Source organism: Rhodococcus pyridinivorans, assembly GCF_900105195.1.
Taxonomy (GTDB): Bacteria; Actinomycetota; Actinomycetes; order Mycobacteriales; family Mycobacteriaceae; genus Rhodococcus; species Rhodococcus pyridinivorans.
The window spans coordinates 685325-740949 of the sequence record NZ_FNRX01000002.1 but is presented as its reverse complement, the minus strand read 5'-3'; the positions used below and the strand labels follow the sequence as shown (position 1 = coordinate 740949).

Here is a 55625-nt window from a genome sequence, read left to right as displayed (position 1 = left end):
CGGCCTTGGCAGCGGAGTAGTTGACCTGGCCGCGGTTGCCGAGGGCCGAGGTGCTCGAGAGGTTGACGATGCGACCGAACTTGGCGTCGACCATGTAGCTCTGGACGGCACGCGTCATGAGGAAGGCGCCACGCAGGTGCACGTTCATGACGGCGTCCCAGTCCTCGACCGTCATCTTGAACAGCAGGTTGTCGCGCGTGATGCCGGCGTTGTTGATCAGGACGGTGGGTTCGCCGAGTTCGGTGGCGACCTTCTCGACGGCAGCGGCGACGGACTTCTCGTCGGAGACGTCGGCGCCCACGGCGAGTGCCTTGCCACCGGCGGACTCGATAGCCGAAACGGTGTCCTTGCAGGCGGATTCGTCGAGGTCGAGGACGGCGACCCGGTAGCCGTCGCCGGCGAGCCGCTTCGCTACGGCTGCGCCGATGCCGCGTGCGGCTCCGGTGACGATGGCAGTGCGGGGCTGTGTGCTCATAGCGTTCCTCCGTTGGGGGATGGGTGGTGCCGTCAGGTGATGGTGAGTCCGCCGTCCACGGCGATGGTCTGACCGGTGACGTAGGCGGCGGCGTCGGATGCCAGCCAGACTGCGGTGGCCGCGATCTCCTCGGAATCGCCGGTCCGGCCGAGGATGATTCGCTGCTTCATCGAGTCGAGGTATCCGGGCTGGTATTCGTCCGTCATCTCCGTCCGGAAGAAGCCGGGTGCGATGGCGTTGACGCGGATTCCCTTGCGTGCTCCCCACTGCTGCGCGAGGTCGCGCGTGAGGCCGATGACGCCCGCCTTGCTGGCCGAGTACGCGGCCTGCGGCAGGCCTGCCGTGGTGAGACCGAGAACCGACGAGATGTTGACGATCGAGCTACCGGGCTGCATCACACGGCCGACGGCCTGTGCCGCCCAATAGGATCCGTTCAGGTTGATGTCGATGACCTGCCGGAACTGCTCGGGGGTCTCCTTGGTGGCGGGCACGGCGGTGCCGATACCGGCATTGTTGATGAGGATGTCCACCCGGCCGAGTTGCTCGACCGCATGATCGACCATGCGCTGCGCCTGTTCGGGATCGGCGATGTCGGTCTCGACCGTGACGGCCTGCCGTCCGGCCTCCCGGACCAGCGCGGCGGTCTCCTCGAGACGGTCGAGGCGGCGTGCGGCGAGCACGACGTCGGCCCCTGCCTCGGCCAGCCCTCGGGTGAATGCGACACCGAGGCCCGAAGAGGCACCGGTGACGATGGCAACGCGGCCGTCGAGACGGAAGCGGTCGAGCACGGACATACGTCATCTCCTCGCTGTGACGGGGCCTACAGGAACTGTATAGCCGACCGCCTTCTCATCCACCAAACAGCCTGTATCCAATTTGATTGGACAGCACTGCCTTTCAGAGCCAGTTCCTATTCTTCTCTTCGGCGGATCCTATGTTGCCGCGGGCGTTGCAGCGCGGAGAGGACCCCGCGTCGCACCCACCGTTACCAAGTCGATAAGCACTGGCTTATTTCTAAGCGCTCGCTTATCGTGCGATGCCGTAGCGGGCTTGTCAACACCAACCGGACAGAACGGAAGCGCTCTCGTGAGTGATGCATGGGACGACGTCGTCGGCGGATCCAAGGCCGCGGCTCGCATCCGCACGGCCGCGATAGACGAGTTCGCGGAGCACGGCTACGGCGGCACCACGACGCGCCGGATCGCGGCGCGACTCGGCATGAGTCCCGCCGCGATGTATCCGCACTACGCGTCCAAGGAGGAGCTACTCTTCGCCATCGCCTACGAGGGACACGCCCTCGCCCTGCAGGTCGTCGAGAACGCTGACCGCCCCGATGCCGAGCCGTCCGTTCGGCTCGCCTCCGTCATCGGCCGCTTCGCCGCCTGGCAGGCGGAGAACCACCGATGGAGCCGGGTCATCCAGTACGAGCTGGCCGCGCTCGACCGCGAGCACTACCGCACGATCGTCGGACTACGACGGCAGACCACGCAGGTCGTGCGGGGTGTCGTGGACGACGGCCACGTCTCGGGCGAGTTCACCCTCCCGGATGCCGAAGGTGTCACTCTCGCCCTGATGTCGCTCTGCGTCGACGTGTGCCGTTGGTATCCCTCGGGCCGCTACGACGACGCCGCGACGATCAGCGACCTGTATGCCGATCTTGCCCTGCGTCTGGTCGGTGCCGTGCGTTAGCATCGTCGCCACCATCGGATCGGGGGGATCTACGTGGGCAGGGGGATATCGCGCCGCCGTCGACTCCTCGAGACGCGAGAGCATCGAGGGGGAGCTGTCGTCCATGTCCACGAATGACAACGTCGTCGACCGACTACTGGTGTCGCTCGGGGTCGACGCCCCAGCCCCCGACTCTGTCGCCCGCCGGCAGTCCAATTACGACGCGCTGGCCGCGCGTATCGACGCGGGAGTCGATCCCGAATACATCGCAGCATTCGAGAACTTCCACGGCATGGAGCATGCCGACATCCACCGGCTCGCCCAGAGCATCAATCCCGTCGCGATGACCACCCTGGCCACCGAATGGGCCGAACTCGGAAAGGGTTTCAGCCTCACCGTCGCGTGGGGAACGCTGATGATCCGCAAGCTCATCGGCCAACACTGGGAGGGTCCGGCGGCCGACGCCGCGATGGGCGCGACGGTGCGATTCGGCGAATCCGCACAACAGTTGTCCGATGCCGCACGCGCGACGTCCGAGAAACTCCGTATTGCCGCCGACGTCGGCGAACGGGTGCGAGCGTCCGTGCCTCCACCCACGGTGATTACGTCGTCGGTGCTGTACGCGCTCGATCCCGTCGCAGGTGCTGCTGCCGCCCGCCAGGAGGAAGCCGTTCGCGCCCAGGCCGTGCGGGTGATGGAAGCCCTCTACAAGCCGTACTACCGCGATTCCGGCACGGCGGTTCCGGTCCTGCCCTCCCCGTATGCCGCCACGACGAGTCGCGCCACGGAAGCATTCGTTCCCCAGGGTTACAGCACACCAGGTGTCGGCGGCGCCCGGACCGCCGGCGACCCGACGGGAATCCCGGGCGGGGACGGAGAACGTCCGGGTGGGCAGCCCGCCACGGAAGCGGAGAACCGTACGGACGCACCGTCGTCCGGTGAAGGCACGGACGGCCGGGCGGAAGGTACCGATTCGGCAGGTGGCGTGGGTTCGAACGAGTCCGCAGCGACCACTCCTGCATCCACCTCCCCGGCCGCGGGCGGCAACTCCGCGAGCCCGACCGGTCAGTCGTACGGTTCGCCACCCTCCGGGTCGGGCGGAGGTGTCGGCGGTGGCCTACCGGGCGCCGGGGGGGTCGGCTCTGCGGGCGCATCGCCCGCGGCGGGTCCCGCTCCGCTCGTCGCCGGAGCTGCGCCCGCCGGTGGTGTCGCCGGTGGGCCCGGTGCCGCCGCAGCGCGGGGTGCCGGCGCCCGTCCGTTCGGCATGATGCCGGGAATGATCCCGCCGGCCTCGTCCCGCGGCGACGAGCAGGACAAACGCGCGGCCGGTTATCTCGTCACCGGTGAGAACGGGAACGAACTGATCGGGTCGCTGCCCGACACCGCCCCGCCGGTTCTGGGGGCCTGAACGCTATGGACCGGCATCTCACACCCGACCGATTCCTGGCGGCGTGCACCGCCGCGGGCGGCGACGAGTTCCCCTTCCCACTGCGTTATCGCACCTCAGCGATATGGGAGGACGAGCACGCCGCGAACCTCCAGGCCGCCCGCACGTGGCTGCACGAGACACCCGACCCTGCCCTCGACGACGCGATGCGGATCCTGCTGATCGGGGAGGTCGCGGTGGAGGTCTACGGCCGCTCCACCGACCCGGCCTACGAGGTCTTCGTCCGTGCCGCCGCGACCGGCGAGCAGGCCGTCCTCGCCCGTCAGGCGCCTGCCGCAGGCGACATCCGCATCACCACGACCACCGACCTCGCGGGTGCGATCCTCGGGCACCTTCCGGTCGTGGCAGCGGGCCGCGAACACGCACGCACCGCCTCGAGCCGCGACGTGCTCGAGCCCTCCGAGTTCGGCGCGGTCCGGCGCCCTGCGGGTGGCACGCACGCAGAGTCGTTGCGCCGGTTGCTGCGTCGCGAACGCTCGGCCACCGGCAGCATCCGCATCCTGCGGTACTCGAATCCGGGGTACACACCCGTCGCCGACATCGGCTGGTTCGACGTCGTGGGCGACGGCCGGTATCTCTTCGTCCCCGGTCCCGACCTCCGCGTCGCACCGGGCACCGTCGACGCTTTCGTCCGGGAACTGTCGGCGCAACTGTCCCGGATGCGCAGGCCCTCGCACGAGGGTCGGAGCGGCGTTCTGCGACGCCAGTGATCCCTTCCCGAAGCGGCCGTTCGTCTAGGCTGGCGACATGACGGACCGGGACCGCACACCCGACGGCAGGCCGCAGAACGCGCGTCCGCGCGACGCCCTGGGGCGTCCGTTGCCGCCGGGCGAAGAAGGCGTCGAACGTGTTCCCGAAGACCTCGATCTGGATGTCGAGGAGACCATCGCCGAAGGTCAGCGTCTCCTCGACCACGGTTTTCCGTTCCATGCCCACGAGGTCTTCGAGGCAATGTGGAAGAAGGCACCACCCGAGGAACGTCCCCTGTGGCAGGGCCTCGCCCAGCTCGCCGTGGGGCTGACCCACCTGCTCCGGGGAAACCCCACCGGCGCGGAGTCACTGTTGAAGCAGGGACAGGCGCGGGTGCGGCACTACGAGGACGAACCGCCGTACCGGCTCGACATCGACGGCCTGGCGAGTTGGGCCGATCATCTGCTCACCGAGATCGCTCGCGACGAACCGATCCCCGCTCCCCCGACCCCGCGCCTGAGGATGCCCTGATGCCGACACTGCCCATGTTCCCGCTCGGCACCGCGCTGCTTCCCGGGTCCGACCTGCCGTTGCGCATCTTCGAGCCGAGGTACCAGCAACTCGTCCAGGACTGCACGGCATCGCCGGACGGCCCCCGCTTCGGAGTCGTCCTCATCGCCCGGGGACACGAGGTGGGCGGAGGCGAGCAGCGACACGACGTCGGCACCGTCGCGCGGATCATGGTCGACACCGACGTCGGTGCAGGTCGCCGCGAACTCGAATGCATTGCAGAGGAACGCATTCGCGTCGCCCGATGGTTGCCCGACGATCCCTACCCCATCGCCGAGGTGGAGCCCTGGCCCGACACCGATTCGGGGCCGGTGGATTTCGCCGCGATCACCGGACCGATGGGCCGGTTGTACGGGGTGCTCGACCGCCTCACGGGTGGCCGTGCTCCGTTGCCTCCCGCCACCACCGAACTACCGGAGGATCCCGGGGCGCGACTGTTCGCGCTCGCCCGGTACGTACCGATGGGCGAAGCGGACCGGTACGCGGTTCTCGCCGCACCGGGTCCGGCCGAACGTATGGCCGTGCTGCTCGAAGCGATCTCTACCGCAGTCGATCTCGCGGAATGGAAGCTGAAGGGCTGAGACGCGTGCGCCCACCCGGTGAGTGGGAACATCGCTCCGCCGGTCTCGCGGTAGCGGGCTAGGGTCCGGGACACCGTTCGTCCCCGACCGGAAGGCACCCGATGGACACCGTCGAACAACGGTTGGCCCGACTCGAAGCCCTCGAAGAGATCCGGATGCTCAAGCATCGCTACTTCCGGGCGTGCGACGCCAAGGACCCGGAGGCGATGCGCAGGTGCTTCGTCGCGCACGGCGCCGACATCTACTACGGACCGGCGCTGGGCAGCTTCGACGATGCCGACGCCCTGGTCGACATCTACTCCCGGATCGCTCTGGAACGGGTCGACGACCGCTACGTCGTGCTCGACATGCATCACGGCATGCATCCGAGCATCCACCTGACCGGGTCCGACACCGCGACCGGCGCCTGGACGCTGCGATTTCGGCAGGTGGATCTGCGTGCGCGCACCGAACGGGTCACCGCGCTCGACTACGACGACGACTACGTGGTCGAGAACGGCGAATGGAAGATCTCCCGCTGCCACGTGAAGGTGCTGTGGTCGATCCAGCGGGCTCTCATCGACGACGTGGAAGTGGTGCAGTGATGACAGAAACAAAGGTCGCGCTGGTCACCGGCGCGAGTCGCAGCGTCGGCAAGGGCATCGCGTGCGCGCTCGGCTCCGACGGCTGGACCGTCTATGTCACCGCCCGCGGCCGGGTCGGTGTCGACGGACCACTCGACCGCACCGCGGCGGAGGTCACCGAATGCGGGGGGCACGGCATCGCCGTGCAGTGCGACCACCGCGACGACGCGCAGATCCACGAACTCTTCCGCCGGATCGCCGACGAGCAGGATTCCCGGCTCGACCTGCTCGTCAACAACGTGTGGGCGTCACCGCCGGGATTCGCGGGATTCTCGGAACCGTTCTGGAAGCGCCCGATCAGCGACTGGGACAGCTTGATCGGCGTGGGTCTCCGCGCGCACTACGTCGCCTCCGTCGAAGCCGCGCAGCTGATGGTGCCGCGCAACAGCGGGATGATCGTCAACATCTCGTCGTTCGGCACCCGCGGCTACCTGCATTCGGTGCTGTACGGCATGTCGAAGGCGGGCCTGGACAAGATGGCCGCCGATATGGCCGTCGAACTCCGCGGCACCGGGGTGACCACCCTGTCGCTGTGGCCGGGGCTGGTGAAGAACGAGGCCATGCTCGCCCGCGGCATCGACAACTTCGAGGGCTTCTCGCTGGCCAACGCCGAGACACCGGAGTTCATCGGACGGGTGATCGTCGCGCTCGCGGCCGACCCCGAGGTGAACGCGCGCAGCGGTCGCACCCTCATCACCGCCGAAACCGCACTCGACTACGGCATCGTGGACGCCGAAGGCAACCAACCCGATTCACACCGGGACATCTTCGGGGGCGGGCCGTTGTTCTGACGACGACCGCGGCTGTCGGGAGGCGAAGCCAGGGGAGGTTGTGTGCGTCGGAACCGCGGAAGTCGCACACAACCTCCCCCTCGATTCGGCGGCCCGGACGAGGGGTGGTCGGAGCACCCTCGGAAGTCGTGTATGGTTGGACATGCAACGCGGGGTGGAGCAGCTCGGTAGCTCGCTGGGCTCATAACCCAGAGGTCGCAGGTTCGAATCCTGTCCCCGCTACCACCGACCGGCCCGGACTCACACGAGTCCGGGCCGGTTCTTTTGTGAATGCTCCTCGGCCTCGGTACGGCTCCCCCGGCCGCGCTCACCGAGTAGATTTCGCGGCAGAGTCTCTGCAGAGCGGGAGGGTGTGATGGCCAAGCGCGCAACCGTCGCCGATCGACCACGAACTCCCCGCTGGCTCCGGCCCACGATCGTCGGTGTTCTGCTGGCCGTCGCCTTCTATCAGATGTCGGGCTGGCTCTTCCACAATCTGAAGGGTTTCCTCGGCCTGCTGTTCCTGGCGTGGTTGTTCAGCATCACCATCGAACCGATCGTCGACCGCCTCGAACGGTTCGGGATGCGTCGCGGTGCCGGCACCGGCCTCGTGCTGTTCTCCCTGATCGCACTCACCATCGGGTTCTTCGCGGTGTTCGGCACGCTCCTGTTCGACCAGATCGCCCAGTTGCTCACCACACTTCCGGATGCGCTCACACGCATCACCGATTGGGCGAACCGCACCTTCGACACCAACTTCAAGACCGGGGACGAACTGTTCAAGATCACGCCCGATACGGTTCGCGATCTAGCGCAACGGTTCACGCCCGGTGTCCTCGGCGTCCTCAGCACTCTGGTCGGTGCCCTGTTCCAGATCCTGACGATGCTGCTGTTCGTCTTCTACATGTCGGCCGAGGGGCCGAAGATGCGCCGGACGATCGCGAGCTGGTTCCCGGCCCGGCAGCAGCAGCTGATCGCGAACGTGTGGGAGACCTCGGTGGAGAAGGCCGGCGGCTATGTCGTCTCCCGGTTGATCCTCGCCGCCGCGGCGTCGATCTTCACCGGAATCTTCTTCCTCATCATCGGGGTTCCGTACTGGCTGCCCCTCGCGATCTGGACCGGGGTGGTCTCGCAGTTCATCCCCACCCTCGGCACCTATCTCGCGATCGGGCTCCCCGCGCTCATCGCCGCGGTGCAGCAACCGCTCGACGGCGTGTGGGTGATCGCCTTCGGCACGGTCTACCAGCAGATCGAGAACTATGTGCTGCACCCGCGCATCACGGCCCGCACGGTGTCGATCCACCCGGCGGTGGCGTTCGGTTCGGTGATCGTCGGCGCCACCCTGTTCGGCCCGGTGGGGGCTCTGGTGTCCGTGCCGGTGGTGGCGATCCTGCAGGCGCTGGCCGAGTCGTTCGGGCACCGCTACGAACTGATCCCGGAGGTGGGTGGAGAGGAACCGGAACCCGACGCCCCGGAGCTCACGGCAGACAACGACGACTACGACTGAGAGACGAGAGGGCCGGGCGTGAGATCTTCTCGCGCCCGGCCCCGTCGTCGTCCGATCAGACGATCAGCTTCGCCGCCGTCGCAGCGACGACGTCCTCGGTGGTCACGCCGGGTGCCGTCTCGACGAGCTTCAGTCCCTCGTCGGTGACGTCGATGACCGCGAGGTCGGTGATGATGCGCTGCACGCATCCACGACCGGTGAGCGGCAGGACGCACTCCTCGAGGATCTTCGGGTCGCCCTTCTTGGTGACGTGATCCATCATCACGATGACGCGCTTGGCGCCGTGGACGAGGTCCATCGCGCCGCCCATGCCCTTGACCATCGCACCGGGCACCATCCAGTTGGCGATGTCGCCCTTGGCGGAGACCTGCATCGCGCCGAGGACGGCGACGTCGATCTGGCCGCCGCGGATCATGCCGAACGACTGCGCCGAGTCGAAGTACGACGCGCCGGGGATCGCGGTGATCGTCTCCTTGCCGGCGTTGATGAGCTCGGGGTCGAGTTCGTCCTCGGTCGGGTACGGGCCGACGCCGAGCACACCGTTCTCCGAGTGCAGGATGACCTCGACGCCGGATTCGAGGTAGTTCGGCACGAGGGTGGGCATGCCGATTCCGAGGTTGACGTACTGGCCGTCCTCGAGTTCCTTGGCGACGCGTGCCGCCATTTCCTCGCGGGTCAGCCCCTTCTTCGTTGCCTGTGTCATGAGCGCACCGTCCGGTTCTCGATGCCGACCTCGACGGGGCCGACGTGTACGACACGCTGCACGTGGATGCCGGGCGTGTGGATTTCGTTGGGGTCGAGTTCGCCGGGTTCGACGAGGTGCTCGACCTGCGCGATCGTGATGCGACCCGAGGCGGCGGCCGGCGGGTTGAAGTTGCGGGCGCTTGCTCGGTAGACGAGGTTGCCGTGGCGGTCGCCCTTCCAGGCGTGCACGAGCGCGTAATCGGCGACGATGCCGCGTTCGAGCACGTAGGTTTCGCCGTCGAACTCCCGGGTCTCTTTCGGCTGCGACGCGAGGGCGATGCCGCCGTGACCGTCGTAGCGCAGCGGGAGTCCGCCTTCCTCGACGGCCGTGCCGACACCTGCCGGGGTGAAGAAGGCGGGGATGCCCGCACCACCGGCGCGCAGGCGCTCGGCGAGCGTGCCCTGCGGAGTGAGTTCGACTTCGAGTTCACCGGCGAGGTACTGGCGCGCGAACTCCTTGTTGGAGCCGACGTACGACGAGATGGTGCGGCGGATGCGGCCCTTCTCGAGCAGCAGGCCGAGCCCGAAGCCGTCGGTACCGCAGTTGTTGCTGACGGTCTCGAGGTCGGTGGCGCCTTGATCGAGCAACGCGTTGATGAGGATCTCGGGGATGCCGACCAGACCGAACCCTCCGACAGCGATCGTGACGCCGTCGGGGATGTCGGCTACGGCCTCGGCGGCGGAGGCAACGACTTTGTCCATGTGTGCCACGATACCCTCAGGTGTACGTCATGTGAACTCCCGTCCGCAATGCGAACAAATCCGCGTAGGATCGTTGCGCACGCAGAACGGCCGCACTAGCCTGTTCGCATAGCGTCCATCCGTCCACATAGCGAACGTTTCGGATCGGAGGTCCGTGTCCCCCCCATCCCCCGACCCCGGATATCGGGGTCCGCTGTTCGATCCCGTCTTCGGCGCGGACGAACTCGGCGTCGCCCTGTCGGATCGCGCGTGGATCGGTGCCCTGCTCGACGTGGAGGTCGCGCTGACCCGCGCGGCCGCCTCACTCGGCCGTGTCAAGAACACCCACGCCGACGCCGTCGCGACAGCCGCGGCCTCGCTCGCCGAAGAACTCGATCCCGCCGACCTCGGTCGACGGTCCGCGGCGGGGGGCAACGCCGTCATCCCCCTGGTCTCCCTGCTACGCGAGCGCGCCGACGCCCCTGCGCGCGCCGTGCACGTCGGCGCGACCAGCCAGGACGTGCTCGACACCGCGCTGATGCTGCTCGCCCGCCGCGCAGGAGGGATCGCCCTGGCGAACCTGCGCTCCGCAGCCGACGGCGCAGCCCGCCTCGCTGCCACCCATCGCGAGACACCGATGGTCGCGCGCACGCTCGGCCAGCAGGCACTGCCGACCACCTTCGGCGCGCTCGCCGCCGGCTGGCTCCTGTCCCTCGACGACGCCGCCGGCGCACTCGACCGCGTGTTGTCCGCCCTACCCGCCCAGTACGGCGGAGCCGCCGGCACGCTCGCCGCCGTCCATCCCGACGGTTTCGCGTTCGCCGACGCGGTCGCCGACCTGCTCGGGCTCGCGCGTCCCGTCGCGCCGTGGCACACCGCCCGCACCCCCGTCACGACCCTCGCGGGCACACTCGGTGTCGCCGCGGGCGCGGTCGCGAAACCCGCCACCGACGTCGTACTCATGGCGAGCACCGAGTTCGGTGAGGTGAGCGAGGATGCGCCCGGCGGTTCGTCGGCCATGCCGCACAAGCGCAATCCCGTCGCGGCGATCACCGCGCGCGCCGCTGCCCGGCGCGTTCCCGGTCTCGTCTCGACGATCCTGTCGTCGACCGACCACGAGTTCCAGCGGGCCGCCGGCGCCTGGCACGCCGAATGGGAGACCCTCGCCGACATCCTGCGCCTCACCGGCGGTGCCGCGCACCAACTCTCGACGAGCCTGAACGGTCTGCACGTCCACACCGACGCGCTCGACCGCAATCTCGCGCTCACCGGAGGGGCGATCCTCGCCGAGAAGGTCACGGCCGCACTCGCCGAACACACCGACGACGCCCGCTCGATCGTCACCGATGCGGCGGTCGCCGGTAGGTCGCTCGACGAGGATCCCGCCATCACCGCACACCTCGACCCGCAGGACGTGCGCGAACTTCTCGATCCCACGCGCTATCTCGGCCATGCCGCAGACATCGTCGATCGCGTTCTCGCCCGTCACGACAGCACGAACCGAACCACAGGAGATGCCCGATGACCGTCACGCTCAACTACGAACAGTACGGCGACCCCACGAAGCCGACCGTCCTGTTCCTCGGTTCGCTGGGTTCGGACCTGTCGATGTGGGGACCGCAGATCCACGCCCTGGCGACCGACTGGAACGTCGTCGCGGCCGACCATCGCGGGCACGGCGCATCGCCGGCGCCGTCCGGTCCCTACACGATCGAGGAACTCGCCGGTGACGTCGTCGCCCTGCTCGACTCGCTCGAACTCGGCGCCGTGCACTACGTCGGCCTGTCGCTCGGCGGTGCCGTCGGGCAGTGGCTCGCGGCGCATCACCCCGAGCGCGTGCGCACGCTGACGCTGCTGTGCACCTCGCCGGCCTTCCAGCCCGCCCAGCCCTGGTACGACCGGGCGGCATCGGTCCGCAACGACGGCCTGGCCTCGATCGCCGATTCGATCGTCTCGCGGTGGTTCACTCCCGAACTGGCCGAACACGATCCGGAGCTCGTCGCCCGCCACGTCGAGATGGTGAAGGGCACCACCGACGAGGGCTACGCCGCGTGTTGCGAGGCACTGGCGACCTGGGACGGCCGTCCCGACCTCGCCCGGATCGTCGCGCCCACCCTGGTGATCGCCGGTGAGCAGGACCCCGCCACCCCGCCATCGACGATGCAGCAACTGGCCGACGGAATCGCCGACTCCACCTTCCACGTCCTCTCCCCCGGCGCACACCTCGCCAACGTGGAGCAGGCAGGACGGGTCACGAAGCTGATCCGCGAGCACATCTCGTCGCGCGTCACGCCGTCCGCCGCACACCGCACCGCGGCGTTCGAGGAGGGTCTGCGGGTGCGCCGATCCGTCCTCGGTGACGCACACGTCGACCGGTCCATCGAGTCGGCCACCGAATTCACCCGGCCCTTCCAGGATTTCATCACCCGCACCGCGTGGGGAGACATCTGGGCGCGTCCGGGTCTGGACCACCGCACCCGCCGGCTGTTGACCCTCGCGATCCTCACCGCGGTCGGCAACGAGCACGAACTCGACATGCACATCCGTGCAGCCCTGCGCGCCGGGATCGATCCCGACGACCTCGTCGAGGTCTTTCTGCACACCGCAGTCTACGCGGGTGTCCCCAACAGCAACCGGGCATTCGCGCTCGGCAAGCAGGCACTCGCCGACACCGAGGGAGGTGCGGGCTCGTGAGCACTCCCGACGTCACCGCCCCCGAGGTCGTTCGCGAGAACCCCGGGGCGTCGCCCGATTACGTACAGTCGCTGGCACGTGGCCTGTCGGTCATCAAGGCCTTCGGTGCGCACGCCCAGCGGCAGTCGCTCTCCGACGTCGCCCGCGCGACCGGACTCACCCGCGCTACTGCGCGCCGATTCCTGTTGACTCTCATCGAACTCGGTTACGTCCGCACCGACGGATCCCAGTTCTGGCTCACCCCACGGGTGCTCGAACTCGGCTACAGCTACCTGTCGGCACTGACGCTGCCGGAGGTCGCGCGACCCCATCTCGAGGCGCTCGCCGAGAAAGTCAAGGAATCGACCTCGGTGTCGGTGCTCGACGGCACCGACGTCGTCTACGTCGCACGAGTTCCCGTCAGCCGCATCATGACCGTCACCATCACCCTCGGCACCCGTTTCCCCGCCTACGCGACCTCCATGGGACGGGTACTGCTCGCCGGTTTGAACGACGACGAACTCGACGCCTACCTCGCGCGCGCCGAATTCGCTCCCATCACCGGCAACACCGTCACCACCGCCGAGGAATTGCGCGCCGAGATCGCCACGGTACGACGCAACGGATACTGCATCGTCGACCAGGAACTCGAGGAGGGCCTGCGCTCGCTCGCCGCGCCCATCCGCGATGCGCCGGGAACCGTTGTGGCGTCGGTGAACCTGTCGACCCACGCGGCCCGCTACCGGATGGAGACCGTGCACGACGAGCTCGTCCCGGCGTTGCTCGCCACCGCCGGAGCGATCTCCACCGATCTCGCCCGCACCCAGACCCACCAGTGAACAACCCCGATCGAGGTACATCATGACCGACGTAGTGATCTGCGAACCCCTGCGCACCCCGGTAGGTAGGTTCGGCGGCGTCCTGAAGGACATCGCCCCCGAGGATCTCGCGGCCACCGTCATCCGCGAACTCGTCGCCCGCACCGGTATCACCGGTTCCGACATCGACGACGTCTTCCTCGGCCAGGCCTCCCCCAACGGTGAGGCCCCCGCCCTCGGCCGCGTCGCCGCCCTCAACGCCGGCCTCGGGGTGAACGTTCCGGGCCTGCAGGTCGACCGTCGCTGCGGCTCGGGTCTGCAGGCGATCGTGCAGGCCGTCATGCAGGTGCAGACCGGCGCGAGCGACCTGATCCTCGCCGGCGGCGCCGAATCGATGAGCCAGGCCGAGTTCTACGCCACCGGCATGCGCTGGGGCGTCAAGGGCGAAGCCGTCGCTCTGTCCGATCGCCTGGCCCGTGCCCGCGTCACCGCCGGCGGACGCGACTTCCCCGTGCCCGGCGGCATGATCGAGACCGCCGAGAACCTGCGCGCCGAGTTCTCCATCAGCCGTGAGGACCAGGACGCCCTGGCCGTGCAGTCGCACCAGCGGGCCGTCGCCGCGCAGAAGAACGGTGTGTTCGCGCAGGAGATCGTGTCCGTGAGCGTGCCGCAGCGCAAGGGCGATCCGCTCGTCGTCGACACCGACGAGCACCCCCGCGCCGACACCTCGATGGAGACCCTCGCCAAGCTGCGCCCGATCCGCGGCAAGATCGACCCCGAGTCCACCGTCACCGCCGGCAACGCCAGCGGCCAGAACGACGGTGCCGCCCTCGCGATCGTCACCACCACAGAGAAGGCCGCCGCGCTGGGTCTGCGTCCGCTGGCCCGCCTCGCAAGCTGGGCGGTGGCCGGTGTGCCGCCGCGCACCATGGGCATCGGCCCGGTGCCCGCCAGCGAGAAGGCGCTCGGCCGCCTCGGACTGACGCTCGCCGACATGGACGTCATCGAACTCAACGAGGCGTTCGCCGCACAGGCCCTGGCCGTCACCCGCTCGTGGGGCATCGAGGCCGACGACTCGCGCCTGAATCCCAACGGCTCCGGCATCTCCCTCGGACATCCGGTGGGCGCGACCGGCGGACGCATCCTCGCCACCCTGCTGCGCGAACTCGATCGTCGTGAGGGTCGCTACGGACTCGAGACGATGTGCATCGGCGGCGGCCAGGGGCTCGCCGCTGTATTCGAACGCATCGCCTGACGTGACCTACGGTGCTCGCGACGCGATCCCCGTCGCGAGCACCGTACAGTCCGTACGCTCGTGATCATGAGCGAAGTTCAGATAACTCCCCCGACCGAAGCCCCTGCTCCGCCCACGACACGAGCCCGGACCCTCGCGCGTTATCTGCTGGCCGCCTCACTCGTCTTCGCCGGACTGAGCCATCTCTTCTGGGCCCGCAAGGACTTCCAGGCCCAGGTGCCCGACTGGGTGCCGATGGACAAGGACGGCGTGGTCATGGCGTCCGGCGGTGTCGAGATCATGCTCGGCGCCGGACTCGCCGTGGCGAACCGCGACCGCGTCCGTGTCGGCCGCCTAGCCGCACTGTTCTTCGCCGCCGTCTTCCCGGGCAACATCGCCCAGTATCTCGGCAAGCGCAGCGCCTTCGGTCTCGACACCGACCGTAAGCGCCTGATCCGCTTGTTCTTCCAGCCCGTGCTCGTCCTGTGGGCCCTGTGGTCCACCGGAACCCCCCGACGCTGACGCGGCCGGCGCCGGAGGGCGGACCTGGTGCCCGTTACTCCGGCGCGACCCGCACGAGCATCTTCCCGAAGTTCTTTCCTTCGAGCATGCCGATGAACGCCTCCGGGGCGTTCTCGAGTCCGTCGACGATGTCCTCGCGATACTGGAGCTTTCCGTCGCGGACCCATGCCGAGGCTTCACGCAGGAAGTCGCCGTACATCTCCTTCACGAACTCGCTCTGGATGAAGCCGCGGATCGTGAGGCTCTTGGTGAGGATCGAGTTGAACAGTCCCGGAAGACGGTCCTTGCGGTTGAGGTCAGCACCGTTGTACTGCGCGACCAGACCGCACACCGGGATTCGCGCATAGGTGTTGAGCAGCGGCCACACCGCTTCCTGGACGGGGCCGCCGACGTTCTCGAAGTACACGTCGATACCGTCGGGCACCGCCTCCGCCAGCTTGTCGGCGAAGTTCGGGTCGCGGTGGTCGATCGCCGCGTCGAAACCGAACTCGTCGATCAGTGCGCGGCACTTCTCCGGGCCGCCGGCGATACCGACCGCGCGGGCGCCCTTCAGCTTCGCGATCTGCCCCACCGCCGATCCCACGGGCCCGGTGGCGGCAGCGACGACGACGGTCTCACCCTTCTTCGGCTGCCCGATCTTCAGGAGCCCGGAATAGGCTGTGAAGCCGGGCATTCCGAGGACTCCCACAGCGGTGGAGATCGGTGCGGCCTGCGGATCGAGCTTACGAACGGTGGAGCCGTCGAGGACGGCATGCGACTGCCAGCCGGCTCCGGCCAGCACGTAGTCGCCCGGCTCGAGGCCGTCGTACCGCGATTCGACGACCTGACCCACCGTTCCGGCGACCATCACGTCCCCGAGTTCGACGTGCGCGGCATACGACTTCGCTGTGCTCATCCGACCGCGCATGTACGGGTCGAGGGACAGGTAGACGACGCGCAGGAGGATCTGGCCGTCGCCGACCTCGGGCAGATCCACCGTCTCGAGACGGAAGTTGTCGGCGGTGGGCGCCCCCTCCGGGCGCGATGCGAGAACGATGCGGGTGCTCTGACTCGTCGTGGCTTCACTCATGCCGACAGTGTGCCGCACGCGCTGGCGTCCTAAACGCCGCGCGGGGGCCCCACGGCAGGCACGATGCCGCGCCTGAGGTGGTCCCGATCAGGCGCTGTGCTGCACCTCGCCGCGAGGCACCTGGTAGTTCGAGAACAGCTGCGAGTGGATGACCTCGGTGAAGGACGGTCCGTCCTGCTCGACCCGGACAGGACGGCGAGTGGACGAAGCGGTGCGCGAAGCACCCATCTGTGACGTGGAGCGGATCGCCATATCGATCTCCTCTCGGAAGGCGGGGAGAGGTGGCCACCGGCACCGTGCAGAAGGTGCAAATCGGGTGAGCGACCCCTTGGGAGATACATATACCCCGTCGATGCCCGATATGCACCTGTCGATTTCGGCGCGCCGCACACCGCCCCCGCCTGCAGCCCCGGGAGGTTACCCGTCGACCTCGTTGCCCTCGGAGGTCGGAAACACCCGGATCGGCACACTCGTGGCCGAGTTCGATGCCCCCACCCAGCCGCTCAACGTCGCGGCCGGAACGCAGGCCCGCACGGCGATCGTGCGAGTACCTCCGGGCGGCAGGTGGAACCAGGAATCCTGCAGGTCACCGCCGGTGATGTCGAGATGCACGTACTGTGCCGCACCCTCGGTCCGCACCTCCACACTCCACCCGTCCGGGACGGGTCGAGCGGTCGCCGCGAGACCGATCCCGCGCTCGACGGGACGTGCCGGACCACCCACGAGATACACCGACTCCGCCAACACTGCACCGGTGTGGCCGACCAGTCGGGCGGTCGCCGTGTCGAAAGTGCGCGGCCCGAATCGATACGCAAAATTGACATCGGTGAAACCGCCCGTCACCGCGGCCCACGAGAACACCCGGGTCTCGTGCGGTTCGAGACGCAGCGGCACCGACACGTCCACCGGTACCGCACCGGAGGGCGTATGGGCCTGTAACTGCAGCGTGACGTCGAGGATCTCGGCGGTGTCGTTGATCGCGTCCACGCGCAGGCCGTCGAGCCCGTCGTCGGTGAGGAGCACGGTGACGGGGGCGAACACCCGTGCCAGGACCCACCACGGCGCCTTCGGGTTCCCGTCGGCGTCGAGCACGCCCCACCCGGCACCCCGCTGCAGGTCGCGGGCGGAGAGGATCAGGGCACCGCGACATCCTGATCCGGATCGTCGCCAGTACTGCAGTACCTCGGTGAACGCTTCGCAGATCGCTGCCCGTCCGAGCGCGAGATATCGCGTGGGATCCACCCACCGCACCTCGGCGGGGTCGACCCCGAAGATCGTGCGCACATAGTGGTCTCGCACGTCCTCGAAGTCCCACGACGCCCCGTTGTCGCGCGGCACAGCCGCCTTCCATCGTGGATGGTGACCCGCGACATTCACACTGCCGAACTCGGCCTCGATCGCCATGTCGGAAGGCGGAATCGAGAACGCGAGGCATTCGGCGGCGAAGCGCACGCCGGCGGCACGCACGTCGCCGAGGGGACGGCGGTAACCCCCGACACCGAAGTAGTGCGCCACACCCGAACCCACTGCGATCGGCAGTACGTCGCTGCGCGGGGGCGCGGATGGTGACGACGACACCCACACCGTGCCCGGTAGCTCACGGTCGACGATTGCGGGCAACCAGTCGTCGATCGCCGGGATGGATGCCTCCATCAGTCCGAGCATGGCAGGTTGCTGCTCGGTCTCGCTGCCCCCACACATCACCACAGGTGCCGGGTTCCCGCCCCATCGGCGCGCCAGCGCACGGATCTCGTCCTCGAGCAGCGAGCGGAAGTGCGGATCGTCGGGCGGGTCGGTGGTGGCGAGCATGACGTCCTGCCACACCATGATGCCCAGTTCCGCACACGCCGAGTAGAACTCGTCGTCCTCGTAGACCATCGTGCCGGGGATGCGGATCGTGTCCACGCCCGCCGACACGCAGCGTTCGAGGATGCGCCGGGTTGCGCTCGGGTCGTTCAGCGAGATCGGATCGGTCGGTGTCCACACCAGGCCGCGGCAGAAGACGTCGACGTCATTGATCCGTAAGCCGAACCCGTCGCCCGGTGAGCGCTCGACCGACCGGAATCCGATGTTCCCCAGCGTGATTCGTTGCCCATCCAGAATCAGATGTGCGGCGTACAGGTGGGGGGCGCCGTAGGTGTGCGGCCACCACCGTTCCACCTCGGGGAGCGTCACCTGCATGTGCACGCGTGCTGTCCCGTCCGGCCCGTATTCGGGTCGGACGTGCACCGTCGCCCCTCCGATCTCCACAGTCACCTCGGGGACGGCGGTGCCGGCCAGCACGAGATCGGCGTCGACGATCCCGTCGGATCCCCGCAGAGCTGTCCGTATCCCACGTTCCAGCACAACGGGCTCACCGGAATCGACGAGACGCACGGGACGCCACGGACCGACCGGCGCCGGAGCCCCCGCGTACACCGGGGCTCGCCCGAGCATGGTGGTGCGGAACCACCGCAATCCTTGGGCCGACACGAGCGACGAACGCCACCGTCCGCGTGGCCGACGCTTGCGGAGAGCAGCGTCGAGCGAGGCGCACCGGACCGCGATCCGCATCGTCGACGGCAGGTAGCCGAGGACGACGGTCAGCGGCACGAACATCGATTCCGACGTCGCGACGAGTGTGCCGTCGACCCACACGTCCGCGAGTGTCGCGAGCCCGTCGAAGGTCAGACGCCACGGTCCGTCGCCGGACACCTCGACGTCGGTGACGAACCACCAGTCGTCGCTGTCGGGAGACGACACCCTGGCCGCCGCGACTCCCTCGGATTCCCGGATCGCGCCTGCCGCCGTCCCGGGTATACGGACCGGCAGCCAAGGACCGTCCGCCGGAAAGTCACCGGGGTGCTCGACTGCCCCGGGAGCGACACGGAGACAACGCCATCGCGCATCGTGCAGGAGATCCATGTGCGTCGAATCCTGTCACCGCACCCCGGCGGCGCGGACGACGGTCGCCATGGCGTCCTCCCAGGCAGCGGCCATCGCTATCAGCTGGTCGCCGGGGTCGACATTGCGGCCGCGTGCCGCACGCGCCATCCGGAACTGCACGCTCTTCGCGCCCTCGGCGACCGCGCGGAATCCGTCGGCTGCGGCAGCCGCACCGGGGTATCCGCGACCGTCCATGTAGACGCTGACGTCCGCGGCAAGTTCGGCGGTGGCACCGCACTGACGGAGCACCCCGAACGTCCACGGATGGAAGACGTCCATCCCTCCGGTGCGAATCGGGTCGATGTCGGCGAGCACCCGCTCGCCGAGCTCGCGCACCGGATTCGAGCCGGCGCGCATGCGCAGGTGCCGGAGCACCACGGTGTCGAAGGCGTCGCACTGCGGTTGTGCCGCGTCGAGGCGCACCTGTTCGAGATAGGGAGGCCAGGTGGGTACCGGCTCGTCGAGGCCGAAGACTCCGCGGAAGTCCTCACCGGTGAGAACGTGATAGCCGCTGTTGTGGAAATACTCGAGCGTCCCGCTGTCGCGATCGATGAGATTGGGCACGATCGTCGTCTTCGAACGACTCTCCCGGTAACCGGTTCCCTCGGTGTCGGGCAACCAGAAGGCGTCCACCTCGATCGTCGACAGCAGTCCGGCGGCGGCATTGTCCTCGAGGTGATCCACGGGGCGGCGCCAGACGTTCATCTCCGCGACGTCGATCCCGTACAGCGCCAACAGATCCTCGGGGCGGAACTTGAGGAAGGTCCATTGGGCGCCGTCGAACCGGGCCGAGAACGCGCACGCGGCAGCGGGGACCGGATCGTGGCCGAGCGAATGCAGCACCTCTACCCACAGGTCGACGTAGCAGTTGGTCTCGGTCCAGATCCGGTCGGCAGCGTGCACGAAGTGCGGCGAGTACCCGTCGACGCGGACGTCGATGAGCCGATCGCTCACGGGAACAGCCTGTCGCGTACCGGTGCGGGCCAGCGGTCGACGTCGAGTCCGTGGGTCCGCAACAGCGCCAGGGCGATCCGCTCCATTCCGAATCCGACGCACGCGCTGTGCGCGACTTCGCCGTCGGCAGTGCGGATCTCGAAGGTCTCGCCGAAGTGCTCGCGGTGGCAATTGCACGAGACCACGGCGGTGCCGTCGTCGAGGTCGCCGTAGAGCCGGACCGTCAGCTCGGTCTTGAGGTTCTCGATGCGCTGGTTGACGGCCAGCATGCGCCCGGCCCGCCCGAAGAACGGGTCGTTGGCAGGTACAGCGGTCGCGTCGAGGCCCAGCGAGTCGAGCACCTCGAGTCCTCGCTCCACCCAGGAATCACGATGCTGCGCAGCGTCGTTCTCGGTACCGATACGCACGAACTCGTGCATCCGGAAGGCCTGCATGCGAGCGGGGTCGACGGCCGGCTCGTGCCGGAAGCAGTAACCGAGAACGTCGAGCAGTTCACCGCCCTCACGCAGCGTACCGGTGTACCGCGAGTAGGCGGGATGGCATGCGGCGGAGACGAGCACGGTGTCGGCGGGTTCGAGCCACGGATCCCACGCCTCGCCCTTCGACCGCGCGGCGAGCAGTTCGGCGTGCTCGGCGTTGCTGCCCGTAAAGGTGTTCACCGCTCCGGTCAGGTGCGGGAAGGAGGCGATGTAGTCGGTGCGCTCGAAACTCGTCCGCGGGAAGACCGGCGGGAAGCGCAGGCGCGTCGCGGCCCGGCCCGGACCTGCCGCGACCACCACGCGGTCGATGCCGTCGACGATGTCCTCGAAGACACCCGACCGACCGTAGAGGCCGGGAACACCGGTCTCCACGAGCAGTTCGGCCTCGAGCAACTGCTGTTGGAAGTCGAGGCGGGCACGCTCGAGCTCGGACAGCTCGTCGGTTGCGGTGCTGGCAATGGCTGTACTTGTCACAGCGTCCCCCGGTAGGCGATCGACAATTGGGCCGAGTTGTTCATGATGCGGTCGTTGTTGACCATCACGGCGGCACCGTGCGCGTCGCGCAGGTGGCGGCCGAGTGAGTACTGCGAATCCTCGCGGTATCCGGCGATCCCGCAGATGAGCATCGCGCGGTTCACCAGATCCACGACGAGCGTGGACGCAGTGACCTTGAGGTTGTTCATGGCGAGCGAGAAACCCATGCCCGACATCGATTCCTCCTGCGCCGACGCGGCGGCGTCGAACCGGGCGGCGGACGCGGCGACGAGATCGGAGAACTGCTGGTGCACGGCGGCCGCTTCGGCGAGTCGCAGCGCACCGGGCGGGGTGACCCCCGGGCTGCGGCGGGCCGCCGAACGCACGAACGAGCGGGCCTTCTCCAGCGCCGCGTCGGCGATTCCGAGCCACACCGCCGACCACACACTGTGTGAGACGGGAAGCATAGTGCGCGAGGAGATCTCGGCGTAGGCCGTGCCGACCACGAGATCGGCGGACGTCGTGGCGGTGAGGACGAATCCGGGGCTGCAGGTACCGCGCAGCCCGAGGGTGTCCCAGCTGCCGGTGGGTTCGAGGGTCACATCGTCGCGTCGGCACACGACGAGCACCTGGTCGCTGGGCGGGCTGTCGGCGGTGCGACGCGCGGTCACCAGGATCGCGTCGGCGTACTCGCCGTACGAGATGACCGGCGCGTTCTTCGTCAGCGTGACGGTGTCGCCGTCGCGGGCCACGGCGCAGACGCTGCTGCGCACGTCGCCACCGGTGCCGAGCTCGGTGGTCGCCGAAGCGATCAGGTAATCGTTCGCCACCGCTTCGGCGACGAAGGTGGCCACACCGGGAGTGGAGTGATGCACCAGCGACAGGATCTGCGTCTGGTGCATCGCGAAGATCATCGCGGTGGAGGCGCAGTACCGGCCGAGGATTCGGGCGACGGCGCACAGCTCACCGAGGGATGCTCCCTCCCCACCCTGATCGACGGGGACGGCGCAGTTCAGCAGCTTGTGGGTGCGCAGCGCGTCGACTGCCTCGTGCGGGAACCGTCCCTCACGATCCACCGCGGCGGCCGCGGGGCCGGCGCTCTCGCGTCCGACGAGTTCGGCACGGGCGAGCAGCGACAGCCCGGCCTTCTCCGCGACGGTGGGGGGCGCGGACGTCGACGTCACGCGACGCCCAGTTCCGTCAACGCCGACCTGATGGCGCCGACGCTCGCGAAGGTGCTCTTGCGCAGCAGTTCGTCGGGGAATTCCACGTCGAAGGCGTCTTCGAGGGCGAGCATCACGTTCACGCTGGCGTGCGATGTCAGGCCGAGCTCGTAGAGGTCGGCGGCGGGGTCGAGCGCCGTGCTGTCGACCGACAGCTTCGCGTGCTCACCGAGGACCTTGCGGATCACCTGCTCCGTCATGGGTGTTCTCCAGTTTCTGCTTCGTCGACGCGGGTCGCCACGACCGTCGCGATGGCGTATTCGGACTCGTGGGAGATCGAGACCTGTATGTCGGTCACCTGTTCATCTCGCGCCAGGGCGGCCGCGTTACCGGCCAGTACGACAGCGCATCCGCCCCAGTCCGCGCGGCGGATTTCGATGGCCTGCCAGGGAACCGCGTGCTCGCGCGGACGCAGGACCTTCATGACGGCTTCTTTCGCGGCGAAGCGCGCCGCGAGGCGTTGGGCGCGCCCCGGTCCGGTGCATACGTCCAGCTCGTGCGGGGTGAACACACGCTGCAGGTAGCGGTCGCCGAACCGGTCGATGCTCGACGCGATGTCTCGGACGGTGACGACATCGCAGCCGACACGTGTCGTCGCGACGCGGGGGCCGCTGCCATCGTTCATGGTCACTCCTCGGGATGCGCTGCACACGGTAGCCGCAGGTCGGCCGATGTACACCAGCCGAACGTCTCTGGCTTGCAGGACATCCCGGAAATCACCCCGACTTTCACCCGCCGGGCGCGTCGGTTCACGTGGTGAACCGGGGCTCGCCACCGCAACACGCGGCGTCGATCCCGGTTCGGCGCGTCAATGACGAAAGGCCCCGACCGGGTGGTCGGAGCCTTTCGGGGATCTGAAGTTATGCGGACGTCCGCACGGGTTCCTTGTCGCTCTCCGGCTCGTCCTTCGCTGCCGGCTCCTCCTTCTCCGCAGCGGGCACCGGGACGGCGTCCTGCGCATAGTAGAAGTGGGGGCGGCGGTGTCCGAGGAAGGAACCGCACCACGACATGACCGCGATGTAGCGGTTGCGGAAGCCAACCAGGTAGACGAGGTGGACGGCGAGCCACAGCACCCACGCGATGAAGCCGGTGAGCTCGATCTTCCCGACCCGCGTGATGGCGCGGAACCGGTTGATGATCGCCATGCTTCCCTTGTCCTTGTACTGGAACGGGGTGCCCATCGCGACCTTGCCGGTGATCATCTTCGCGACGTGGCGGCCACCCTGCATGGCGAACGGCGACTGCGCCGGCAGGTTGTCGAGGGTGACCATGTCGCCGATGGCGAAGATGTTGTCGCTGCGGCCGACGGTGAAGTCGGGGTCGACGAGCAGGCGTCCGCCGCGGACCGTCTCGCAGCCGGTGCGCTCGGCGAGTACGTCGGCGAAGTCGTTGGCCTGGATGCCTGCCGACCAGATGATGGTCTCCGCGGTGAGGCGGCGGGTCTCCTCGGTCGTGGGCGTGGTGAGCGTGGCACCGTGCTCGTCGATGTCGGTGACCATCGTGCCGAGGACGACGTCGACACCGCTCTTCTCGAGCGACTCCTTGGAGTACTCGCTGAGCTTGCCACCGAACGGGGGCAGAACCTTGTCTGCGCCCTCGACGAGCGTGACGGTGACGTCGTCGGCGCGGATGTTGCCGATGTTCTCGGCGAAGTAGCGCTGCGCGAGCTCCTTGATCTGTCCCGCGAGCTCGACGCCCGTCGGGCCGGCGCCTACGACGATGAAGCTGAGCAGGTTCTTCCGACGCTCGGCATCGGTGGTGACGTGTGCCTCCTCGAAGCAGCGCACGATCTGGCGACGCAGCTTCTCGGCGTCCTCGACGGTCTTCAGCGCGTACGTCAGGTCGGCGAACTCGTCGCGTCCGAAGTACGCCTGGCGGGCGCCGGTCGCGGCGACGAGGTACTTGTAGCCGAGACGCAGGCGCTGACCGCCGGCCTCGTAGACAACCGTGTTCTCCTCGGGGAGCACATCGACGACGCGGCCCAGGCGGACGTCGGCGTTGGGGTATTCGGCCAGGATCGCGCGCACGGACGGGGCGATCTCGCCGGGCGAAAGGACGCCGGTGGCGACCTGGTAGAGCAAAGGCTGGAAAAGATGCTCGGTGGTCTCCGAGATCAGAACGAAGGGCGTGCCGGCCTTGGCGAGCTTCTTGGCGGTGGCCAATGCTCCGAAGCCGGAACCCACGATGACGACGTCCGTCCGATCGACCAGGGTCGCTGTGTCCGCATCGTCCATGCTGTCGTAAACCTCCACGTACTTGTCATCTCCGTTGATGTATGACTACCAAGGTAGGGACGAAGTACCCTCGCTATCCACTAACCTGGGATATTCGAAAAACTGTTATCTGTTTCGCTCATAAATGCGGAGGGCACGTTCCCGGGAGGAGTCATGGATTTCCGTCAGTTGCGCTACTTCTTCGCCGTCGGCGAGGAGGGCAGCTTCTCCCGTGCTGCCCAGCGCTGCTTCATCTCGCAGTCGGCGATCAGCCATCAGATCGCGAAGCTCGAGCACGAACTGGGCACCACCCTGTTCGACCGCACCACCCGTTCGGTCAAGCTCACCTCGGCCGGCCGACGCCTGATGCCGATCGCCGCCGAGGTGCTCAGCCTCGAGGCGAAGGCCCTGGAAGTGGGCCACGAACCGCGGGAGAGCATCCGCATCACGGCGAACATGAGCTTCGCGGCGCAGAGCCTCGACGCCATCTCCAGCGTCCGCGAACGTCACCCCAAGATCGACGTGGAGTTCGTCATCAAGGACTTCACCGACCGCGTCAACGCCGTCGCGTCCGGGGATGCCGATCTCGCGCTCATCCGCGGCGACGTCGACCGCCCGGGGCTCGAGGCGATCCGTCTCGGCATCGAAGAGCTCGTCATCGTCACGTCGAGCGAGCACCCGCTGTCGGCGTTCTCCACCGTCGATCTCGGCGACCTCGCCCACTACCCGCTGCTGCTGCCGCCGCGCGGCAGCCAGGTGCTGTTGCACCGCGTGGTCGAGGACGCCTTCGTCGAGGTTGGTCGTCGCGTGCGCCTCGGACCTCCGATCGCGAGCGACCACACCGCGACTCTCGAGGTGCTCACCAACCCGAGGGCGTGGACCGTGCTCTACGCCGGCACCGCGGCCGACACACCCCGCAAGGGGCTGAAGTTCATGCGCGAGATCCACCACCGGCTGCAGGTTCCGGTGTGCGGGGTGGTGCGGAGCAACGCGACGCCCAATCCCGAACTCGAGTTCCTCATGCGGGCGCTCGCCCATTCGATCGTGCCGCCGACGGACAGCACGCCGTGATCCGATCGCACACGTCGGAGCGCGAAACGGTCATCGGTGCGTGCAATTCCGCGCTCCGCTGACCAGTTCGCGCGTCGCTGCGGTCCCGGGGCGCCTCAGTTGCGCGGCGACAGCTTGTCGAGGAGTTCGAGGCCCTGACGTGCCCACGCGATCTCGGCCTCGCCCCGGCCGATGAGACCGTCGTACGCGAACGCCTTGAACGCGATGATCCGCTCGTGGTCCTCGGCCGGATACTTCTGCACGCGTCGCGCGATGGTCGCGTTGCTGAGGTCGAGGATCGCATCGCGCACCGTGGTCCACTGGGCGATCTGTTCGGTGTAGTGATCGATGTGCCGTTCCAGGCACTCGCGAGCGCTGTCCGGGTCGGTCCATTCGAAGTAGGCCGCGCGCATGTGGGCGGCGTCGCGCACCGGGGCGTAGTCCAGCGGGGTGGACATCCATTCGCGGAAGGCCCGGACGCCCTCCCCGGTGATCGAGTACCGGGTCTTGGTGCTGTTGGGACCCCAGCGCACCTGTTCGCCCTCGACGAGGCCCTCGCGCTCCATCCGGCGTAGTTCGGGGTAGATCTGCGAGTCGGGCGCATGCCAGACGTGCCCGACCGACCCGCCGAACCGTTTCGCCGCGTCGTAGCCGGTCAGAGGCTCGGCGGTGAGCAACGCGAGCAGCGCGTATCGCAGGCTCATGGACCACCACCTTTCCTCGGGCGAGTATTCCACCCTTGCGAATAACTATATCGATAGATAGTGTGTGCTCCAGCTCACCTACTATCTATGTAGATAGTTATTTCACCCTCAGTGTTCGGAGGATCCGACATGACCGATCTCGGCCCCACCGGGGCGACCGCGAAGAACATGGCCTACCCGCTCGACGCCTGGTACGTCGTCGCCTGGGATCACGAGGTGGGTCGCCGCGAGATCCTCGCCCGCACCATCGCCGGCAAGCCGATGGCCCTCTACCGCACCGAGGAGGGCCGTCCCGTCGCCCTCGCCGACGCCTGCTGGCACCGCCTCGCGCCGCTGTCGATGGGCAAGCTCATCGGTAGCGAGGGCATCCAGTGCCCCTACCACGGTCTTCAGTACAACTCCGCAGGTCGCTGCACACACATGCCCGCCCAGCAGACGATCAACCCGTCCGCGATGGTGGCGTCCTATCCCGTCGTCGAGCGGCACCGCTTCGTGTGGGTCTGGCCGGGCGACCCGACGCAGGCCGATCCCGATCTCATCCCGGACATGTTCCAGATGGACTCCCCCGACTGGGCGGGCGACGGACGCACGATCGACGTGCAGGCCAACTACCAGCTCGTCCTCGACAACCTCATGGACCTCACCCACGAGGAGTTCGTGCACTCGTCGTCCATCGGCCAGGACGAACTGAGCGAGTCCGACTTCGTCGTCACCCACGACGACCGCACCGTCACGGTCACCCGCTGGATGCACGACATCGACGCACCGCCGTTCTGGCTCAAGAACATGCGCGACAAGTTCCCCGGCTTCGAGGGCAAGGTCGACCGCTGGCAGATCATCGAGTTCCAGGCACCGTCCACGATCCGCATCGACGTCGGTGTGGCCAAGGCCGGCACCGGTGCTCCCGAGGGCGACCGCAGCCAGGGCGTCAACGGCTTCGTCATGAACACCATCTCCCCCGTCGACGAGAGCACCGCCCTCTACTTCTGGGCGTTCATGCGCAACTACCGCCTCGACAGCCAGCTCATCACCACGCAGCTGCGCGACGGCGTGCACGGCGTGTTCGGTGAGGACGAGGCGATGCTCACCGCGCAGCAGAAGGCCATCGAGGCGAACCCGGATCACGAGTTCTACAACCTCAACATCGACGCCGGCGGCATGTGGGTGCGACGCCTGATCCAGCGCATGGTCGAAGCGGAGCGGAACCTCAACTCGGCCACCGCCGTTCCCGAGGGAGCCCACTGACATGAGCCACAACCAGATCCGTTGGCAGCGGGCCCGAGTCGTGAGTGTCGAGCGGGCCGCCGATTCGATCGCCGAGATCACCCTCGCCGCCGACACCGCCCACCGCGTCGAACCAGGCGCCCACATCGACGTGCGTCTCCCCTCTGGCGACACGCGTTCGTACTCCCTCGCGGCGGGTGGTCCGGACGGTCGCCTCACACTCGGCGTCCACCGCTCCCCCACCTCGCGCGGCGGCTCCGAGTACATGCACTCGCTGTGTCCCGGCGACGAACTCGAGATCACCGAGCCGCTCCAGAACTTCCCGCTGCGGGTCGGCGCACCGCGCTACGTCCTGCTCGCCGGCGGCATCGGCATCACCGCCGTCCGCGCGATGGGAGCCGTGCTCCGCCGCCTCGGTGCCGACTACCGCTTCGTGTACGTCGGTCGCAGCCGTTCCGCGATGGCCTTCCTGCCCGAACTCGAAGCCCTCCACAGCGACCGTCTCGACGTCCACATCGACGACGAGGGAACAGGATTGGACGTCGCCGCGCTCGTCGACGGCGTCGATCACACCACCGAGCTGTACATGTGCGGTCCGATCCGCCTGATGGACGCCGTGCGGCGCCGGTGGCACGACCGCGACCTGCCGATGCCGAACCTCCGCTACGAGACCTTCGGCAACAGTGGATGGTTCGATGCCGAGGAGTTCACCGTCACCGTGCCCGAACTCGACGTCACCACCACCGTCGGTTCCGACGAATCGATGCTCGACGCCCTCCGGCGTGCCGGCGTCGACATGATGTTCGACTGCCGCAAGGGCGAATGCGGCCTGTGCGAGGTCTCCGTCGCCTCGCTCGACGGTCGCGTCGACCACCGCGATGTCTTCTTCAGCGAGGAGCAGAAGCGCTCCTCGCGTCGGATGTGCGCCTGCGTGTCACGCGTGGTGCGCGATTCGGCATCGCCCCGATCGACGACGGGTGTCGTCACGCTCGACCTTCCCTGACAACCGCGCATTTTCACACCACGAGGAAACACGATGGATCTTCGCGCACGCATCGACGCCTCGCCGATGCATCCCTACCAATGGATGGTCGTCGCCCTGTGCGTCGTGCTGAACATCCTCGACGGATTCGACGTCATGGCCCTGGCGTTCACTGCCAAGAGCATCGGCAGCGACTTCGGCCTCGGCGGATCGGAACTCGGCGTGCTGCTCAGCGCGGGTCTGATCGGCATGGCCGTCGGCGCTCTCGCTCTCGCCCCGATGGCCGACCGGATCGGCCGACGGCCCCTGATCTTGATGTCGGTCGCACTCGCCACCGCCGGCATGGGCCTGTCCGCGAGCGCCGGATCGGCGTGGGAACTCGGCATCTGGCGGGTCATCACCGGACTCGGTATCGGCGGCGTCCTCGCCTGCACCACCGTCATCGCGAGCGAATACTCGTCGGCCCGCTGGCGTGGTCTGGCCATCAGCATCTACACCGCCGGATACGGTGTAGGTGCCACGATCGGCGGCATGGCCGCCGTCGGTCTGCAGAGCGGATACGGTTGGCGTGCAGTCTTCGTCACCGGCGCCGTCCTCACCGGCCTGGCACTCGCCCTCCTCGTCGTCCTGCTGCCCGAATCCCTGGACTTCCTCACCAGCCGGGGACGCGCAGGCGATCTCGACCGGATCAACACCATCGCGCGACGCATCGGCCAGAGCCCCGTCCCGGCGCTCGCCCGTTCCGCCGACAAGGCGGCACCGCGGGCAGGACGGATCTCGGACCTGTTCTCCGGAAGCAACACCCGCTCGACGGTGCTGCTCTGGGCGGCCTTCTTCGCCACCATGTTCGGTTTCTACTTCGTCAACTCGTGGACGCCGTCGCTGCTGGAGACCGCCGGTCTCACGAAGGACCAGAGCGCCACGGCTGGCATGATGCTCACCCTCGGCGGCACCGTCGGTTCGGTGCTCTTCGGAGTGTTCGCCAGCCGCTGGGCCACCCGGTCGGTCCTGCTCACCTTCACCATCGCCGCCGCCGCGACCATGACCGTCTTCATCATGTCGATCTCGACGCTGACGCTGGCGTTCGCACTCGGCATCCTGATCGGCGGACTCATCAACGGGTGCATCGCCGGCCTGTACACCCTCGCGCCGTCCCTCTACGGACCGCAGGTGCGGGCCACCGGCGTCGGTTCCGCCATCGGTATCGGCCGAGCGGGTGCCATCCTCGCACCGACCGCGGCCGGTGTGCTCCTCGATGCGGGATGGACGCCCGAACAGCTCTACTTCGGAGTGGCCGGCGTGGTCGTGCTCGCCGCAGTGGCACTGTTCGCGCTGCGCCCGGCACACTCGGCGGACGCCTCGTCCGAGGCGGTGCCTGCCGCCGTCTCCACCGACTCGGCACGCTGAGCCGGTTCCACCACGATGTCGACGCGCTCGTTGCCGGTGTCCAGGGGGTTCGCGATCTCGTCCGCGAACATCCGCCCGGCGACGAGCGCGATCAGCATCAGCACCAGCGGTGCCACACCAGCCACGGTGAACAGCACCCACCGCGGCACCACCGTGGACAGCGGACCTGTTACCGCGATCGACACCGGCATGAGGGCGAGCGAGACGAAGAAGTCCAGGCTCGCCACCCGGCCGATCATGCCGAGCGGTACGCGCCTCTGCAGCAGGGTCCCCCACAGGACCATGCCCGCCGCGTCGGCGAATCCGATGACGAACGTCGCGATGATCATGACCGTGAACGACGTCGTGAAGGCGAAGACGGCCAACGGCAGAGTTCCCACACCCCAGCACATCAGCATGATGGTCAGGTAGCGACGCGGCAGAGGTCGCGACGACACCGCCAACGAACCCAGGGCTCCACCCACACCGAAGGCCGCGAGGATCGTGCCGAACCGTTGCTCCCCGTTGTCGAACAATTCGCGGGTGATGAACGGCAGCAACACCTCGACCGGCCCCATGACGACGAAGGTCATGACGCACGCGGCGATCAGGGTCCACAACAGCCACGGTGTGGTGATCGTGAAGGAGATGCCTTCCTTCAGATCGGCGAGCACACTCGTCTTCTCCTGCGACTCGGTCTCTTCCATCCGTTCCCGGGGGACGCGCACGCACAACAACAACACGAGCGCACACGCGTGGAAGGCGGCGACGATGAACGCGCCCGTCGCCGGGATGAACGCCCCGACCACCATTCCGGCCACGGCCGGTCCGGCGCCCTGCTGGAGGGTCGGTCGCAGCGCGCCCTCCATCCCGTTCGCGGCGAGAAGTTCCTCCGCGGGCAACACATTCGGCAACAGCGCGGTGTAGGTGGGGAAGAAGAACGCCGTGCCCGCGCCCAGCACCGCCGACGCAACCGCCATGTGCCACAGCGCTATCGCGTCGGAGATCGCCAGCGCCGTCACGAGAGAAACCGTCACGAGGTTCACCGCCTGCACCGCGACCAGCACGGCCCGTTTCGGCAACCGGTCGGCCGCGATCCCGCCCACGAGCGCGAACGCGAGCAGGCCGGCGCTCAGGCACGCCGCGACCATCGACAGGGCGGTCGGGGTGTCGCGGATGGCGATCACCTGGAAGACCATCACGACCGTCCACATCCCGGCCGCGAACAATTCCGCCGCGACGGCACCGATCAGCAGGCGGTAGTCGCGGTGCCGCAGGGGTGCCAGTGCGCGCACCCGAGCGTTCATGGCTTCGGTCCTTTCCGGGTGCATTCCTTCGGGGCCGATCCCAGCACCAGGTGCGGCCAGTGGGCGATGTCGCGTCGCATCTGCCGGTCGTGGGTGGCCACGGCGACCGCGGCGTCGGTCGCCCCCAGGGCGTCGGTCAGTTCGTCGACCAACGTGATCGACAGGTGGTTGGTGGGCTCGTCGAGCAGCAGCACGTGCGGTCGCGCGGCGAGAACCATCGCCAGGTCGAGGCGTCGTTGCTGGCCCATCGACAGGTCTCGGACCCGCTTGCCGAGGTCACGTTCGGTGAACAATCCGAGTTCGTCGAGATCGACGGCTCCCTGGTCGGGGACGAGGCCGGCGACGATCAGTTCGCCGACGTGCGCGTCGTAGACCTGCTGCACCTGCGCCGCCGACGGTGCCGGCGACTCCTGGGCGAGCCGGCCGATCCGTACGACGGGATCACTCTCGCGGGTTCCCGCCGTCGGTTCGACCTCGCCGGCCAGGACCGCGAGCAGCGTCGACTTGCCGGCGCCGTTGGGTCCGGTGATGACGAGCCGCGAACCGGCGAGGATGGCCAGATCGACCGGACGGTCGAGTCGGCCGCGCACCATGACGTCCTCGACGCGCACCAAGGGTGTGTCCGGGTCGATCCCGTCGGCCTCCGCGCCGAGCGCAGGCATGGAGAACTGCAGCGGCGGTACCGGTACCGCCACGGCATGGTCGTCCAGCGCTTCCTGACGGCGGTGCACCGACTGCACGAGCGCCGGCGCGCGGGTGGCACGCTGGTGCTTGCCGGTGCCCTTCTCCGGCCGCCAGCCGGTGACGAGCCGATCCTGCGCGGACTCGAGGTCCGATTCCAGCCGGGCTCGCTCGGCCTGCTCACGGGCGTATTCGCTCACCCAACGGGCATATTCGGCCTCGCGTCCCGTCCGGAAGCCGGCGTATCCCCCGCCGTATAGGCGTGGACGACCGTCGCGGCTCGGGTTCAGGTCGAGGATCGACGTGGCGACGTCGGTCAACAGGGCGCGGTCGTGGCTGACGAGGACCACGCCGCTGCGGGTCTGCTGCAGGCGTTCGGTGAGATAGTCGAGCCCCGATGCGTCGAGATGGTTGGTCGGCTCGTCGAGCAACAGGAAATCGTGTTCGGCGCCGAGCAGTGCGGCCAGGCGCACGCGGTAGCGCTGCCCGACCGACATCTCCGCCAGCGGTCGCGAGCGGTCGGTGACGGCGCCGAGCGCTTCGAGGGCGGTGTCGACGCGACGGTCGGCGTCCCACGCGTCGAGTTGCTCGGCGATCTCGAGGGCGTCGGCGTACGCGTCGGCGGCACCCGGACGTTCGTCGGCGAGTGCTGCGGTGCTCTCGTCGAGCGCCCGCAGCGCGGCGCGGACGTGCGCCAGCTCGATGTCGACGAGATCGCCGACGGTGCGCCCCTCGGCGACGGTCATCTCCTGCTCGGCGATACCGAACGAGCCGAACCGACGCACCGTCCCCGAGTCCGGTTCGAGGCGGCCGGCAAGGACGTGCAGCAGCGTGGACTTGCCGCGCCCGTTCTCCCCGACGACGCCCAGCCGGGAGCCCGGCGTGACCGCGAGGTCGACGCCGCGCAGGACGGGATGACCGTCGCGGGCGAGGTGGACGTCGACGGCGCCGAGTTGGGCGCGAGAGCGCCGGGGCATGGTGATGCTGATGGTCATGTGGTTTCCTCCGTGCGGAGGCGCGCTCGTCCCCGGATCACGGGTGGGAGGATGCGCTCGCTGACGAACGGCCGGACACTCGGCCGTATTCGGGTACGGCTCGAACCGCGACCTCGGAGGACGTCCCGAGCCGCGGAGGGGGTGTCGTCAGTGGAAGTAGAGCGCCTGGATCATGATCTCCAGGGTACCGAGCGCCCGAGCACCGTCAATCGGATTTCGGTCCTCGGCCACGGCGCACGTCCGCCTCGGCGGCGAACCGTTCCTCGTATGCCGCAGCAAGTTCCTCGAGGGTCGCGGCGCAATCACCCTCGTAGGCCGGGGCGTGCATGGGTGCGAGAGTGCTCGGGTGCAGGTCCGCGAGTGCGCGGATGGTGGGTCCGAGTTCGGGGGTCAGGCACGTCGCGCGACCCAGGTCCTCCGCCTGCAGAGCGGGGCCGACGATCTCGCTCGTCGTCCGTGCCGGATATCTACCGAACGCCGTGAACAGATCACCGCACAACAGGGTGGATGTCGTTTCCTCGAACATCAGACCTGCATCCCATCCGTGTGGAACGTGCGGGGTGTCGATGTGCCGCACCCGACGGCGCCCGGTGGCCAGGACGTCCCCGTCCTGCAGGAGATGCGGTGGACGATCCGCAAGATCGGCGACCTGGACGAAACAACCCATCGCACCGTGGGCGACCTCCGCCGCCGGCGCCACTTCGAGCCAGGAGTTCATCGATCCGCACTCGTCGGCCTCGACGTGCCCGAAGGTGATCCACCGCAACCGATCCAGCGGTATCAACCGTGCTATCGCCTCCGACACCGACGGGAACAACGCCCGATATCCGGTATGGAACAGCAGAGGCTCGCCACCGTCCACGAGGAACTGGTTCATCGTCAGGTTCGCCGCGTCGAGAAATGTGGACACGCGGTAGACATCCGGAGCGATCTCGGTGATCTCGGTTTCCATCACAGGTCTCCTTGGTCGCACCCCCTTCTTTCGAGCGTGCCTCTGTCTCCGGCCGGACACAAGCCTCCGAGCCGGTACTCGTGCGAAGATGCGAGGAACATCTGTCGACGAGGCCGCAGGAGGCGCTCATGGAGCACACCGAATCGTCGTTCACCGGCGTCGGCGCGATCCCGATCGTGTACGACGTGTGGTTGCCGGAGGCCCCTACCGGCGTGCTGATCCTCAGCCACGGGCTGGGTGAGCACGCACGTCGCTACGACCACGTCGTCGCGCGGCTCACCGATCTCGGCCTCGTCGTGTACGCCCCCGACCACCGCGGTCACGGACGGTCGGGCGGCAAGCGTGTGCGCGCCCGGGAGATGCGCGAGTTCACCGATGACCTGGACAGCCTGATCGATCTGGCGACCCATGCGCATCCCGGCCTGCCGGTCTTCATGCTCGGTCACTCGATGGGCGGTGCGATCGCTCTGGCCTACGCGCTCGACCATCAGGACCGGCTCGACGCGCTCGTGTTGTCGGGGCCGGCGGTGATCGTCACGTCGGGCACACCGAAGCCGGTCGTGGAGATCGGCAAGCTGATCGGACGTTTCCTGCCGGGTGTGCCGGTGCAGCAGTTCGACAGCAAAGCGGTCTCGCGCGATCCCGCGGTGGTCGCGGCGTACGACGCCGATCCGCTCGTGCACCACGGTCTCGTGCCCGCCGGACTCGCGCGGGTGCTGGTGCTCAACGAGCAGAGCCTCGAGCGGCGCCTCCCGAACCTGAGGCTGCCGTTGCTCGTCATGCACGGAACCGCCGATGCGCTCGCCGATCCGGCCGGGTCGCAGCTCATCGCCGACCGTGCGGGTTCGAAGGACTTGACGCTGAAGTTGTACGACGGGCTGTACCACGAGGTGTTCAACGAGCCGGAGAAGGACCGCGTGCTCGACGACCTGACGGCCTGGTTGAAGACACGACTCGACAACTGAGGCTCGACAACCGGAAGGAGAGGGCGTGTCGTCACGCATGCCGGTCGCGTTCGTCGGCCACGGCAGTCCGCTCAACGCGCTCGAATCGAATCGGTACACGCAGGCCTGGGCGGCGTTCGGGCGATCCGTGCCGACGCCCCGCGCGATCCTGGCGATCTCCGCCCACTGGTTCATCAACGCCACCGCGGTGACCGCGATGCGGTCGCCGCGCACGATCCACGACTTCTTCGGGTTCCCGCAGGAGTTGTTCGACGTCGAGTATCCGGCGCCCGGTGCTCCGGAACTGGCGGAGGAGATCGCCGACCTCGTCCACCCGACGTGGGTGGGTGCCGACGTCGACTCGTGGGGTATCGACCACGGCACCTGGTCGGTGCTCACCCACGCCTTCCCGGAGGCGGATGTCCCGGTGGTACAGCTCAGCCTCAACGCCTACAAGCCGCTCGACTATCACGTCGAACTCGGAGCCCGTCTCGCCGGACTCCGCGATCGCGGGGTGTTGATCGTCGCGAGCGGCAACGTCGTCCACAACCTCGGCACGCTGGATCCGCGACGCCCGGGCGCGGGATTCGACTGGGCGCACCGATTCGACGAGGATGCCTTCGCCGTTCTGCGCGACCGTCCCGGTGACGCCGCGGCGCTGGGTGAGCACCCCGATTACCGCCACGCGGTGCCGACCCCCGATCATTTCCTGCCGTTGCTGTACGTCGCGGGTCTGGCCGCCGAGTCCGGGGAGCAACCGGAGACCCTCGTCGACGGTGTCGAATACGGATCGCTGTCGATGACGTCCTACGCCGTCGGCGGGAACTGTCCGCCGCGCGACGGGGACGGCCACGGTGCCGGACTGCCCGAGAGCCCGGAGCCGCCCGACACCAACCTGTGAGCGTTCAGGCGGCGTCGTCCACTGCGACGATCGCGCGTCGCGCGAACCGGGTGCTGAGCCCGATCAGTTCCATGGCTTCGGGGATCGCGCGGGCCAGGACCGGCCACGCGTGGATCTGCCCGCGCCACAGATGTGTCTCCACGGTGCGTCCCGCCGACGCGAGTCGTTCGGTCATGATCTCCACGTCCGGCCTGGTCAGCTCGTATTCGGCGGCGCACATGAACATGGGAGGGAACAGCGCCGGATCGGCGTCGACAGGGTTCGTCTCGCCCTCGATCGCCTCTTCCCCGGCGAACCAGCGCGGACTGATCTTCCCGAGTGCCTTGATGGGCAGGTAGGCGTCCCTCGCCATGTACTTCGGGTCGTGCTTGTCTAGGTCGAGGTTGAGCAGCGGCGAGTACCCGATCACCGCGGCCGGTCGCTGGATGCCGCGACGCGCGGCGAGTTCGGCGACCTTCGCCGCGAGATAACCGCCGGCCGAGTCGCCGCCGACGACGATGCGCGTGGGATCGTCGGCCACCTCGAGCAGAGCGGTGTACGCGTTCATCGCGTCCTGCACCGAACCTGCGATCGGCACCGCGGGCACCTGCCGGTAGTCCATCGAGTACACCGGGGCACCGGAATCGAGCGCGAGCTGCACGCACAGCTGACGGTGGGTGGACGGGCCGCAGAAGATGAAGCCGCCGCCGTGGAAGTAGAGGATGGTGGCGTCGTCGAGCGGATCGTCGACCGGCTTCGGGGAGATGATCCGCTCACCGGGCACTCCGCCGAGTTCGGTCTGCGTGACGTGCACGGCGCGCGGCGTGGGCGTGATCCTGTCGACCACCCACGACAGCCGGCCGAGCACGGCGATGCCGAAGTCGTTGCTCGGCCAGAGACTCAGAATCGGCTTGAAGAGGATCCGGACCACCCACAGGAGGATCAGCGCGACCCTACTGCTGCGGTCGTGCCAGGTCACCGCATCGGTACGCATGTGCACACACTATGTGACCGATACGTCTCAGGCATCGAGAGTTCCGACACCCGGCGGCCCCGGACCTCGAACGCGTCACCCGATCCGCAGCAGCGGCACGAGCAGTTCCTCGTCGGTCAACGCCCCGTGCTGCCCGGGAAGGTTCGACATGACCTGCTCGCCGTCGCTGCGGATCACCGTCGATTCGCCGCGTCCGACGGCCACGATGTCGCCGATCCGTTTGGCCAGCGCCGGATCGGGATCGGATCCGAACAGGCACGCCGCGAACGCGTCGTCGCGGGTGCCGACCCACGCGTGGTCGCCGAGTTCGTTGCGCCAGCGTTCGAGGACCCGGTCGACGTGGTAGGTGTAGATGTGGCGGCACCGCGGTTCCCCGGCGATGACGGTGACGTCCTCACCGAGACCCGGGGTGTGGTCGAAGTCGATGCGGCGACCCCGCGAGGCGTCGACCATGCCGTGATCGGCGGTGACGAGCAGGCGGGTGCCGGTCGGCAGCGCGTCGGCGAGTTGCTCGACGAAACGATCGACCACCGTGAGTTGCGCGAGCCACGCCGCGGACTCCGGTCCGTAGACGTGTCCGAGGGTGTCGACCTCGCCGATGTAGCAGTAGACGAGGCTGCGGTCGCCGGCGCTCACCGCGGCGACGACCTGGGCGAGCAGATCGCCGTAGGCGGAGACCCCGACGAAGTTGCCGCCGCGCAGCACGGCCCGGGTGAGGCCGCTGCCCTCGAAGGCATTCGGCACGACGGTGGTGACGGTCAGGCCCGCCTCGCGGCCGCGTTCGAACACCGTCGGGTGGGGCTGCACGGTCTCGGGTACAAGATCGTCGCGCTGGTCGATCGCGGTTCCGGCGAGGGTCCAGCGGAGCCAGTTGACCGGGGCCTCGATCTCGTCGACGTACGACTGGTAACCGGTGATGCCGTGGAGGCCGGACGGCAGCCCCGTCCCGAGGGAAGCGAGGCTGACGGCGGTGGTCGTCGGGAAGCCGGCACGCATCGGGCTGCCCGGCGCCTGCGTCAGGTACGGAGCGGCTTTCGCGTTGCGCTGCAGCAGCTCCCATCCCATCCCGTCGACGAGTAGGACGACGGTGTGATCGACGGGAGTGAGATCGAGTCGGTTGGTCTCACCGGCGACCCCCGCGGACGAGAGCACCGAAGGCATCAGGTCGGCGAGGGTCGGCTCGGCGTAGACGTCGCGCAGTGGCAGGCTCATAACCCGAGTATGAGCCACTCGCCTGCGCCGAGGGTCACTTGATGTCGGAGCCGTGCTTCGTCAGCGGCATGACCTCGATGTTCATGTAGGGGAACAACGGCAGGTTCCACAGGATCTCGTGCAATTCGTCGGCCGACTCGACGTCGAAGATCGAGATGTTGCTGTACTGGCCGACGATCCGCCAGATCTCCCGCCACTTGCCCTGGCGCTGGAGATCCTGGCTGTAGGCCTTCTCCTTCGCGACGGTCTCGGCGCGCACGTCGGGGTCCAGATCGCGGGGGATGTCGACGTCCATCCGAACGTGGAACAGTGCCATGATGTTTCTCCTTCTTCTGTTCTGACGAGAGCGCGAATCAGGAACGCGCGTACTTCTTCACGACGTCCATGTCGAGTTCGACGCCGAGTCCCGGCCCCTCGGGCAGGTGCACCTGGCCCTCGGAGTAGTCGAGCGGCTCCTGCAGCAGTTCGACGGCGAACAACTGTGGACCGAACAGTTCGGTGCCGTAGTCGATCCCCGGTTCGGCGCAGGCGAAGTGGACGGACGCGGCGGTCCCGATGGGGCCTTCGATGGAGGTCGCACCGTGGCACCGCAGGCCGGCCGCCTTCGCGACGGCGACGACCTGCTTGCTGCGCTGCAGTCCGCCGCACTTGGTGGTCTTGAGCGCGACGACGTCGGCGGCGCCGAGCTTGGCCACCTCGTACGCGTCGTGCGGGGTCTGCACGGACTCGTCGGCCATCACCGGCGCCGAGACGCGTCGGTTGATCTCGGCGAGCACGTCGAGTTGATCTGCGGGAGTGGGCTGTTCGATGAGTTCGACTCCACCGTCGACGAGCTGCGGGACGTGGCGCAGCGCGGTGAAACGGTCCCAGCGGGCGTTGACGTCGATGCTGAATCCGACCTCGCCGCCGAACGCCTCGACGATCTTGACGACACGATCGGTGTCGACTGCCGGGTCGAGCGCACCCATCTTGAGCTTGAAGGAGTAGTTCAGACGCTGCTCACGCTTGTGGGTGACCTCCTCGACGATCTCTTCGAGCGGCGCGGCGCCGAGCGCCCACCGCACGTCGACGCCGGTCCGGAAGGCACCGCCGAGCAGCGACGCGACCGGCACACCCAGCGCGCGTCCCCACGCGTCGTGCATCGCGACGTCGACGGCGGCCTTCGCGAATCGCGCGTTGGCGACGATGCGCTCGATATCGACCATGACGCCACTGATCTCGTCGACTCCGCGTCCGATGATGTAGGGCCCGATGTAGCGATCGACGATCTGCTGCATCGTCTCGACCGATTCGCCGCCCCACCACGGCCCGCCCGGCACGACGCCTTCACCGTAACCGGTGACGCCGCCCTCGGTGGTCACCGCGACGAGCAGGATCGGCTGCGCTTCGGCGGTGGTGGTGGCGAACTTGTGGGGTCGGATCAGCGGTACATCGATGATCGTCGTGGTGACGGAGGCGATCTTCAGATCGGGGTCGGACATCGGAATTGCTCACAATCGGATCGGGGTGTGACGGGGAATACGTCGACCCTGCATTCAGCACGAATGCCGGTACCCCAGTGGGGCACCGGCATTCGTTACGCAGAACCGACTCGCGCGCGGGGGCCGGATCGGGCGGTTTCCGCGGTGCGGATCACGCTTCGGGGTCGAGTACGAAGTTGTAGGTCACTTCGTCGATGCCGTCGGCGTTGGGCTGCGGATCCAGGATGAGCTCGGGCTTGACGGCCGTGGCGACGTCGTCCTCGACCCACTCGCCGCCCTTGAAGTACAGCTGGGTGGTGATGGCGCGCTTGCCGGGAGCCTTCACCATGAGGTGCAGGTGGGCCGGACGCCAGGGGTGTCCGCCGTAGGAGCTGATGAACCAGCCGGTCGGTCCGTCGGCCGGGATCTTGTAGGGAGCCGGCTTGAGCGTGGTGATCTCGAAGTTGCCGTTCTCGTCGACCTCGACGGTGCCGCGCAGGTTCCACTCGGGGATACCGGGGGCGAACTGCGAGTAGAAGCCCTCTTCGTCGGCGTGCCACAGCTCGACGGTGGCGCCATGCAGGCCGTTGCCCTCGAGGTCGGTGACCTGGCCCTTGAAGACCAGCGGCGGCGCGACCTTGTCCTTCTCGCGCATCGGCATCGTGCACTTGGCCGGGAGCTTCGGGCTGTCCGGGACGTAGTAGGGGCCTTCGATGGAGCCCTTGGTGCCGGTGAAGCCCTTGCGGTTGTAGTGCACCTTCTCGATCTCGTGCTCGAGGAAGACGTCCAGCCACAGCGGCCACTCGCCGTATTCACCCACGTCGATGAGCCACTGCTTGAGCACCCGGTACTCGTCGTAGGTCACCTGGTGCTTCTGGATGATGTCCGCGAAAGCCCCGATCACGTCCTGGTAGATCGCCGACGCACGCTCGACCGAGGTGTCGGACGTGACCCGCTCGGACTTGAACTTGTCGGTCGCAGCGTTGCCGGACCCGTGGGCGGTGGGGTTCTCCATGGTGGTCATGGCTCTCCTCGTGGGGACTGAACTATCGGAAGTGTGGGGCCGGTGCGACACAGGGGCTGCGGTGATCACCGGTCAGTACGCTGTGCGTACTTGTGTATCGCAGTGCGTACATCACATACTGTGCGTGGTGTCACACAGCTTGTCAACACCGGATCGGGCAGTATCAACAAGTACGCAGGTAGGAGGCAGGATGCCGAGCATCGACCTAGGTAATGGCCCTAGCAACGATCGAGACTTCATCCAGAGCATCGAACGTGGTTTCGCGGTATTGCACGCCTTCGACGACAAGGACCCGAACCCCAGCCTGGCCGAGCTGGCCGCCAAGACCGACCTGTCGCGACCCGCGGTCCGCCGGATCCTGCTGACCCTGCAGAAACTCGGCTACGTCACCTCACACGGCACGAGATGGTCGCTCACTCCACGCGTGCTCAGTATCGGCCGGCACTACACCGAATCCCACACTCTCGTGGACTCGGCATTGCCGAAACTCGTCGAGATCGCCGAGCACGCCAACGAATCCGCATCCCTCGGCGTACTCGACGGCACCGAGGTCGTCTACGCCGCACGCGTCCCGGTCCGCCGGATCATGAGCATCAACGTCTCCGTCGGCACCCGCATCCCCGCCTACGCGACGTCGATGGGTCGGGCGCTGCTGGCCTGGTCACCACGCGAAATCGTCGATCGCGTGCTCGAGGAAACCGAGTTCGTACGATTCACGAGCGCGACGATCGACAACCCCGACGACCTGCGTGCCGAACTGGCCCACGTGCGCAACCGCGGCTACGCGATCACCTCCGCCGAACTCGAGGAAGGGCTCATCACGATCGCCGCTCCCGTCTTCGACCCCTCCGGCTATGCCGTGGGAGTGCTCGCGTGCTCGACGTCGACCGGTCGGCACACCCTCGACTCGTTCCGCGATCTCGCTACGAAAAGGGTCGTGAACTGCGCCGAAAGGCTCAGCAGCGAGCTCGGCTACCACCACAACTGACGGCCCTCGATCACCCACGCAGCGTGACCGACGGTGCCACCCCGTACTTACGCTTGTAGGCCGCCGCGAACCGGCCGGTATGGGTGATACCCCACTTCAGAGCCACATCGGTGACCGACAGTTCCGCCGCATCGCCCACCGCGAGTTCCTCGTGGATGCGCTCGAGGCGCAGGTCGAGCAGATAGTCGCGCGGGCACACCCCGAGATATTCGCGGAACCCCTCCTGCAGGCGCCGCACGCTGACCCCGGCCACCTCGGCCATCTCGGCGGTGGTCCACGCCGAGGCGGGATCCTCGTGCAACCGGTCGAGGACACGCTTGATGATGCGCGGGCGCGCCCCGCCGGTCGGATCCGCGTCCTCCGGCATGACCGCGAGGATGAACGAGGTCGTCAGAGCACCCGACAACTGCTCCGAGACAAGCGGATTCCGCCAGAGCGATTCGTCCGTTTTGAGCTGTTCCACGACCGAGCGCAACAGCGTCATCCAGCTCTGGCCCGCCTGCGTCGTCAGATCCACCCGATTCGGGAGCTGCAGGTCGGGACGGGCGAGGATGCGCGACATCTCGCGCTGTAGATAGTCGCGTTCGAGCTTGATCCCGACGATCTCGCAGTCGTTCGTCCACTTCTGTTCCGGAGCTGCGGTGTCGGGACGGAAGACGGCGGCGTGCCCGACCTCCGACACCAACCCGTTGCCGGCGGCGATCCGACCGGCGATCGGAATGTTCACCGCGTACGCCCCGGGATGTTCACTGCGGATCGACACCGCCGCTCCCCAGCCGAGGCGCGTGAGACGGATCGGCCCGAGCGGCAGTGTTCGGAGCCGGAGCGAGGGCGCGACGTCGTCGAGCGGCGTCAGTTCGTGCTCGAAATAGGCATTCGAGACAGCCTCTTCCACCTCTTCCCAATCGACCGGCCCCGGAGTCGGCTCCATTGCCATCGGCCCCTCACCTTCGTTTCCAGCTCGTCGTCGGCGCTCCGACCTGCGCATCCGTGTGGTTCGAGCGCGTGCGATCCAGTGTGATGCGGAACACGGCCCCAGGCAAACAGGGCCCTTCGGCCCACTCACCGCGCTAGGTGGATAGTGACCGCGCTCACTGGATCGCACAAGTTCCACGACGTCTATATGGTCTGTGTCACATCGAATCGAAGTCCACCACAACCCGCACCGGACAGGAGGACGCAGACATGGATCAGCGCACACTCCGCAATATCTTCGGACAGTTCGCCAGCGGCGTCACCGTCATCACCTGCGCGAACAGCGACGGAGAGCCCCACGGCGCGACCGTCACCGCCTTCACCGCCGTCTCGCTCGAGCCCCGCCTGTGCCAGGTCACCCTGACCCGCACCTCCAAGGCCTGCCGGTTCCTGTCCGACGCGCCGTTCGCGGTCAACATCCTCGCCGCAAACCAGCTCGACACTGCACTGCACTTCGCAGGACGCCCCCAGTCGCCCGAGCCGGTCTGGGAGCAGGGCCCCACCGCCCCGATCCTCGCCGGCACCGCCGCGACACTGTCGTGCACGCCCTGGCGCGAATACGACGGCGGCGACCACATCATCTACATCGGCGAGATCGTCGACGCCACCTTCGACGAGACGGTCGACCCGCTCCTGTTCTACCGCAGCACTTTCCATGATCTCGGCGCCCCGAGCACGTCCACCGCGTGGAACGGCTCGCTCGACGATCCGCACAGCGGATGGTTCGACTCGCAGACCCGCTTCGTGCCGTTCCACCTCGCCGCAGCCCACGCCTGAACATCTTCCACTCCCCCGGACAAGGAGAAATCCCATGACCACCACCGAACCCCGGCCCTCGGAGACCCTCGATCGTTCCAAGGTGAACGTCGCCGCGGACTCCCCGGCCAACCAGCAGAAGAACTTCGCCTCCCGCCCCATGACCGGCGACGAGTACATCGCCTCCATCGACGACGGTCGCGAGATCTACCTGCACGGTGAGCGAGTCAAGGACTTCACCAACCATCCGGCCTTCCGCAACTCGATCCGGATGACGGCGCGCCTCTACGACGCCCTCCACACCGGTGAGCACGTCAACACCCTCACCACCCCCACCGACACCGGCAACGGCGGCGTAACCATGCCGTTCTTCCGCACCCCGAAGTCCGCCGACGACCTGCGGGCCGACCGCGACGCCATCGCCACCTGGGCACGGCTGACCTACGGCTGGATGGGCCGCAGCCCCGACTACAAGGCGTCCTTCCTCGGCACGCTCGGCGCGAACGACGAGTTCTACTCGCCCTTCCAGGACAACGCGAAGCGCTGGTACCGCGAGTCGCAGGAGAAGGTCCTGTACTGGAACCACGCGATCATCAATCCGCCGGTCGACCGTCAGCTACCGCCGGACCAGGTCGGCGACGTGTTCATGAAGGTCGAGAAGGAGACCGACGCCGGCCTCATCGTCTCCGGCGCCAAGGTCGTCGCGACCGGCTCGGCCATCACGAACTACAACTTCATCGCTCACTACGGTCTGCCGATCAAGAAGAAGGAATTCGCGCTGATCTGCACGGTGCCGATGGACGCACCCGGCATCAAGCTCATCTCGCGCGCCTCATACTCTCAGAACGCGAACATCGTCGGCTCCCCGTTCGACTACCCGATCTCCTCGCGGATGGACGAGAACGACGCGATCTTCATCTTCGACAAGGTGCTCGTGCCCTGGGAGAACGTCTTCATGTACGGGGACGTCGAGAAGATCAACAACTTCCTCGGCGGCTCCGGCTTCCTCCAGCGCTTCACGCTGCAGGGCTGCACGCGACTCGCGGTCAAGCTCGACTTCATCGCCGGTCTCCTCATGAAGGCTCTCGACGCCACCGGCGCCGGCGGATTCCGCGGCGTGCAGACCCGTGTCGGTGAGGTCATCGGCTGGCGCAACCTGTTCTGGTCGCTCACCGACTCCATGGTGAACAACCCGGAGCCGTGGATCGACGGCACTGTAATCCCCAAGCTCGAATACGGCCTCACCTACCGCATGTTCGCGATGCAGGGCTACCCGCGCATCAAGGAGATCATCGAGCAGGACGTCGCCTCGGGCCTGATCTACCTGCCCTCGTCCGCCGCCGACTTCAAGAACCCGGACGTGCGTCCTTACCTCGACAAGTATGTCCGCGGCTCCGACGGCATCCAGGCGGTCGACCGCGTGAAGGTCATGAAGGCACTGTGGGATTCGATCGGCTCCGAGTTCGGTGGCCGCCACGAACTGTACGAACGGAACTATGCCGGCAACCACGAGAACGTCAAGGCCGAGCTGCTGTTCGCCGCCGAGAGCCGCGGTGACGTCGCCTCCATGAAGGGCTTCGCGGAGCAGTTCATGAGTGAGTACGACCTCGACGGCTGGACCGTGCCCGACCTGATCGGCAACTCCGACGTCAGCGCGTTCTACAAGTAACCGACTCCCGCGCGCGGGCGGATGATCTCCGTTCTCCTGCCCGTCCGCGCGCGGCCCCCAACATCCACCCACCGCGAAGGAGCGTCCGAGATGACCACGACCGCTTCGACCTCCGTGTCCCATCCCCCTGCACCGGAATTCGACGCGGTAGTCCTCGGACGCTCCTTCGCCTCCCAGCGGGTCTCGGCCCGGTTGCGCGACGAACTACGGCTGGCGGTCCACGAGATCGGCACCGCGAGCGCCGTCCGCTACGACGACATCGACCATCGGTGGGAGATCCTCATCGGCGGCACCGTCGTCGGCCGAGCGAAGTTCGTCGTAGACGGGCACGGCGGCCTCACACTGCAGGGCCGAGACGGCGCCGCGCTCGAGCGCGATGCCCTGACGGTGCACGGCTTCCCGAATCTGTTCCGCCCCATCGTCAGTACGCGCACGGACTCCGTCGGGTACACGGTGTCCTGCATCGAATACATGCGCAGCAACGGTCTGGACTACGTCGAGCGGCGGCTGCGGACGCCGGTCGCGGACGACGACTACCCTGAGCTTTCGTTCGATCGGCCCACACCCATCCTCTGGTTCGGCTGAGCCGTCCGGGAGGACGCACGAGCGGGTGACGACCACGAGGTCGTCACCCGCATACGTGCGTCCGAATCCGCATGCGTTCAGCCCCGCAGGACTTCCGTAGGGGTGACGCCGTACCGCTTCCTGAAGGCGGCGGCGAAACGCCCCGGATGGCCGAAACCCCACCGGAAAGCCACATCTGCCACGGTGATTCCCCCGGCAGTAAGATCCGCGTGGGCGCGATCGAGCCGGATGTCGCGCAGACACGCGGACGGACTGCTGCCCACGTACTCGGAGAACGCCTCCTGCAACCTGCGCACACTGGTTCCGGCGATCTCCGCCATGTCGGCTGCCGTCCAGACACGACCCGGATCCTCCTGCAGAGCATTCAACACCCGCCGGACCATGCCCGGGCGGGGTGCCGGTGACATTTCGTCGGCCGGCGCGACCGCCAGGACGAAGGCCGTGGTGACCGCACCGCCGAGCTGGGCCGACACGAGAGGATTCGTGAGCACCCGGGTCGGCCCGGCGAGCTGCTCGCTCAGCGCTGCCACGAGACGGTGCCATTCCTGCGCCGACCCCCGCAGATCGAGGCGGTCGGGAAGTTCGAGGCGCGACCGCAACGGACCACCGAGAATGCGGTCCGCTTCGCGTTCGAGATGTTCTCGATCGAACTTGATTCCGAGGACCGAACATTCGGCGTCCCACCGTGTGATGAGCGACGGGGTGTCCGCGCGGAAGACTGTCGCCGAGCCGGGTTCGGAGACGACGGTGCCCGAGCGCCCCTGCGATTCGAGCCGCCCGCTCAGCGGTATGTTCACCTCGTAGGCGCCCGGATACTCGCATTCGATCGCGACGTCCGCTCCCCAGCCCATCCGACCGATCGTGACACCTCCGAGATCGGCCGAGACCAATTCGAGCTCAGGACGATCCACCTTTCCGAGGTCCGTCAATCGGTGCGGGAAGTACACGTCCGCCACGACGCGCGAGGCGTCGTCCCAGTCCTCGATCTCGGGCACACTCACGCCTTCGAGACTAACCGCTTCCGAGACCTGGATCACATAGTCGCGTGATTCGTCCAGGGACCGCGCAATGTGCATCGACCGGCCCGTCGGCCGACTCGTATGGTCCTGGCCACGTCAACAACGGCCCGGCCGTCGCCGGACGGCTCCCGACCCGGAGGTACACCGATGACCAGCACCCTTTCGTGGCTCGACGAGATCACCATGGAAGAACTCGAGCGCAATCCGTACCCGGTCTACGAGCGCTTGCGCGCCGAAGCTCCGGTCGCCTTCGTGCCCGTCCTCGGCGCCTACGTAGCGTCCACGACCGAAGCGTGCCGTGCGGTCGCGGCCGGCGACGACTTCGACGGCATCATCACCCCCGCCGGTGGCCGCACCTTCGGTCATCCCGCGATCATCGGCGTCAACGGCGACATCCACCGCGACCTGCGGTCGATGGTCGAACCCGCCCTCCAGCCCGCCGAGGTGGACCGCTGGATCGAGGATCTCGTCCGCCCGATCGCACGACGCTACGTCGAGGCGTTCGAGTCCGACGGCAGGGCCGATCTCGTCGCCCAGTTCTGCGAGCCGGTGAGTGTGCGGTCGCTCGGTGATCTCCTCGGACTGAAGGACGTCAGTTCGGACAAACTGCGCGAATGGTTCCACAAACTGTCGGATTCGTTCACCAACGCAGCGATGGACGAGGACGGAAACTTTCTGAACCAGGAACGTTTCGACGAGGGCGACCGCGCCAAGGAGGAGATCCGTTCCGTCGTCGACCCGCTGATCGACCACTGGATCGAGCATCCCGACGACAGCGCCATCTCGCACTGGCTGCACGACGGGATGCCCGAAGGGCAGACGCGGGACCGCGACTACATCTACCCGACGCTGTACGTCTTCCTCCTCGGCGCCATGCAGGAACCGGGACACGCCATGAGTTCCACCCTGGCAGGCCTGTTCACCCGCCCCGAACAGTTCGAAGCCGTGGTGGACGAACCGGGACTCATCCCCCGCGCGATCGCCGAAGGGATGCGCTGGACCGCCCCGATCTGGTCCGGCACCGCACGTATCGCCAAGCGCGACACCGTCGTATCAGGAATCGAGATCAGCGAAGGGTCGGTGGTCATGCTGTCCTACGGGTCGGCGAACCACGACATCGACGTGTTCGACGCCCCCAGCCGCTACGACCTGACCCGCCCGCCGCTCCCCCACCTCGCCTTCGGTGCCGGCAAGCATGCCTGCGCGGGAATCTACTTCGCGAACAACGTGAGCCGCATCGGTCTCGAAGAACTGCTCGAGACCATCCCCAATCTCGAGCGGGACACTTCCGAGGACGTCGAATTCTGGGGTTGGGGTTTCCGCGGCCCGAAGACCCTGCACGCCCGGTGGGAGATCTGACCATGCCGTACACACTCACCGCGGGCACCGGCGTCGTTCCCTGCGAACCCGGTCGGACGGTGCTGGAAGCGTTCCTGCGCAACGGCAACTGGATGCCCAACTCCTGCAACCAGGGAACCTGCGGCACCTGCAAGATCAAGGTCCTCGACGGCGAACTCGATCATCGGAACTCGCCGGAGGAGACGCTCACCGCCGACGAACTCGCGGCCGGATTCGTCCTCGCGTGCCAGGCCACCCCGCGCGGCGACGTCGCCTTCGAGACCCCCGCAACGGAGGAACCCGCCGGCACGCACGTGCTGCGCGACGTCGTCGTCACCGTCGCCGAGGTACGCGACATCGCCGCCGACACACGCAAGGTGTTGCTCACCGCCGACGAACCGCTCGAGTTCTCGGCCGGGCAGTACGTGGAGGTGACAGTTCCCGGGACCGAGATCCGACGGCAGTACTCACTCGCGAATCCGCCCTCCGAGGCCAAAGAGCTCGAACTGCACATCCGCCGGCAACCCGGTGGAGTCGCGAGCGAATGGGTCTTCGAGCGCATCGACGTGGGTGAACGCGTGACCGTCACCGGCCCGTACGGCGACTTCACCTTCGACCTGGAGGGCACCGGCCCGATCGTCCTGCTCGGCGGTGGGACGGGCCTCGCCCCGCTCGAGGCCATCGTCCGGCAGGCGCTCTCCCTCGTCCCCGACCGGCAGATCCTGCTCTACCACGGGGTCCGTACCTGCGCGGACCTGTACGACGTCGACTTCCTCCGCGAACTGGAGACCCGCCATCCCGGCTTCCGCTACATCACCTGCGTGAGTAGGGAGAGCGGCGGAGACCGCGACGGATACGTCACCGACGCCTTCCTCGAGGACGTCGCGTCCGCGAAGGAGTTCACCGGTTACATCTGCGGATCGGACGCGTTCGTCGAGGCATCAGTGAAGGCGTTCAAGCGTCGCCGCATGTCGCCGCGACGCATCCGGCGCGAACGGTTCACCCCGGCCGGCTGAATACCCTCATCCCCGTACCGCTCGTACGCACGCGCTGCTCCGGCACCGCGATGCGCACGAGCGGTACGGCCGTGTCGAGGGGTCTTTCCGCCTCCGGTCGCTCGAGGGCCTTCCGACCCCCCACCCAGGGGTCCTAGGTATCCCTAGGTATTTGCCTGGTGTGACCGTAGCCACAGGCTGTCATCGTGGAGATATCGCCGGACACATCGCGTCGAGCCGGACCGGAGAAAGACCCCGGTCACCACGAATCTTCAGTACAGGCTCGGCCGCGTCGGACACCGCCCCGTCCGTCCCGGGAACGAAGCCGATACCTGGAGGATCCCATGACCGACATCGTGGAGCACGTGCGCACTCGCCTCGACGGCGCACTCGTCGAAGACCCGAGCACCGGGCGGTACCAGATCCGCCGTGACGTCTTCACCGACGAGGAGATCTTCGAACTCGAGATGAAGCACATCTTCGAGGGCAACTGGGTGTACCTCGCCCACGAGAGCCAGGTCCCGAACGTCGGTGATTACTTCACCACGTATATCGGCCGCCAGCCCGTCGTCATCAGCCGCGACAAGGAAGGCGAGCTGCACTGCCTGATCAACGCGTGCAGCCACCGCGGTGCGATGCTGTGCCGTCGCAAGACCGACAACCGCACCACCTTCACGTGCCCCTTCCACGGCTGGACGTTCCGCAACAACGGAAAGCTGCTGAAGGTCAAGGATCCCCGCGACGCCGGCTATCCCGAGCAGTTCAACACCGACGGCAGCCACGACCTGCGGAAGGTCGCTCGTTTCGAGAGCTACCGCGGTTTCCTGTTCGGCAGCCTGAATCCCGACGTCAAGTCGCTCGAGGACCACCTCGGTGACACCACGAAGATGATCGACATGCTCGTCGACCAGTCCCCCGAGGGCCTCGAGGTGCTGCGCGGTTCGTCCACCTATACCTACGACGGCAACTGGAAGCTGCAAGCCGAGAACGGCGCCGACGGTTACCACGTCTCGGCCACCCACTGGAACTATGCCGCGACCACCGCGCGCCGCACTGCCGGTGAGTCCAGCAACGAGACCAAGGCGATGGACGCCGGCACCTGGGGCAAGCAGGGCGGCGGCTACTACTCGTTCGACCACGGCCACCTGTTGCTGTGGATGTGGTGGGGCAACCCCGAGGACCGTCCGCTGTACCCGCGCAAGGACGAACTCGCGAAGGAGTTCGGCGAGAAGAAGGCCGAGTTCATGGTCGGCGCGTCGCGCAACCTGTGCCTGTACCCGAACGTGTACATCATGGACCAGTTCTCCTCGCAGATTCGGCACTTCCGCCCGATCTCCGTGGACAAGACCGAGGTGACGATCTACTGCATCGCACCGAAGGGTGAGAGCGCCGAGTCCCGCGCCAACCGGATCCGTCAGTACGAGGACTTCTTCAACGCGACCGGCATGGCCACCCCGGATGATCTCGAGGAGTTCCGCTCCTGCCAGAAGACCTACCTCGCATCGGCTGCGCCCTGGAACGACATGAGCCGCGGTGCAACCCACATCCTCAACGGACCCGACGAGGTCGCTCAGGATCTCGGCATGACGAAGGTGCTGTCGAGCGGTGTGAAGACCGAGGACGAAGGCCTGTACCCGATCCAGCACGGCTACTGGCTCGAAGCGATGCGCGAGGCCATCGCCGCCGAGAGTTCCGCCGCCGACCCGTCCGCGCTCTGAGAGGAACCGGAATCATGACTGCCGTACACGAATTCACGCAGACCGACATCGAACAGTTCCTCTACCGTGAGGCCCGACTGCTCGACGACCGCGAGTTCGAGCAGTGGCTCGAGTGCTACCACCCCGATGCCGAGTACTGGATGCCGGCCTGGGACGACGACGGTGCTCTCACCGAGAACCCGCAGACCGAGATCTCGCTGATCTACTACCCGAATCGCGGCGGCCTCGAGGACCGGGTGTTCCGCATCCGCACCGACCGTTCGTCGGCGACCTCGCTGCCCGAACCCCGCACGGGACACAACATCACCAACGTCGAGATCCTCGAGCGTCGCGGCACCGAAATCGACCTGCGGCACAACTGGTTCTCGTTGTACTTCCGCTACAACACCACCGACACCTACTTCGGGACCACCTTCCTCACCCTCGATGTCTCGGGCGCACAGCCGGTGATCAAGAAGAAGAAGATCGTCCTGAAGAACGACTACATCCACCACATCGTCGACGTCTACGTCGTCTAGTTCCACCCCGATCACGAAAGGAGGCACGTGCCATGGCTTACCAGGTGGCATTGAGCTTCGAGGACGGGGTCACCCGCTTCATCAAGGTCAACCCGAACGAGACCGTCGCCGACGCCTCGTACAAGGCACGCATCAACATTCCGCTCGACTGCCGCGACGGCGCGTGCGGAACCTGCAAGGCCTTCTGCGAATCGGGCAGCTACGACGGCGGCGACTACATCGAGGACGCCCTCACCGACGAAGAGGCCGAGCAGGGTTACTGCCTGCCGTGCCAGATGATGCCGGAATCCGATCTGGTGGTGCAGATCGCGAGCACCTCCGATGTCGCGAAGACCGCGGCCGCCTCGTACAGCGCGACCATCACAGATCTGCGCCGTTACTCCGAGAGCGTCGTCGGGTTCACCGTCGAGATCGACAACCGTGACGATCTGGTGTTCCTGCCCGGTCAGTACGTCAACATCGGCGTGCCCGGCAGCGAGGACGGCACCGGTAAGCCGGCGACCCGCTCGTACTCGTTCAGCACCGGCCCGCACGAGAATTCGCTCGCGTTCCTCGTGAAGATCACCGAGGACGGTCTGATGTCCGAGTACCTGCGCGACCGCGCGCAGGTCGGCGATACCCTGGAGTTCACCGGCCCATTCGGCAGCTTCTTCCTGCGCGAGCGCAAGCGTCCGTCGCTGCTGCTCGCCGGCGGTACCGGCCTGGCGCCGCTGCTGTCGATCCTGTCGAAGATCGAGGCCGACGGCTCGGACCAGCCGGTGCACCTGATCTACGGTGTCACCTTCGATCACGATCTCGTCGAACTCGACGCGCTCGAGGAGTACACGAAGCGGCTGCCGAACTTCACGTTCGACTACTGCGTCGCCGACGAAGCGTCGTCCGCCCCGAACAAGGGATACGTGACGGGTCTGTTCGAGCCGTCGCACCTCAACGACGGTGATGTGGACATTTACCTGTGCGGTCCGCCGCCCATGGTGGAGGCGGTGCGTAACCACCTGTCCGAGAACGGTATCGAGCCGACGAACTTCTACTTCGAGAAGTTCAACACCTCGGCCACCCCGGGTGGGGCAACCGCACCCGCTGCCACCGACGCCGAGAAGGCCGCGGCGGAGAAGGCTGCCGCCGAGACCGGTCGTCCGGTGGTGCTCGAGAACCCCGAGCCCGGCAATTACGAGATCGGCGAGGAGCATCCGCCCGTCGCCGAATCGGACGAGCAGTTCGACGCCCGCATGGCCCTCGAACTCGGGGTCGTCGAACTCACGATCGGCCGGCTCACGCCGGAGCAGCTCGTCGAGTTCCGCATCCTCGCCGAGGCGTCCGGCGCGTCGGTCGAAGGCGACCACTTCACCGACGCCGCGGCGTTCACCGACACCAATGCGGCCTTCCACGAGTTCCTCTTCCGCTGCTGCACCAACCCGGTGCTGCTCGAGGCCTACAACAAGCTCGAGGTCACCCGGTTGATGAAGCAGGTCCTGCGCGACGCGCAGTGGATCGAGGAGCACATCGTCGACGAGCACCTGCAGCTCGTCGAGGCGTTCGAGAAGGGCGACAAGGCCGCCGCGCGCGACCTGATCGTCGTCCACTCGCAGCACGCCAAGGAGACGATGCGTCGCGCCATCGCCAGCGGTGCCCCAGCAGGTGTCTCCTCATGATCGAAACGAAGATCTTCCCGGGCCGGTTCGACGGACGGTGCCTGACGATCACCGGCGCCGCGCAGGGCATCGGTCTCACGGTGGCGACCCGCATCGCCGCCGAGGGCGGTGAGGTCGTGCTCGTCGACCGCGCGGATCTCGTCTACGAGGTGGCCGAGCAGCTGCGCGAGGCGGGCGGCAAGGCGCATTCGGTGACGGCGGATCTCGAGACCTTCGAGGGCGCGGAGAAGGCGATCTCCCACGCCGTCCGCACCACCGGCCGCATCGACGTGCTGATCAACGTCGTCGGCGGCACGATCTGGGCCAAGCCGTACGAGCACTATGCGCCGGAGGAGATCGAGAAGGAGATCCGGCGGTCGCTGTTCCCCACTCTGTGGACGTGTCGCGCCGCCGCTCCCCATCTGATCGAGCGACGCGCCGGCACGATCGTGAACGTCTCGTCGGTCGCGACCCGCGGCGTCAACCGCGTGCCGTATTCGGCGGCGAAGGGTGGGGTCAACGCGATCACCGCGTCGCTCGCCCTCGAACTCGCCCCCTACGGGGTCCGCGTGGTGGCGACCGCCCCGGGCGGCACCGTCGCTCCCGAGCGGCGGATCGCGCGCGGTCCGTCGCCGCAGTCCGAGCAGGAGAAGGCCTGGTACCAGCAGATCGTGGACCAGACCGTCGATTCCTCCCTGCTCAAGCGGTACGGCACGCTCGACGAGCAGGCCGCCGCGATCTGTTTCCTGGCCTCCGAGGAGGCCTCCTACATCACCGGCACGGTTCTTCCCGTCGCCGGCGGCGATCTGGGCTGACCGCCCCTCGCTCGGCCTCACCGGAGGCGCCAGTCCCCCCCGGTGAGGCCACTTTTCTCCCCGAATCCTCTTGTGACTCCACCCACAGACCGGAGCAACGCATGCCCCACGCCACGCAGACCTGGGCCAGTCCACAACATCGGCGCAGCGTCATCTGGATCGTCGCGCTCGCCACCCTCGCGATCATCTTCGACGGCTACGACCTCGTCGTGTACGGCACCGTCCTTCCGACCCTGATGGCCGATCCGACCCAGCTCGGGGAGATCTCTGCCCAGCAGGGTGGTGCCCTCGGCTCCTACGCGCTCATCGGCGTCATGGTCGGCGCGCTGCTGACCGGTGCGTTCGGTGACCGCGTCGGCCGCCGGAAGATGATGTTGATCAACATCGTCTGGTTCTCCGTCGGCATGGGTGCGGCGGCCTTCTCCACGAGCATCACGATGTTCGGCGCGCTCCGCTTCTTCACCGGCATCGGCGTCGGCGGTCTCGTCGCCACCGCCGGAGCCGTGGTCGCCGAGTTCGCTCCGCCCGGCAAGCGCAACCTGTTCAACGCCATCGTCTACAGCGGTGTCCCCGCCGGCGGTGTGATGGCCTCGCTGCTCGCGATCCTGCTGCGCGACGCGATCGGCTGGCGCGGACTGTTCCTCATCGGCGCGTTGCCGCTGCTCATCCTGCTCCCGCTGGCACTGATGAAGCTTCCCGAGTCGCCCTCCTGGCTGCAGTCGCGGGGACGCTCCGACGAGGCGCAGCGTGTGTGCGAGAAGTTCGGTTTCCCGCTGCCGTCCGCAGCACCTGTCGCTTCCACCGAGAAGATCGGTTTCGCGGCACTCGCGACCCGCAAGTACGCCCTCGGTACGGGACTGCTCGGCATGATGAGCTTCGCCGGTCTGCTGCTCACCTACGGCCTCAACACCTGGCTGCCGAAGATCATGGCCGACGCCGGTTACAACGCCAACGGCTCGCTCGCCTTCCTCCTCGTCCTCAACGGCGGCGCCATCCTCGGCGGCCTGCTCGCCTCGAAGGTCGCCGACGGCCGCGGACCGCAGTCCGTCATCGTCACCACCTTCTTCCTCGCGGCCGTGGCCCTCGTGCTGCTCACGCTCGGTTTCCCGCTGCCGGTGCTGCTCACCGCCGTCGCGATCGCCGGTACGGGCACGATCGGCACCCAGGTGCTCATCTACGGGTTCGTGTCCAACTACTACGACACCCCCGCCCGCGCCGCGGGTGTGGCGTGGTGCGCCGGCTTCGGCCGCCTGGGCGGCATCGTCGGCCCGGTCATCGGAGGTCTGCTCATCGGCGCGGGCTTCGCGAACAACGTGAACTTCTACATCTTCGCGGGTATCGCGCTCGCCGGTGGTCTGGTCACGTGGTTCGTGCCCCGCCCGGTCCAGTCCGTCTCGCCGGTCCGCAGTTCCGATCGCCCCGTGCCGACTACCGTGGATGTGTGACGGACAACGTTGTGCTGATCGGCCGGAACTCCGAGTTGTTGCAACTCGAACGCCTCCTCGACGAAGCCCGCGCGGGTGTCCCCTCGCTGGTCCTCGTCGAGGGGGCGTCCGGCGTCGGGAAATCCTCCCTCGTTTCGTATTTCGTCGCTCGCCACGACGACCTCGCCGTACACGACGCGACCGGGGCCCGCTGGGAAGCCGGCCATCCGTGGTCCGTGCTCGAACAGCTGCTCGGTGACACCGTCACGGCGGGCGACCCGGTGGAGGCGGCACGCACGCTCCTCGACCGGATCGACGACGCGACGGTGATCGTCGTCGACGACGCGCACTACGCGGATGCCGAGTCGTTGCAGTCGCTGTCGTCGTCGCTGAGGCGAGCGCACGGACGTCCCCTGCTCATGATCTGGATCGTGCCCGACGTGCTTCCCGACGATGTCGCCCCGGCGACCGCCGACCTCCTCTCGAACAGCCACCGCGTGGACACCCTCCACGTCGGCGCGCTGGCGCCCCCGGATGTCGCGCAACTCGCACTGCATCGCATCGGCGTCGACCTGTCCGCGTGGACGGCGCGTCGCCTGCAGGAACACACGCTCGGGAACACCCGCTCGATCCTGCAGCTTCTCGACGAGATCCCTCGCGACGAATGGCACCGCTGGCAGGCGCGTTTCCCAGCACCGAGACAACACGCGGGGAAAGTGGGTCGCATCCTTGCCCGGTGTTCACCGGACACGCGCGCGCTCGTCGAATCGGTCGCCGTCCTGGACACCGCCGCGACACGGGGAGCCACCGAATCCCTCGCGCTCGTCGCCGAACTCGCCGAGGTCGGCGACACGACCGGGCCGCTCGACGAGGCCCACCGGCTCGGTCTGCTCACGATGCGTGAACAGCGGGGCGTGGTGTCGTTGTCGTTCCCCGATCCCATGACCCGCGCCGCCGTGGCCGACGAGATCGGCCCGGCCCGCTGGCACAGCCTGCACGCGCGGGCCGCTTCGCTCGTCGACGACGAGGGCGCCCGGTTGTTCCACCTGGTGTCCGCGA

General features: G+C 67.6%; 54 protein-coding genes, 1 tRNA gene and 1 pseudogene (2 of these 56 running past the window's edge). 32 read left to right on the top strand and 24 right to left on the bottom strand.

What is annotated here, in order from left to right; genetic code table 11:
• Together fabG and BLV31_RS04215 are read right to left on the bottom strand one after the other, a co-directional pair.
• Nucleotides 1-475 carry the 5' portion of a 3-oxoacyl-ACP reductase FabG gene (fabG, locus tag BLV31_RS04220; protein WP_006554714.1) on the bottom strand. 284 nt of this gene lie to the left of the window's left edge, so 475 of the gene's 759 nt are visible here — the first part of the coding sequence; its start codon is at nt 473-475; the stop codon falls past the left edge of the window.
• Between the two features lie 32 nt (nt 476-507).
• Nucleotides 508-1269 carry an SDR family NAD(P)-dependent oxidoreductase gene (locus BLV31_RS04215; protein WP_024102324.1) on the bottom strand — a complete coding sequence of 254 codons (762 nt, stop codon included), beginning with the start codon at nt 1267-1269 and terminating at the stop codon, nt 508-510.
• 292 nt (nt 1270-1561) lie between these two features.
• On the opposite strand from BLV31_RS04215, the gene BLV31_RS04210 reads away from it, so the two are divergent.
• The 9 genes from BLV31_RS04210 to BLV31_RS04170 all read left to right on the top strand — a co-directional run bounded on the left by BLV31_RS04210 (nt 1562) and on the right by BLV31_RS04170 (nt 8331).
• Nucleotides 1562-2164: a TetR/AcrR family transcriptional regulator gene (locus tag BLV31_RS04210; protein ID WP_039584224.1), complete on the top strand. Its 603-nt coding sequence runs from the start codon at nt 1562-1564 to the stop codon at nt 2162-2164.
• 103 nt (nt 2165-2267) lie between these two features.
• Complete coding sequence (locus BLV31_RS04205; protein WP_072740450.1) at nt 2268-3551, top strand: PPE domain-containing protein; 1284 nt, start codon at nt 2268-2270, stop codon at nt 3549-3551.
• Nucleotides 3552-3556: 5 nt separating this feature from the next.
• Nucleotides 3557-4300: an ESX secretion-associated protein EspG gene (locus BLV31_RS04200; protein ID WP_064060387.1), complete on the top strand. Its 744-nt coding sequence runs from the start codon at nt 3557-3559 to the stop codon at nt 4298-4300.
• A 37-nt stretch (nt 4301-4337) separates the two neighbouring features.
• Nucleotides 4338-4811 carry a DUF309 domain-containing protein gene (locus tag BLV31_RS04195; protein ID WP_006553195.1) on the top strand — a complete coding sequence of 158 codons (474 nt, stop codon included), beginning with the start codon at nt 4338-4340 and terminating at the stop codon, nt 4809-4811.
• Nucleotides 4811-5431 (top strand): LON peptidase substrate-binding domain-containing protein, encoded by a 621-nt coding sequence (locus tag BLV31_RS04190; RefSeq protein WP_064060386.1) that lies wholly within the window; start codon nt 4811-4813, stop codon nt 5429-5431. Before BLV31_RS04195 ends, BLV31_RS04190 begins: the two co-directional genes overlap by 1 nt.
• 101 nt (nt 5432-5532) lie before the next feature.
• On the top strand, nt 5533-6015 hold the full coding sequence (locus BLV31_RS04185) for a nuclear transport factor 2 family protein (protein ID WP_039584229.1): 483 nt from the start codon (nt 5533-5535) through the stop codon (nt 6013-6015).
• On the top strand, nt 6015-6845 hold the full coding sequence (locus tag BLV31_RS04180; protein ID WP_039584231.1) for an SDR family NAD(P)-dependent oxidoreductase: 831 nt from the start codon (nt 6015-6017) through the stop codon (nt 6843-6845). The genes BLV31_RS04185 and BLV31_RS04180 overlap by 1 nt, the downstream gene beginning before the upstream one ends.
• Before the next feature lie 148 nt (nt 6846-6993).
• Nucleotides 6994-7070 (top strand) — tRNA-Met (locus BLV31_RS04175).
• A 130-nt stretch (nt 7071-7200) separates the two neighbouring features.
• Nucleotides 7201-8331: an AI-2E family transporter gene (locus BLV31_RS04170; protein ID WP_019288228.1), complete on the top strand. Its 1131-nt coding sequence runs from the start codon at nt 7201-7203 to the stop codon at nt 8329-8331.
• A gap of 55 nt (nt 8332-8386) precedes the next feature.
• Here BLV31_RS04170 and BLV31_RS04165 read toward each other — a convergent pair whose 3' ends face one another.
• A complete protein-coding gene (locus BLV31_RS04165; protein WP_019288227.1) occupies nt 8387-9034 on the bottom strand; it encodes a CoA transferase subunit B in 648 nt (215 codons plus the stop codon).
• Nucleotides 9031-9777, bottom strand: a complete 747-nt coding sequence (locus BLV31_RS04160) for a CoA transferase subunit A (protein WP_006553189.1) — start codon at nt 9775-9777, stop codon at nt 9031-9033. The genes BLV31_RS04165 and BLV31_RS04160 overlap by 4 nt, the downstream gene beginning before the upstream one ends.
• 154 nt (nt 9778-9931) lie before the next feature.
• Between BLV31_RS04160 and pcaB the strand changes: the two genes are divergently transcribed.
• From pcaB to BLV31_RS04135, 5 genes are all read left to right on the top strand, one after another.
• On the top strand, nt 9932-11281 hold the full coding sequence (gene pcaB, locus BLV31_RS04155) for a 3-carboxy-cis,cis-muconate cycloisomerase (RefSeq protein WP_039584233.1): 1350 nt from the start codon (nt 9932-9934) through the stop codon (nt 11279-11281).
• Nucleotides 11278-12450: a bifunctional 3-oxoadipate enol-lactonase/4-carboxymuconolactone decarboxylase PcaDC gene (gene pcaDC, locus BLV31_RS04150; protein ID WP_033097462.1), complete on the top strand. Its 1173-nt coding sequence runs from the start codon at nt 11278-11280 to the stop codon at nt 12448-12450. Before pcaB ends, pcaDC begins: the two co-directional genes overlap by 4 nt.
• Nucleotides 12447-13268 carry an IclR family transcriptional regulator domain-containing protein gene (locus BLV31_RS04145; protein ID WP_064060385.1) on the top strand — a complete coding sequence of 274 codons (822 nt, stop codon included), beginning with the start codon at nt 12447-12449 and terminating at the stop codon, nt 13266-13268. The genes pcaDC and BLV31_RS04145 overlap by 4 nt, the downstream gene beginning before the upstream one ends.
• A gap of 22 nt (nt 13269-13290) precedes the next feature.
• The gene (locus tag BLV31_RS04140; protein ID WP_006553185.1) at nt 13291-14502 is read left to right on the top strand and encodes an acetyl-CoA C-acetyltransferase; all 1212 of its coding nucleotides are present in this window, start codon (nt 13291-13293) and stop codon (nt 14500-14502) included.
• 66 nt (nt 14503-14568) lie between these two features.
• Nucleotides 14569-15003 carry a DoxX family protein gene (locus BLV31_RS04135; protein ID WP_174556246.1) on the top strand — a complete coding sequence of 145 codons (435 nt, stop codon included), beginning with the start codon at nt 14569-14571 and terminating at the stop codon, nt 15001-15003.
• Between the two features lie 34 nt (nt 15004-15037).
• Here BLV31_RS04135 and curA read toward each other — a convergent pair whose 3' ends face one another.
• From curA to BLV31_RS04095, 9 genes are all read right to left on the bottom strand, one after another.
• Nucleotides 15038-16072, bottom strand: coding sequence for an NADPH-dependent curcumin/dihydrocurcumin reductase (curA, locus tag BLV31_RS04130; protein ID WP_024102335.1), 1035 nt, complete (start codon nt 16070-16072; stop codon nt 15038-15040).
• Between the two features lie 87 nt (nt 16073-16159).
• Nucleotides 16160-16324, bottom strand: coding sequence for a hypothetical protein (locus BLV31_RS24930; protein ID WP_169823814.1), 165 nt, complete (start codon nt 16322-16324; stop codon nt 16160-16162).
• Between the two features lie 165 nt (nt 16325-16489).
• The gene (locus BLV31_RS04125) at nt 16490-18976 is read right to left on the bottom strand and encodes a glycosyl hydrolase 2 galactose-binding domain-containing protein (protein WP_064060384.1); all 2487 of its coding nucleotides are present in this window, start codon (nt 18974-18976) and stop codon (nt 16490-16492) included.
• Between the two features lie 15 nt (nt 18977-18991).
• Complete coding sequence (locus BLV31_RS04120) at nt 18992-19951, bottom strand: DUF1839 family protein (RefSeq protein ID WP_039584236.1); 960 nt, start codon at nt 19949-19951, stop codon at nt 18992-18994.
• The gene (locus BLV31_RS04115) at nt 19948-20904 is read right to left on the bottom strand and encodes an amino acid--[acyl-carrier-protein] ligase (protein ID WP_033097465.1); all 957 of its coding nucleotides are present in this window, start codon (nt 20902-20904) and stop codon (nt 19948-19950) included. Before BLV31_RS04115 ends, BLV31_RS04120 begins: the two co-directional genes overlap by 4 nt.
• Complete coding sequence (locus BLV31_RS04110; RefSeq protein WP_006553179.1) at nt 20901-22088, bottom strand: acyl-CoA dehydrogenase family protein; 1188 nt, start codon at nt 22086-22088, stop codon at nt 20901-20903. Before BLV31_RS04110 ends, BLV31_RS04115 begins: the two co-directional genes overlap by 4 nt.
• Nucleotides 22085-22327: an acyl carrier protein gene (locus BLV31_RS04105; RefSeq protein ID WP_024102340.1), complete on the bottom strand. Its 243-nt coding sequence runs from the start codon at nt 22325-22327 to the stop codon at nt 22085-22087. Before BLV31_RS04105 ends, BLV31_RS04110 begins: the two co-directional genes overlap by 4 nt.
• Nucleotides 22324-22752 carry a holo-ACP synthase gene (acpS, locus tag BLV31_RS04100; RefSeq protein WP_033097557.1) on the bottom strand — a complete coding sequence of 143 codons (429 nt, stop codon included), beginning with the start codon at nt 22750-22752 and terminating at the stop codon, nt 22324-22326. Before acpS ends, BLV31_RS04105 begins: the two co-directional genes overlap by 4 nt.
• 235 nt (nt 22753-22987) lie before the next feature.
• On the bottom strand, nt 22988-24361 hold the full coding sequence (locus tag BLV31_RS04095) for an NAD(P)/FAD-dependent oxidoreductase (RefSeq protein WP_006553176.1): 1374 nt from the start codon (nt 24359-24361) through the stop codon (nt 22988-22990).
• Nucleotides 24362-24514: 153 nt separating this feature from the next.
• Here BLV31_RS04095 and BLV31_RS04090 point away from each other — a divergent pair, with 153 nt between their 5' ends.
• Nucleotides 24515-25411: a LysR family transcriptional regulator gene (locus BLV31_RS04090; protein ID WP_006553175.1), complete on the top strand. Its 897-nt coding sequence runs from the start codon at nt 24515-24517 to the stop codon at nt 25409-25411.
• Between the two features lie 95 nt (nt 25412-25506).
• On the opposite strand, the gene BLV31_RS04085 is transcribed toward BLV31_RS04090, so the two are convergent.
• Nucleotides 25507-26094 (bottom strand): PadR family transcriptional regulator, encoded by a 588-nt coding sequence (locus BLV31_RS04085; RefSeq protein ID WP_024102343.1) that lies wholly within the window; start codon nt 26092-26094, stop codon nt 25507-25509.
• A gap of 129 nt (nt 26095-26223) precedes the next feature.
• On the opposite strand from BLV31_RS04085, the gene BLV31_RS04080 reads away from it, so the two are divergent.
• From BLV31_RS04080 to BLV31_RS25340, 3 genes are read left to right on the top strand one after another with little or no spacing between them, the layout of a single operon-like run.
• Nucleotides 26224-27339, top strand: coding sequence for an aromatic ring-hydroxylating dioxygenase subunit alpha (locus BLV31_RS04080; RefSeq protein ID WP_033097558.1), 1116 nt, complete (start codon nt 26224-26226; stop codon nt 27337-27339).
• A gap of 1 nt (nt 27340) precedes the next feature.
• Nucleotides 27341-28321 carry a PDR/VanB family oxidoreductase gene (locus BLV31_RS04075; protein WP_039584238.1) on the top strand — a complete coding sequence of 327 codons (981 nt, stop codon included), beginning with the start codon at nt 27341-27343 and terminating at the stop codon, nt 28319-28321.
• A 33-nt stretch (nt 28322-28354) separates the two neighbouring features.
• Nucleotides 28355-29707 carry an MFS transporter gene (locus tag BLV31_RS25340; protein WP_039584239.1) on the top strand — a complete coding sequence of 451 codons (1353 nt, stop codon included), beginning with the start codon at nt 28355-28357 and terminating at the stop codon, nt 29705-29707.
• A 41-nt stretch (nt 29708-29748) separates the two neighbouring features.
• Here BLV31_RS25340 and BLV31_RS04065 read toward each other — a convergent pair.
• The 3 genes and pseudogenes from BLV31_RS04065 to BLV31_RS04055 form a co-directional block, all read right to left on the bottom strand.
• Nucleotides 29749-30993, bottom strand: a pseudogene (locus tag BLV31_RS04065) (MFS transporter); the annotation flags it as partial.
• On the bottom strand, nt 30990-32669 hold the full coding sequence (locus BLV31_RS04060) for an ABC-F family ATP-binding cassette domain-containing protein (protein ID WP_024102350.1): 1680 nt from the start codon (nt 32667-32669) through the stop codon (nt 30990-30992). The pseudogene BLV31_RS04065 and the gene BLV31_RS04060, both read right to left, overlap by 4 nt.
• Nucleotides 32670-32874: 205 nt before the next feature.
• Nucleotides 32875-33621, bottom strand: a complete 747-nt coding sequence (locus BLV31_RS04055; RefSeq protein ID WP_039584241.1) for an MBL fold metallo-hydrolase — start codon at nt 33619-33621, stop codon at nt 32875-32877.
• 128 nt (nt 33622-33749) lie between these two features.
• Between BLV31_RS04055 and BLV31_RS04050 the strand changes: the two genes are divergently transcribed.
• Nucleotides 33750-34586: an alpha/beta hydrolase gene (locus BLV31_RS04050; protein ID WP_039584243.1), complete on the top strand. Its 837-nt coding sequence runs from the start codon at nt 33750-33752 to the stop codon at nt 34584-34586.
• Between the two features lie 37 nt (nt 34587-34623).
• Nucleotides 34624-35466 carry a 4,5-DOPA-extradiol-dioxygenase gene (gene ygiD, locus BLV31_RS04045; RefSeq protein ID WP_039584244.1) on the top strand — a complete coding sequence of 281 codons (843 nt, stop codon included), beginning with the start codon at nt 34624-34626 and terminating at the stop codon, nt 35464-35466.
• 4 nt (nt 35467-35470) lie between these two features.
• Here the strand turns inward: ygiD and BLV31_RS04040 are convergent, their stop codons facing one another.
• The 5 genes from BLV31_RS04040 to catA all read right to left on the bottom strand — a co-directional run bounded on the left by BLV31_RS04040 (nt 35471) and on the right by catA (nt 40135).
• Nucleotides 35471-36439, bottom strand: a complete 969-nt coding sequence (locus BLV31_RS04040) for an alpha/beta hydrolase (RefSeq protein WP_006553169.1) — start codon at nt 36437-36439, stop codon at nt 35471-35473.
• 75 nt (nt 36440-36514) lie between these two features.
• Nucleotides 36515-37651 (bottom strand): alkaline phosphatase family protein, encoded by a 1137-nt coding sequence (locus tag BLV31_RS04035; RefSeq protein ID WP_006553168.1) that lies wholly within the window; start codon nt 37649-37651, stop codon nt 36515-36517.
• 34 nt (nt 37652-37685) lie between these two features.
• On the bottom strand, nt 37686-37967 hold the full coding sequence (gene catC, locus BLV31_RS04030; RefSeq protein WP_006553167.1) for a muconolactone Delta-isomerase: 282 nt from the start codon (nt 37965-37967) through the stop codon (nt 37686-37688).
• 37 nt (nt 37968-38004) lie between these two features.
• Nucleotides 38005-39132, bottom strand: coding sequence for a muconate/chloromuconate family cycloisomerase (locus BLV31_RS04025; protein WP_006553166.1), 1128 nt, complete (start codon nt 39130-39132; stop codon nt 38005-38007).
• A 151-nt stretch (nt 39133-39283) separates the two neighbouring features.
• Nucleotides 39284-40135 carry a catechol 1,2-dioxygenase gene (catA, locus tag BLV31_RS04020; protein ID WP_006553165.1) on the bottom strand — a complete coding sequence of 284 codons (852 nt, stop codon included), beginning with the start codon at nt 40133-40135 and terminating at the stop codon, nt 39284-39286.
• A 190-nt stretch (nt 40136-40325) separates the two neighbouring features.
• Here catA and BLV31_RS04015 point away from each other — a divergent pair, with 190 nt between their 5' ends.
• Nucleotides 40326-41123, top strand: a complete 798-nt coding sequence (locus tag BLV31_RS04015) for an IclR family transcriptional regulator domain-containing protein (RefSeq protein WP_064062030.1) — start codon at nt 40326-40328, stop codon at nt 41121-41123.
• 10 nt (nt 41124-41133) lie between these two features.
• Here the strand turns inward: BLV31_RS04015 and BLV31_RS04010 are convergent, their stop codons facing one another.
• On the bottom strand, nt 41134-42054 hold the full coding sequence (locus BLV31_RS04010) for an AraC family transcriptional regulator (protein ID WP_039584248.1): 921 nt from the start codon (nt 42052-42054) through the stop codon (nt 41134-41136).
• Nucleotides 42055-42308: 254 nt separating this feature from the next.
• Here BLV31_RS04010 and BLV31_RS04005 point away from each other — a divergent pair, with 254 nt between their 5' ends.
• From BLV31_RS04005 to BLV31_RS03995, 3 genes are all read left to right on the top strand, one after another.
• A complete protein-coding gene (locus BLV31_RS04005) occupies nt 42309-42875 on the top strand; it encodes a flavin reductase family protein (protein ID WP_019288825.1) in 567 nt (188 codons plus the stop codon).
• Nucleotides 42876-42909: 34 nt separating this feature from the next.
• On the top strand, nt 42910-44523 hold the full coding sequence (locus BLV31_RS04000) for a 4-hydroxyphenylacetate 3-hydroxylase family protein (protein ID WP_024102359.1): 1614 nt from the start codon (nt 42910-42912) through the stop codon (nt 44521-44523).
• A 90-nt stretch (nt 44524-44613) separates the two neighbouring features.
• On the top strand, nt 44614-45108 hold the full coding sequence (locus tag BLV31_RS03995) for a hypothetical protein (RefSeq protein ID WP_024102360.1): 495 nt from the start codon (nt 44614-44616) through the stop codon (nt 45106-45108).
• Nucleotides 45109-45185: 77 nt separating this feature from the next.
• On the opposite strand, the gene BLV31_RS03990 is transcribed toward BLV31_RS03995, so the two are convergent.
• Entirely contained in the window at nt 45186-46109 is a 924-nt protein-coding gene (locus BLV31_RS03990) for an AraC family transcriptional regulator (protein WP_138844917.1), read from the bottom strand.
• A 165-nt stretch (nt 46110-46274) separates the two neighbouring features.
• On the opposite strand from BLV31_RS03990, the gene BLV31_RS03985 reads away from it, so the two are divergent.
• From BLV31_RS03985 to BLV31_RS03950, 8 genes are all read left to right on the top strand, one after another.
• A complete protein-coding gene (locus tag BLV31_RS03985; RefSeq protein WP_006553158.1) occupies nt 46275-47486 on the top strand; it encodes a cytochrome P450 in 1212 nt (403 codons plus the stop codon).
• Nucleotides 47487-47488: 2 nt separating this feature from the next.
• A complete protein-coding gene (locus BLV31_RS03980) occupies nt 47489-48481 on the top strand; it encodes a 2Fe-2S iron-sulfur cluster-binding protein (protein ID WP_174556247.1) in 993 nt (330 codons plus the stop codon).
• Nucleotides 48482-48804: 323 nt separating this feature from the next.
• Nucleotides 48805-50178, top strand: coding sequence for a benzoate 1,2-dioxygenase large subunit (gene benA / locus BLV31_RS03975; protein ID WP_006553156.1), 1374 nt, complete (start codon nt 48805-48807; stop codon nt 50176-50178).
• Nucleotides 50179-50192: 14 nt separating this feature from the next.
• Nucleotides 50193-50696 carry a benzoate 1,2-dioxygenase small subunit gene (gene benB / locus BLV31_RS03970; protein WP_006553155.1) on the top strand — a complete coding sequence of 168 codons (504 nt, stop codon included), beginning with the start codon at nt 50193-50195 and terminating at the stop codon, nt 50694-50696.
• 32 nt (nt 50697-50728) lie between these two features.
• Nucleotides 50729-52348, top strand: coding sequence for a benzoate 1,2-dioxygenase electron transfer component BenC (gene benC, locus BLV31_RS03965; protein WP_064061919.1), 1620 nt, complete (start codon nt 50729-50731; stop codon nt 52346-52348).
• Entirely contained in the window at nt 52345-53142 is a 798-nt protein-coding gene (gene benD / locus BLV31_RS03960; protein WP_064061920.1) for a benzoate diol dehydrogenase BenD, read from the top strand. The genes benC and benD overlap by 4 nt, the downstream gene beginning before the upstream one ends.
• Nucleotides 53143-53243: 101 nt before the next feature.
• Complete coding sequence (locus BLV31_RS03955) at nt 53244-54587, top strand: MFS transporter (RefSeq protein WP_064061921.1); 1344 nt, start codon at nt 53244-53246, stop codon at nt 54585-54587.
• Nucleotides 54584-55625, top strand: the beginning of a protein-coding gene (locus BLV31_RS03950) for a helix-turn-helix transcriptional regulator (RefSeq protein ID WP_064061922.1). Its footprint extends 1688 nt past the window's final position; the window shows 1042 of its 2730 coding nt (coding positions 1-1042); its start codon is at nt 54584-54586; its stop codon lies off the right edge, out of view. The genes BLV31_RS03955 and BLV31_RS03950 overlap by 4 nt, the downstream gene beginning before the upstream one ends.

What these genes read in the sequence shown, in the direction of transcription:
- BLV31_RS04215 (WP_024102324.1), bottom strand. Translation starts at nt 1,269, where the DNA reads ATGTCCGTGCTCGACCGCTTCCGTCTCGACGGCCGCGTTGCCATCGTC.
- BLV31_RS04205 (WP_072740450.1), top strand. Translation starts at nt 2,268, where the DNA reads ATGTCCACGAATGACAACGTCGTCGACCGACTACTGGTGTCGCTCGGG.
- BLV31_RS04200 (WP_064060387.1), top strand. Translation starts at nt 3,557, where the DNA reads ATGGACCGGCATCTCACACCCGACCGATTCCTGGCGGCGTGCACCGCC.
- BLV31_RS04195 (WP_006553195.1), top strand. Translation starts at nt 4,338, where the DNA reads ATGACGGACCGGGACCGCACACCCGACGGCAGGCCGCAGAACGCGCGT.
- BLV31_RS04190 (WP_064060386.1), top strand. Translation starts at nt 4,811, where the DNA reads ATGCCGACACTGCCCATGTTCCCGCTCGGCACCGCGCTGCTTCCCGGG.
- BLV31_RS04185 (WP_039584229.1), top strand. Translation starts at nt 5,533, where the DNA reads ATGGACACCGTCGAACAACGGTTGGCCCGACTCGAAGCCCTCGAAGAG.
- BLV31_RS04180 (WP_039584231.1), top strand. Translation starts at nt 6,015, where the DNA reads ATGACAGAAACAAAGGTCGCGCTGGTCACCGGCGCGAGTCGCAGCGTC.
- BLV31_RS04170 (WP_019288228.1), top strand. Translation starts at nt 7,201, where the DNA reads ATGGCCAAGCGCGCAACCGTCGCCGATCGACCACGAACTCCCCGCTGG.
- BLV31_RS04165 (WP_019288227.1), bottom strand. Translation starts at nt 9,034, where the DNA reads ATGACACAGGCAACGAAGAAGGGGCTGACCCGCGAGGAAATGGCGGCA.
- BLV31_RS04160 (WP_006553189.1), bottom strand. Translation starts at nt 9,777, where the DNA reads ATGGACAAAGTCGTTGCCTCCGCCGCCGAGGCCGTAGCCGACATCCCC.
- pcaDC (WP_033097462.1), top strand. Translation starts at nt 11,278, where the DNA reads ATGACCGTCACGCTCAACTACGAACAGTACGGCGACCCCACGAAGCCG.
- BLV31_RS04140 (WP_006553185.1), top strand. Translation starts at nt 13,291, where the DNA reads ATGACCGACGTAGTGATCTGCGAACCCCTGCGCACCCCGGTAGGTAGG.
- BLV31_RS04135 (WP_174556246.1), top strand. Translation starts at nt 14,569, where the DNA reads ATGAGCGAAGTTCAGATAACTCCCCCGACCGAAGCCCCTGCTCCGCCC.
- curA (WP_024102335.1), bottom strand. Translation starts at nt 16,072, where the DNA reads ATGAGTGAAGCCACGACGAGTCAGAGCACCCGCATCGTTCTCGCATCG.
- BLV31_RS24930 (WP_169823814.1), bottom strand. Translation starts at nt 16,324, where the DNA reads ATGGCGATCCGCTCCACGTCACAGATGGGTGCTTCGCGCACCGCTTCG.
- BLV31_RS04125 (WP_064060384.1), bottom strand. Translation starts at nt 18,976, where the DNA reads ATGGATCTCCTGCACGATGCGCGATGGCGTTGTCTCCGTGTCGCTCCC.
- BLV31_RS04105 (WP_024102340.1), bottom strand. Translation starts at nt 22,327, where the DNA reads ATGACGGAGCAGGTGATCCGCAAGGTCCTCGGTGAGCACGCGAAGCTG.
- acpS (WP_033097557.1), bottom strand. Translation starts at nt 22,752, where the DNA reads ATGAACGATGGCAGCGGCCCCCGCGTCGCGACGACACGTGTCGGCTGC.
- BLV31_RS04095 (WP_006553176.1), bottom strand. Translation starts at nt 24,361, where the DNA reads ATGGACGATGCGGACACAGCGACCCTGGTCGATCGGACGGACGTCGTC.
- BLV31_RS04090 (WP_006553175.1), top strand. Translation starts at nt 24,515, where the DNA reads ATGGATTTCCGTCAGTTGCGCTACTTCTTCGCCGTCGGCGAGGAGGGC.
- BLV31_RS04085 (WP_024102343.1), bottom strand. Translation starts at nt 26,094, where the DNA reads ATGAGCCTGCGATACGCGCTGCTCGCGTTGCTCACCGCCGAGCCTCTG.
- BLV31_RS04080 (WP_033097558.1), top strand. Translation starts at nt 26,224, where the DNA reads ATGACCGATCTCGGCCCCACCGGGGCGACCGCGAAGAACATGGCCTAC.
- BLV31_RS04075 (WP_039584238.1), top strand. Translation starts at nt 27,341, where the DNA reads ATGAGCCACAACCAGATCCGTTGGCAGCGGGCCCGAGTCGTGAGTGTC.
- BLV31_RS25340 (WP_039584239.1), top strand. Translation starts at nt 28,355, where the DNA reads ATGGATCTTCGCGCACGCATCGACGCCTCGCCGATGCATCCCTACCAA.
- BLV31_RS04060 (WP_024102350.1), bottom strand. Translation starts at nt 32,669, where the DNA reads ATGACCATCAGCATCACCATGCCCCGGCGCTCTCGCGCCCAACTCGGC.
- BLV31_RS04055 (WP_039584241.1), bottom strand. Translation starts at nt 33,621, where the DNA reads ATGGAAACCGAGATCACCGAGATCGCTCCGGATGTCTACCGCGTGTCC.
- BLV31_RS04050 (WP_039584243.1), top strand. Translation starts at nt 33,750, where the DNA reads ATGGAGCACACCGAATCGTCGTTCACCGGCGTCGGCGCGATCCCGATC.
- ygiD (WP_039584244.1), top strand. Translation starts at nt 34,624, where the DNA reads ATGCCGGTCGCGTTCGTCGGCCACGGCAGTCCGCTCAACGCGCTCGAA.
- BLV31_RS04040 (WP_006553169.1), bottom strand. Translation starts at nt 36,439, where the DNA reads ATGCGTACCGATGCGGTGACCTGGCACGACCGCAGCAGTAGGGTCGCG.
- BLV31_RS04035 (WP_006553168.1), bottom strand. Translation starts at nt 37,651, where the DNA reads ATGAGCCTGCCACTGCGCGACGTCTACGCCGAGCCGACCCTCGCCGAC.
- catC (WP_006553167.1), bottom strand. Translation starts at nt 37,967, where the DNA reads ATGGCACTGTTCCACGTTCGGATGGACGTCGACATCCCCCGCGATCTG.
- BLV31_RS04025 (WP_006553166.1), bottom strand. Translation starts at nt 39,132, where the DNA reads ATGTCCGACCCCGATCTGAAGATCGCCTCCGTCACCACGACGATCATC.
- catA (WP_006553165.1), bottom strand. Translation starts at nt 40,135, where the DNA reads ATGACCACCATGGAGAACCCCACCGCCCACGGGTCCGGCAACGCTGCG.
- BLV31_RS04015 (WP_064062030.1), top strand. Translation starts at nt 40,326, where the DNA reads ATGCCGAGCATCGACCTAGGTAATGGCCCTAGCAACGATCGAGACTTC.
- BLV31_RS04010 (WP_039584248.1), bottom strand. Translation starts at nt 42,054, where the DNA reads ATGGAGCCGACTCCGGGGCCGGTCGATTGGGAAGAGGTGGAAGAGGCT.
- BLV31_RS04005 (WP_019288825.1), top strand. Translation starts at nt 42,309, where the DNA reads ATGGATCAGCGCACACTCCGCAATATCTTCGGACAGTTCGCCAGCGGC.
- BLV31_RS04000 (WP_024102359.1), top strand. Translation starts at nt 42,910, where the DNA reads ATGACCACCACCGAACCCCGGCCCTCGGAGACCCTCGATCGTTCCAAG.
- BLV31_RS03995 (WP_024102360.1), top strand. Translation starts at nt 44,614, where the DNA reads ATGACCACGACCGCTTCGACCTCCGTGTCCCATCCCCCTGCACCGGAA.
- BLV31_RS03985 (WP_006553158.1), top strand. Translation starts at nt 46,275, where the DNA reads ATGACCAGCACCCTTTCGTGGCTCGACGAGATCACCATGGAAGAACTC.
- BLV31_RS03980 (WP_174556247.1), top strand. Translation starts at nt 47,489, where the DNA reads ATGCCGTACACACTCACCGCGGGCACCGGCGTCGTTCCCTGCGAACCC.
- benA (WP_006553156.1), top strand. Translation starts at nt 48,805, where the DNA reads ATGACCGACATCGTGGAGCACGTGCGCACTCGCCTCGACGGCGCACTC.
- benB (WP_006553155.1), top strand. Translation starts at nt 50,193, where the DNA reads ATGACTGCCGTACACGAATTCACGCAGACCGACATCGAACAGTTCCTC.
- benC (WP_064061919.1), top strand. Translation starts at nt 50,729, where the DNA reads ATGGCTTACCAGGTGGCATTGAGCTTCGAGGACGGGGTCACCCGCTTC.
- benD (WP_064061920.1), top strand. Translation starts at nt 52,345, where the DNA reads ATGATCGAAACGAAGATCTTCCCGGGCCGGTTCGACGGACGGTGCCTG.
- BLV31_RS03955 (WP_064061921.1), top strand. Translation starts at nt 53,244, where the DNA reads ATGCCCCACGCCACGCAGACCTGGGCCAGTCCACAACATCGGCGCAGC.